Origin of the sequence: Mesorhizobium sp. CA14 (assembly GCF_020165195.1) — a bacterium.
Classification (GTDB): Bacteria; Pseudomonadota; Alphaproteobacteria; order Rhizobiales; family Rhizobiaceae; genus Mesorhizobium.
Genome location: NZ_JAIUHR010000022.1, coordinates 55199 through 109048 on the forward strand (window position 1 = coordinate 55199; position 53850 = coordinate 109048).

The following is a 53850-nucleotide window of genomic DNA, read 5'->3' on the forward strand; positions in this document are numbered from 1 at the left end:
ATCTGATGGCGGTTTCTGCGCTTCCGGTGCTCACGGACCGAATGTCCGCTGCGCTCCGGTTCTCGAAACCACCACCATATGACTCGCCGGAGCGAATTTCGAAACGGTCTCTGGGCCGCCGGTCATTTTCCTGACGCCTTCGTTATGCCGGCAGGAGGTGAGATGCCTTGGGGATTGGTGGACGCCGCCCGAATCTCGTCATTCCAGGGCGAAGCAGCCGCGAAGCGGCGTCGCGGAGACCCTGGAATCTATTCCGTGACCCTGATCGTAGAATGCAGCGGAGCAGAATTCTGCACCGCAGCAGCGCTCTTAAGTCACGGAATGGATCCTCGGGTCTGCGCGCGTCGCTTCGCTCCTTGCTCCGCCCGTGGATGACGGGGTTCGGCGGCTTCCGCCAATCTCCGGGGCCTGTGCTGATCGCCGGGCATGCCAGCCCGAAAACGGGGAGAAAGACGCGCCACTGTCCAGAACTGTCAGCAGCAGCGTCGATTTCCAGTTGCGCCGGACAACATCCGACCTATATCAGGTCACCTTTTCCAGCCGGCCGTATTTCAGCATGTCATCCATCATCTCGATCTCCGGTGTCACGAAAACCTATGCCACCGGCTTCAAGGCGCTGAAGGAAATCAATCTCGACATCGAGCGCGGCGAGATCTTCGCGCTGCTGGGGCCGAACGGCGCCGGCAAGACGACGCTGATCTCGATCGTCTGCGGCATCGTCAACCGCTCGTCGGGCACTGTCACCGTGGACGGCCACGACATCGGCCGGGATTACCGCGCCGCGCGCAGCCTGATCGGGCTGGTGCCGCAGGAACTCACCATCGATGCCTTCGAGACCGTCTGGGCGACGGTGAACTACAGCCGCGGCCTGTTCGGCAAGGCGCCCAACAAGGAGTTCGTCGAAAAAGTGCTGCGCGACCTCTCGCTGTGGGAGAAGAAGGATTCGAAAGCCATCACGCTGTCGGGCGGCATGAAACGCCGGCTGATGATCGCCAAGGCGCTGTCGCACGAACCGCGTGTGCTGTTCCTCGACGAGCCGACGGCCGGTGTCGACGTCGAGCTGCGCCAGGACATGTGGGCGATGGTCAGGCGCCTGCGCGAGGACGGCGTCACCATCATCCTCACCACGCATTACATCGAGGAAGCCGAGGCGATGGCCGACCGCGTCGGCGTCATAAACAAGGGCGAGATCATCCTGGTCGAGGGCAAGGCCGAGCTGATGCGCAAGCTCGGCCGCAAGCAGATGAATCTGGAACTGCGCGCGCCGCTTGCCGCCGTTCCGGACGGCCTGTCGCACTATTCATTGGAGCTGTCGGACGACGGCAACCAGCTCACCTACACCTATGACAACCAGAGCGACCGTCCGGGCGTCGCCTCGCTGATCCGCGACCTCGAGGCGGCCGGCGTCCAGTTCCGCGACCTCGACACCAAGAACAGCTCGCTCGAAGAGATCTTCGTCAATCTCCTGAGGCAAGAGCCATGAACCTGCGCGCGGCCCCTAATTTTCGTGCGATATGGGCGATCTACCGGGTGGAGATGGCGCGCGCCTTCCGCACGGTTCTGCAGAGCATCATCTCGCCGGTCATCTCGACATCGCTCTATTTCGTCGTCTTCGGATCGGCCATTGGCTCGCGGATCACCGAGATCGACGGCATCGCCTACGGCGCCTTCATCGTGCCCGGCCTGATGATGCTGTCGCTTTTGACGCAGTCGATCTCCAACGCCTCCTTCGCCATCTATTTCCCGAAATTCGTCGGCTCGATCTACGAGCTTTTGTCGGCGCCGGTCTCCTATCTCGAGATCATCATCGCCTATGTCGGGGGTGCGGCGACCAAATCGGTCATGCTCGGCCTGATCATTCTCGCCACCGCGGCGCTGTTCGTGCCGCTCAGGATCGAGCATCCGTTCTGGATGATCGCCTTCCTGGTGCTGACGGCGGTGACCTTCAGCCTGTTCGGCTTCATCATCGGCATCTGGGCAAAGACCTTCGAGCAGCTGCAGCTGGTGCCGCTCTTGATCGTGACGCCGCTCACCTTCCTCGGCGGCAGCTTCTATTCGATCCACATGCTGCCCGGCATCTGGAAGACGATCACCCTGTTCAACCCGGTCGTGTACCTGATCAGCGGGTTCCGCTGGAGCTTTTACGGCAAGGCGGACGTCTCGGTCGGCGTCAGCCTCGGCATGACAGTGATGTTCCTGGCCATCTGCATCGCGATCGTGGCGTGGATCTTCAAGACGGGATACCGGTTGAGGAACTGACGGAGCGACGTTCGTCGTCGCCGAATGCTGGCGGGACAGCACCCCCCTCTGTCCTGCCGGACAGGGGGGGTGTGAAGGATCGCGGCGCCTAGTGATCTTCTCTTAATCGTTCCGTCTAAATCGCCTTCAGCAGCCGCAGCAGGCCCAGCATCTCCATGAAAGTCCCTTTGCGGAACGCGATATAGGTCGGCTCCTCGACGCCGTGGAAGCGGCGCTTGAAGGCTGCCTGGCCCTGCAGGTTGAAGCGCGAGCGGTTCACCCAGGGCGAGTTGTAGGCGCGCTGGAACGCGCCGCGCCAGAAGCCCGATTCGGCAAAGCCGCTGGGCTCGATATCGAGCAGCGGCGAGAGGCCGAGCGTCACCTGCGAGATGCCTTCCTCGCGGAAGCGGTCGACGGCGAATTTGGTCATGCCGACCTCGGCATGCGGCGTGGCGTCGGTCTGCTTGCGCTTGAAGGAGGTGGTGTAGCCGATGACCTTGCCGTCGCGGAACAGCGGGTCGAAATCGAGGACGGCGAGAAGCCGGCCTTCAGGGCTGTGCAGGAGGAAGCGGCGCATGTCGACGCCGAGCTCTTCGGAAAAGCGGCGGTTGAGGAAACCCATCTCCCAGCGCTTGATGATGCGCTCCTTGCGCCAGTCGGCGGAAAGCTGGACGATCTCCTCATGCAGCCTGTCGCCCCTGTCCTCGGCGATAGTAAAGCCCTTCTTCGTCAGCCAGCGTTGGGAATAGCGCACGGTCTCGTTGCGCTTGCCGGAAAAATCATGCGCCGGCAAAAGCAGCCTGGTATCGATGCCGAGGCGGTTCACCATGTAGCCGAGGCCGGCGAGCACCTTGGCCGTGTCGGCGCCGATCTGAACGAACCAGGGGCCGCCGGCGGCCTCGACGAAGCGCTTGATATAGGCCGCGCGATCCGCCGGATCGACCACCGGATCGCCCAGCGCGAAATGGCGGCCCATCTTGGTGCCGAAGGCGATATAACCGTCGCCATCGCTGAAATAGGACAGTTTCTGCTGCACGGCCGTCGAATAGGCGAGCGAGAAATCGCCGTGGCGGCGCACCAGCGCCAGGCGTTCGGCATCCGTCAACTCGCGCCGCGGGACCTTGGGCGCCACGGCGTCGAGAAGTCTGTCGAAATAGATGCGCAGGGGCGCCATGAGCTCCGCGTGCCAAGAAGTGATGACCTGCCGCCCTCAGGTCGCGAATCGCTGGCGACCGCTGCCGGCCACGTCGCGTCAGCGCGATATAGGATGCAATTGGCCGCGAATGAAGGGCAAACGTCCGAAAGCGTCCGTATCGTCCATCGGCTGCCGCAACGGACATGCGAAAGATCGGCTTGATATTTCCATATGTTGTTATATATCAAGTTATCGATATGCGGCGGGCTGCTATGGAAGACATTCTCCGATCCCTCGGCTTTCTCTGCCTCGGCAGCCGGATGAAGCGCATAGGCGAGCAGTTGCAGGCCGACACGCAGCGCGTGCTCGACCGCCTGGACATGCGCATCCAGTCGAGCCAGTACCCGCTGCTCGCCGCGCTCGACAGGCTAGGCCCGCTGCCGGTCGGCGAGCTGGCGCAATCCTTGGGCGTTGCGCAACCGGGCGTGACGCGCAGCGTGGCGCTGCTTGCCGAACTGGGGCTGGTCGAGGTCAACCCTTCGGAAGACGACCAGCGGCGCAGGATCGTTTCGCTGAGCCGCAACGGCCGGCGGCTGGTCGACCAGGCGAAGCGGGAGATTTGGCCGAGCATCGAGAATGCCGTGGCGGATTTGTGCGCCGATCTTTCCGGGCCACTGCTCGGCCAGCTTGCGGCAATCGAGGATCGTCTGGCCGCGACACCGCTCCATCGCCGCGCCGAAAACGCCAAGGTAGCTGCGTCATGAAACATGTTCTCGACCGCCCCATCTGGAGCGCGCTTGCAACGCGGCACCAGGCTTTCGGTGAAGGCGGCGACCTTGCCCGGCGATATCGCCCATCGATCGTGCCTTTCGCGGCCACCGCCGCCGACGATGCGGACAGCCTGCGGGCGCTGGTCGGGCTTCTCCCGCCGGGCGAAACAGCTGTCCTGGTCCAGGCGGATGAGATCGCCCTGCCACCGGAAATTTCCGCGATCTCGGCAGCGCCGCTGGTGCAGATGATCGCCGAAGCGCCGATGCCGGCGACGTCCGATGAGCGCATCCGGCAGCTGACAAAAGGCGATGCGGCGGAGATGCTGGCGCTCGCGTCTCTCACCAAGCCCGGCCCCTTCACGCTGGAAGCGCTGAGCCTTGGTGATTTCTGGGGCATCAGGATCGACGGCAGGCTGGCGGCGATGGCCGGCGAGCGCATGAAGCAGCCCGGCTACAGCGAACTCAGCGGCGTGTGCACGCATCCGGACTTTCGCGGCGGCGGCCTTGCCCACCTGTTATCGGTGTTCGTGGCCGGCCGGATCGCGGGACGCGGCGAGGTTCCGTATCTGCACGCCTATGACAGCAACGAAGCGGCGATCAGGCTTTACGAGTCCATCGGCTTCCGCTTGAGAAGCAGGATGAAGATGGCCATGGTTCAACGCGCGGAGTGACGAAAGGGAGGATTTGATCGAAATCCTCCCTCTCGACGTCTCAGCTACAAGAGGTCACGCCGCGATCTTGCCGCCGCCCTGCTTCGTAATCGCAACGACGGATGGCCGCACCGGCATGTCCGGCTTGAAGTCCGGCCAGCGGGTCGACGGATCCTCGTAATAGGAGGGACGGCCGAACCCTTCCCAGTCCTCGCCGCCGTCGCCCGGATGCTGCACGGCGACGAAAGCCGTCTGGTCGTCGGGCGCGAACAGCGGGCCGCACATTTCGGCGCCGATCGGCACGCGGAAGAACAGTTTCGACGTTGCCCGCGCGGCACCCTCGGTGTCGACGGCCCAGAGGCCGTCCGTGCGGCCGGTGGCCTTGGGGCCCTGGCCGTCGGTGGCGACCCACAGGCGCCCGGCGGAATCGACGGCGCAATTGTCCGGCATGCCGAACCAGCCATGGGCGGTGGTCGCGGTCGAGAAGGTGGCGCCAACATCGGCCACCGAAGGATCGCCGCATTTCAACAGCACTTCCCACTTGCCCTTGGTGGCGGCGAACTCGCCGCCGTCCTCGACGATCTCGATGATGTGGCCGAAGGCATTGTCGGCGCGCGGATTTGCGGCGTCGACCTGCTCGGCCTTGCGCTTGGAATTGTTGGTCAGCATGACATAGACCTTGCCGTTGCCGGCATTGGGCTGGATGTCCTCCGGCCGGTCCATCTTGGTGGCGCCGAGCAGGTCGGCGGCGCGCCGCGTCTCGATAAGAACGTCGGCTTGGGAAGCAAAGCCGTTCTCCGCGGTCAGCGGCGCCTTTCCGAACACGATCGGCATCCATTCCACCGAACCGTCCTCGGCGAATTTGGCGACATAGAGCGTGCCGTCGTCGAGCAGGTTCATGTTGGCGGCGCGGTTGTTGGGGTTGAACGTGCCGGCGGTGACGAATTTGTAGACATAGTCGAAGCGCTCGTCGTCGCCGAGATAGAAGACGACGCGGCCGTCCTTGGCGACGATCGACTCGGCGCCCTCATGTTTGAAGCGGCCCATGGCGGTGCGCTTTCTAGGCACCGAGTTCGGGTCGTTGACATCGACCTCGACGATCCAGCCGAAGCGATTGGGCTCGTTCGGCTCCTTGGCAAGGTTGAAGCGGTCGTAATGCGCGCCCCACTCATAGGCGCCTTCCGGGATGCCGAGGCGTTTGTAATTGGCGGCTTCCTTGTGGCTCTCCGGCAATTCGCCCGAGAAATAGCCGTGGATGTTCTCCTCGGCCATCACATAGGTGCCCCAGGGCGTGACGCCGCCGGCGCAATTGTTGAGCGTGCCGAAGACCTTGGTGCCGGACGGGTCGGCATTGGTCTTGACGCGGTCGTGGCCGGCGACCGGGCCGGAGAGCGCCATCTCGGTGGTCGACATGATGCGGCGGTTGAGCTTGCCGTCGCGCACGACCTGCCATTTGCCGTCCTGCTTGCGGATCTCGACGATGGTGCCGCCATGGGCGGCCATCTCGACATCGACCTGCTCCTTTGAGAGCGGCGCGACCTCGGCCTTCTTCTTGCCGTCCTTCTCGACGATCGAAACGATGCTGGGAAACATCAGATGCGGATTGGTGTATTCGTGGTTGACGACCAAAAGGCCATGCTCGGCCGAGCCGTCGATCGGGATATAGCCGACATAGTCGTTGTTGTAGCCGAACTGTTTCGCCTGGGCTTCGGCCGACTGCTTCAGCGGATCGAACTCAGGCGAATCGGCGAACAGCGGATCGCCCCAGCGCAACAGCACGTCGGCGTCGTAGCCGGGCGCGACATGGTGCTTGTCGTCGATGCCGGCCTCGAGCTCGTCGAACTTGAAGGCCGAAGCCTCGGTGGCGCGCGCCTCGTCGGCGGCGACGAGCGCCAGCGGGCTGACGGTGGCGGCGATGGCCGAGACGGCCAGCGAACCCTTCAGGAAGCCGCGCCGCGAAAAACGCGCGGCGATGATCTCGCCCATGGTGCGGTTGTCGGTGGGATTGACGGGCGCCCCGTCATTGTCCTCGAGCTGGCTGGTGCGGAAGCGGGTCTCAGGGGTCAGGGTCATAGGCTGTTCCTCTGGCTTCTTGAGGTGGCTGGGATTTTGGCCCTTCGACCCCTAAAGCGCGCCGATCACATTTTCGTGACACCATCGTGATTGAATCGCAATGGCTGTTTGCCGGCTGAGCAGCGCTGGCCGGCTTGGATCCTCGAAATGGGCGGACGATCGACCGCGATCGGCTTGACGGCCTCGCCCGCTTCGGGAAACAAGGGCTGCGGCCGGCGTGGCGACCGCGCTTGAAAAGGGGATGGCGGGTGAGTTTCTGGGGACTGGCGCAGCTCGGCATTTCGACCGTGATGTTCTTGCTGGCGGCGATGGCGGCCAAGCAATGGGGGCTGGCGCCGAGCTTGGCCAAGCTGCTTTTGACGCTGGCGCTCTACTCGGCCGGCAATCTGATCATGCTGAGGCTGGTGCGCGAATTCGGCATGTCGGTGTCGTTCAGCTTGTCGGCGGTGATCCAGCTTGTCGCGGTCAATGTCGTGGCGATCGCCTTTTTCGGCGAACGGCTCAACGCTCTCCAAGCGACCGGCATGGTGCTGGCGATCGCCGCCGTCGCGCTGATCACGCTCGGGCCCTATATTCAGCGGCTATAGCGGGATCAAAGGCTCGCATGAAATCGATCGTCGACGCGCTCCTCAACAGGTTGGAATTCCCGGTGCTGCTGGCCGGGCTGGTGATCGCCGGCGGGCTGTGGGGCCTGGTGGAACTCATGGAGCTGGCGCGCGCCACGACCCCGCACGCATTCGACACGGAAATCCTGCTCGCCTTCCGCCATGCCGGGCAGCCGGATAGCCCGATAGGCCCGCCCTGGCTGGAGGGCGCGGTGCGCGACGTCACCGCGCTCGGCAGCACCACTGTGCTGGTGCTGATCACCACGGCGACCATCCTCTATCTGCTCTTGATCCGCAGACCTTCGACAGCGCTGTTCATGTTCGCGGCGGTGGCGGGCGGGCAAGTGCTTTCGAGCCTGCTCAAATTCGAGGTCGACCGGCCGCGGCCCGATCTCGTCTCGCATCTCGTCAACGAGACGTCGCTGTCCTTTCCGAGCGGCCACGCGATGCTGTCGGCGGTGACCTATCTGACGCTCGGTTCCTTGGCGGCCCGCTTCCTGCCGGACCGCAGGACGAAAGTCTTCGTGCTTTGCCTCGCCGTGCTCACAACCGTGTTGGTAGGCGCCAGCCGCGTCTATCTCGGGGTGCACTGGCCGTCCGACGTGCTTGCCGGCTGGTGCGCCGGCTTTGCCTGGGCCATGCTGTGCTGGCTTGCGGCCCGGCTGCTGCAGCGACGCAAGATCGTTGAAGATTGCGAATAGCCAACGTCTCATCCATACTAAATGATGCTTGAAACATCACTATGCTTGTATTATACATTGATATCGCAGACTCAGACAAAGGTTCTGGCCGATGATCACTGCTGCGCAGATGCGCGCCGCAAGGGCATTGGCCGGTATCGACCAGCGGACCCTTGCCGAGCGCGCCGGCGTTTCGCTTCCGACGATACAGCGTATGGAAGCGAGCGAGGGCGTTGTGCGAGGCGTCGTCGACACGCTGATGAAGGTCATCCATGCCCTCGATGAGGTCGGGGTGGAATTGATCGGCGAGAACCAGACCAGCGAACGCGGCGGCAGGGGCGTACGCCTCAAGGCCACCGTGGCGCAGAACCCGCAGGGCTGAGCCGCAACCGCATCCGCCTCGGGAACCTTTGCCGGTTTTTCGGGCAGCGATGCGGCGTCGCAACGATTTATCGCGACGGCGACCGCCGACACCCAGCCGACGATCCCGCCGCCCTGTGGAGCGGAAGCAGTTCATGGATCAGGTGCGGCGGGCAATTCACCACCAAGCACGGCCGACCTTCGCCGAACTGTTCACACCAAAGCTGGTGACTGTGCTGCGCGAGGGCTACCACCTCAAGCAGCTGAGGGCGGATGTGATCGCCGGCCTGACAGTCGCCATCGTGGCGTTGCCGCTGTCGATGGCGATCGCAATCGCATCGCATGTGGAGCCCGAGCGCGGACTGTTTACGGCGATTATCGGCGGTTTCATCGTCGGCGCGCTTGGCGGCAGCCGTTTCCAGATCGGCGGGCCCGCCGGCGCCTTCATCGTGGTCGTGGCCTCGACGGTCGACCGGCACGGTGTCGACGGACTGATCCTGGCAATGCTCATGGCCGGCGTGTTTCTGCTCGCGGCCGGCTATCTCAGGCTCGGCGCCTCTGTGAAGTTCATTCCCTATCCGGTGACGGTGGGTTTCACCGCGGGCATCGCCGTCATCATCCTGTCCAGCCAGTTGCACGACCTGTTCGGCCTGACGCTGCCGGGCAAGGAGCCAGGCGACCTGCTGCCGCGGCTTATCGCGCTCGGCAAGGCGGCCGGAACGGCAAATCCGGCCGCCATTGCGCTCGCCGCCCTGACGATAGGGATCATCGTGGCCATGAAGCGCTGGCGCCCTTCGTGGCCGGGCCTCCTGATCGCGGTGGCGGCGGCCTCGCTGGCGACGACGCTTCTCGGTCTTCCCGTAGAGACGATCGGAACGCAATTCGGCGGCATTCCGCGAATGTTGCCGGATCCGACTTTACCGGCGCTCGATGTGCAGAAGCTCGTCTCCGTGGTACCCGACGCCATTTCCTTCGCGCTGCTCGGAGCGATCGAATCGCTGCTTTCCGCCGTGGTCGCGGACGGTATGACCGGACGACGGCACCGGTCCAACTGCGAACTGGTGGCACAGGGCATCGCCAATATAGGCTCGGCGCTGTTCGGCGGGATCTGCGTGACTGGACTGATCGCGCGCACGGCGACCAACATCCGCGCCGGCGCGCATGGACCGTTGTCGGGAATATTCCATTCCGCCTTCCTGCTGCTGTTCATGCTGGTGGCTGCGCCGCTTGCCAGCTACATCCCGCTGGCGGCGCTCGCCGGTGTGCTGGCCACGGTGGCCTGGAACATGGTGGAGAAGCCCGCCTTCCTGGCGCTGATCCGATCGTCCTGGGGCGACGCCCTGGTGCTTCTGGTCACCTTCGGACTTGTCATCTTCCGCGACCTCACCACCGGCATCGTGGTCGGCTTTGCCTTGGGCGCTCTGCTGTTCATCGGGCGGATGGCGCGTTCGGTCGAGGTGGAGGCCCATGTCCCGCCGGTGACGGAGGACCGCGCCGACGCCGCAAATGGCGGGCGCGTTGCCTATGACTCCGCCGCCGCCACCGATCCGGATACCGTCATCTATCGCATATCGGGGGCCTTCTTCTTCGGCGCGGCGGCAACGATCGCGACCGTGCTGGACCGTATCGCCGACCAGCACAGGAATTTCATCCTCGATTGCTCGGCTGTGCCCTTCCTCGATTCGACCGCGGCAAACGTCATCGAAAGCACCGCGAACAACGCAAGGCGCGCCGGAGGACGCTTCATCATCGCGGGCGCCTCGTCGCAAGTCAGACGCACTTTGATAAGCCATGGCGTCAAGCGGCCGCTGGTGACCTATGCAGCCTCGATCCGTGACGCGCGGGCGCAACTGGACGCAAAAGCGGAGACGGCGTAGGCGCCCTGCTCAAACGGTCGCTTCGATCGGCTCGGCAAGCTTGGGGCTGGCTCGTGCGGCGATCAGGCAGCCGGCGACGATGAGACATGCGCCCGCCAGCGTGGTCCAGGCCACCTTCTCACCGAAGAAGAACCAGCCAAGCGCGATCGCCCAGATGAAGGCCGAGTACTCTGTCGGGATGAGATATTGCGCTTCGGCACGGGCGTAGGACCAACTCATCAGGAATTGGCCGGCGAGTGACAGCATCGCAACGCTTGTCAAGGGAAGCCAAAGTTCTCTCGGCAGTGCAACGGCAAGCCAGGGCGCCGCGCAACCCAAGATGATCCCGACGAAGACATTCTGGAACAGCATGATCTCGACCGGCTTGGCCAGAAGCGCCTGTCGCCGGGCGAGGATCAGATTGTAGCCGTAGAAGACCGTCGATACGAGCACGGCGACCGTGCCCAAAAGCGCATCTTGCGAATGGCCTGCCTGCCCGAACTGGCCGGCCAGTATGATCAAGACGCCCGCGATGCCGGCCAGCGACGCCCACACCGCCTGCCGCCTTATGCGCTCGCCCAGCAACAATGCGGCGAGGAAAAGCGCAAACAACGGCGCGACGAAGCTCAGGCCTATGGCCTCGGCGAGCGGCAGCCTGGCGAGACCCCAGAAGAACGAGACTAGGACGATGCCGACAATGACGGCGCGCAGCGCGTGCAGACCGAGCACCGGGAGGGTCGGTTTCGAGCGTGGCCCCGTCGACCAGGCCGCGCCCGCTACCACGGTCGCGACCATGCTGCGCCATAGCACCGTATTGTAGACGCCGACCGCGATGACCAGCGACTTCATCGCCGCATCCATGCCCGACAGCAGGAAGATCGCCAGCGCGCAGACGAGCACCGGGATCGTCGGGGAAAGGGCGCCGTTCAGGCTGGATGTCTTCACGGCTTCGCTCACATGACGGATTGCCGCCGAATAGTCCGGAGCGGGCGGCGAAACCAGATGGCAGCCGCCACCGACATGGCGGTCCAATGCCGAGCGGCGAGGCGAAAAATTAGCCTCGCCGCTGCAGTGCCGAGATGCAAAACGCTGTCCCGCCGGCTTTGCAATGCTTCTCCGCCGCGACATGCTCAATCCAGTGACAGCGCCGCGACCTCGCCCTCGCCCATCAGCGGCATATAGATGGTCGCCTTACCGTCCGTGCCGATATCGGCGCTGCCCGGCTTGAACTGCGCTATCACCGTCGGCGCGCCGCCGGGCTTGTAGCTGTAAAGCGTGCCGGTCATGTAGGCGGTGGCGTAGATGGTGTCGCCAATGGCGATGACGCCGTCTAGATCGGCGAATTTTTGGGCGCCGGGCAGCGGCGTGATCTTCTTCGTGGCAAGGTCGACCGACAGCAGGCCGCCGGGCTCGGCGGTGCTGAAATCGGCCTTGTTGATGCCCTTGCCCCAGGACGCGACGATCAGCCTGCCGCCATTGGCGAACACGCCGTTCGGCGAGGCGAGCAGCGCATCCTTGACGAACAGTTCCGGCGCGTCCCCGTCGATGCGGTAGATCGTGTCGGCCAGCATGTCGCTGACATAGACCTTGCCGGCGCTGTCGGCGGTCATATCGTTGAGAAACACGGCGCCGGGCACATTGATGGTCTCGACCAGTCTGCCGCTGGCGAGATCGACGACGCGGACCTTGGTGATATCGGCGGCGTAGAGCCTGCCGCCGGCGATCGCCATGCCCTTGGGCGCGTCCATGCCGTCCACCCAGCGGCGAGAGATGACCTTGCCGTCCATCGACAAGAGCGACAGGTAGCCATTGCCGTCCACCGCGCCGGGATTGCCGACGATGTTGGAGACGACGATGCGGTTGTGGGCGGCATCGACAAGCGCGGATTCCGGCTGCTCGAAGCCGGTGGCGCGCCAGAGCTCGCCGGCCTGCGCGGCAGATATGACGGAGACAGCGGCGAAGGCGGCCGAAGCAATGAGATATTTCATGGATGCTCTCCTGTGATGATGGCGGAGAGCTATGCTTCTCGATACTTTCCGGGAAGCCGGAACGAGACTAGTATCGCAGTTCAATACGAATTCGCGCGAACGAGGTGCATTCCATGAACGGTCCGATCTTCGAGGCGCTGAAACGGACGTTGAAGGCCAAGGGCCTGACCTATCGGACACTGGCCGAGCGCATGGGCGTTTCCGAGCCGACGGTGAAGCGCATCTTCCATGAGAAGAACTGCAAGCTCGACCGGCTGATGGAGATCTGCGCCGCGGCGGATGTCGAGCTGGAGAACGTGCTCGGCGCGATGAACCGCGGGCCGGGTCCGGCCAACCGCGTCGCGCCGGAGATCGAGCGCCGGCTGGCGGCGCGGCCGGCCCTGCTCTTCGTTTTCGTCATGCTGTCGGAGAAGTTCACGCCCGAAGGCATCATGCGCTCGCAAGGCCTGAGCGAAGCCTCGATGTTTCTCTATCTGCGCGACCTCGAGGAGCTCGGGCTGGTGGCGCTGGGGCGCGGCCTGTCGGCAAGGCTACTGGTCGACGCGCCGATCCAGTGGGATTTCGAGGGGCCGCTGAAGCCGCATTTCGAGATGACCAACAAGAACTTCATCGGCTGGGCGATCGGCCATATGGAGCAGGCCGCGACCTTCATCAGCTTTTCCAGGCGGATGCGGCCCGAAACGGCGGAAATGCTGCGCCGCGAGGCCGACGAGCTCGCCGAACGTGCCAGGCTGCTTGCTCATCACGACCAGCACACCACGCCCGAGGACCAGCTCACCGGCTACAAGTGGACCTTCGCCTTCGGCGCGACGCCGTTCCCGGCGATCATGCCGATCGGGCCGCATCCGAGGGATGCGGGCGCCAGGGCGGCGAAGGAGAAACGGGCGTTGCCGGCGTAACGGAGCGCCTTTTCCTTCTCCCCTTGTGGGAGAAGGTGGATCGGCGCGCAGCGCCGAGACGGATGAGGGGTGTTGGAAGAAATGAGGCGATAATGAGCGGCGCGTCCCGTGGCTCGAAAGTCCTTGCCAAGCTGGAGCACCCCTCATCCGGCCGCTTCGCGGCCACCTTCTCCCACAAGGGGAGAAGGTCAGGGCGGCGTCACGCCGCCTTCGCTTCTTCCTGGGGTCCGGCGAGATCGTCGCGCGCCTTGCGGGCCAATCTTTTGGCCGAGCGCTTGGGGCTGTCGCCGAACAGGTCGGCGGCATCGGCAAGGCAAGCCTTGGTCAGGCTCTTTTCGGAGCGCTTCAACAGCTTGCGCAGAAGCCTGGTCTCGTCGGCGGGGCCGAGCGGCTCGCCTTCGGCATCGAGCAGCGCGCGCATGACGAAGACGTCGTGCAAATCGCCAAGCTCTTCGCCCAGTTTGTCGACCGCCTTGCGGCGGCCCTTGATCGGCGTCGGCCATAGGCGGCCGAGCAGCGACAGATGCATGCTGTGCGTCTTGGCCGCCTTGCGCAGATCGTGGAAATCGTCGGCCTCGCCGCGCGAGCCGGCCTTGTCCAGCGCCTTCCTGCCGCGCCGCAAGGTGGCGCGGGCGCCCTCGGCCAGGATATCCGCCGCCTGCTCGGGCTGATCGGGCAAGGCCAGCCTGTCGATGCGTTCGAGGCCTTCCCGGCAGGCAGCTATGGCCGCATTGATGGCGGCGTCGAGGCCGGGACCGGCATGGAGCTCGTGCTGGCGCAGCACCAGCCGTTCGCGCACGGGGTCGAGACCGCCGCCTGCGGATTGTTCCGGAAAGGCATCGGCCAGACGATCGATAGTCTCGATGAGAGCGGTCGCCTCGCGTGGACCGGCAAGCAGCGCCGACACCTGCTTATAGCATTCATTTTCGGTGTGACAGAACGGTTCGTCCCCGGAACGAACCAGGCGCAGCAAGGCGCGCACGTTCTTCAGCCGCTTGCGGCATTTGTGCAGCCCCTGCTCCGGCTTCTCGCGCGCCATTTCAAGATGGCCGAGCGCCTTGCCGATCTCGTCGGCCAATATGCGCCTGACCTCGCCGGTCAGAGGCAAGCGCGGATCGATGCGGAAGCTCATGCGGCGATCTCCGGAATCCCCCCGAGGGCCAGCGACGCGTTGTAGAACCTCGACTCGCCGGTGACCTCGCGATCGAGCCAGTCGGGCAGCATTTCGTCAGATACGTCCTCCGGCGTCTCCAGCTCCGCGATCACCAACCCCGCGAGCTTTCCGCCGAAAACATCGACTTCATAGAGATAGCCGCGGTGTCTAACATGGTGGCGTGTCTTCTCGATGACACGTCCGACGGCAAAGGCCATCAATTCCTCGGCCTCGGCAAGTGGGATGGAGTATTCGAATTCGTCACGCTCGCGCGCCCTGTCGCCGAACTTCAGCGTCAGCTTGGCGGAGCGCTCATCGCTGATGCGCACACGCACCGTTCGGCCGGGCTGTGCCGCGACATAGAACTGCCGAATGCGGATCTCCGCCTCGACCTCATCGCGCCAGGCGGAACTGGAGACCAGGAACTTACGCTCGACTTCCTTGCCCATGGCCGCGCACTAAAGCCTGTGAGGGTCGCGAAGGCAAGCCGACTCAGCGTCAAATTTGACTTTAATCAATCGATTGATTAAATACGATGCATGAACAAGCAGCCGCACGCAAAGAGGCATCAGCGCGAAGCCACCACCGCCGACCAAACGCGCGCGGCGCTGGTGCATGCGGCGCTCAAGCTGTTCGGACGCCAGGGTTTCGATGGCACCTCGACACGCGAGATCGCGGCCGAGGCCAAGGCCAATATCGGCTCGATCGCCTACCATTTCGGCGGCAAGGAAGGCCTGCGCGCCGCCGCCGTCGACTTCATCGTCGAAACCATCCAGGGCATCGCCGGCCAGGCGCTGGGCGCGACCCAGGCGGCCGCCCCGGCAAACCCGGACGCTGCGAGAGCACAGCTTTTCGCGGCACTTGAGCGGATGGTGGGCTTCGTCGTGGCTAGTCCGCAGGCCGGCGAGATCGTACAATTTGTACTTCGCGAGCTCTCGCATCCGACTGCCGCGCTCGACCGCATCTATGCCGGCGTGTTCGAGCCGACGCACCGGCGGCTGTGCCAGATCTGGGAGCAGGCGACCGGCGAACCGGCCGAGAGCGAAGCGACCAAGCTCACCGTTTTCACGTTGATCGGCCAGGCCATCTATTTCCGCATCGGCCGCGAGGCGGTGATGCGCCGGATGGGCTGGCGCGGAATCGGCAATGAAGAGGCCGCCAAGGTGGTGGCGGTCACGACCGACAACCTCAGGGCAATGCTGGCGGCGCGCGATGCACGCGCCGGCAAGAAGGGCAAATCATGAGCTTTCTCTGTTCGCTGCCGCTCGCCGCCCAGCTGTTCGGCGCCTGCGCGCCGGCAGCCCCGCTCGCGGTAGGCTACGTCGAAGGCGAATATGTGCTGATGGCGCCGATCGAGGTGGCGCAGGTGGCGACGGTGACGGTCAGGCGCGGCGACCGCGTCGAGATCGGCGCGGCTGTGGCGACGCTGGAAGATGCCGACGCCAAGATCGAGGTGGCGCAGGCGAAAGCTGCGCTTGCGCAGGCCCAGGCGCAGCTTGCCGACCTGCAGGTCGGCAAGCGTCCCGAAGAAATCGCCGCGCTCAAAGCCGAGGTCGACATGGCCAAGGCCCAGGCCGCCGACGCCAAGCGCAAATATGACCGCGCGAGCGACCTCTACAAGCGCGGCACCGGCACCCAGGCCGACTACGACACCGCCTCGGCCTCGCTCGAGACTGCCAATGCCCAGGTCGGCCAGGCGGAGGCCAATCTCGCCGTCGGCAATCTGCCGGCGCGGGCCGAGACCATCAAGGCCGCCGACAACCAGGTCAAGCAGGCGCAGTCGACCTTGCGGCAGGCCGAGTGGCGGCTGTCGAAGCGGGTGCTGACCGCGCCCTCGCCCGGCCGCGTCAACGACGTCATCCGCAATCCTGGCGACACGGCCGGGCCGACCGCGCCGGTGATCTCGATGCTGCCGGACGGCGCCGTGAAGCTCAGCGTCTATGTGCCCGAAAGCGCTTTTTCGTCGGTCAAGGTCGGCACCGAGCTCAATGTCCATTGCGACGGCTGCGGGGCAGGGCTGAAGGCGCGCGTCAGCTACGTCTCGCCCGATCCCGAATTCACGCCGCCGGTGATCTATTCGCTCGAGAACCGGCAGAAGCTGGTCTATCTCGTCGAGGCCCGGCCGGAGGGCAATGCCGGACCATTGCAGCCCGGCCAGATCGTCGATGTCGACTTGGCCGACATCGGGGCGGATCTCGGACAATGAACGTCATCGACGTTCGCGGCCTGGTCAAGCGCTTCGGCGACAAGACCGTCGTCGACCATGTGACGATGACGGTCGCCGAAGGCGAGATCGTCGGCTTCCTCGGTCCGAACGGCTCGGGCAAGACGACGACCATCCGCATCATGTGCGGACTTTTGACGCCGGACGAGGGCGACGGCACGGTGCTGGGCTTCGACATCCGCACCGACGCGCTCAGGATCAAGCGCGAGGTTGGCTACATGACGCAGAAATTCTCGTTCTACGAGGATCTGACGATCGGCGAGAACCTCGAATTCGTGGCGCGGCTCTACCGGCTGAAGCCGGTCGAGGAGTATGTCTCGCGCACGCTTCAGGATCTCGGCCTGACGAGTCGCCGCAACCAGCTGGCCGGCACGCTTTCCGGCGGCTGGAAGCAGCGGCTGGCGCTGGCCGCCTGCATCATGCACGAGCCGAAGCTGCTTCTGCTCGACGAGCCGACAGCCGGCGTCGACCCCAAGGCGCGGCGCGAGTTCTGGGACGAGATCCATCGCCTCGCCGGCGGCGGGCTCACCGTGCTCGTCTCCACCCACTATATGGATGAGGCCGAGCGCTGCCACCGCATAAGCTACATTTCCTACGGCAAGATGCTCGCCACCGGCACGGTGGACGAGGTGGTGAAGAATGCCGGGCTGACCACTTTCGTCCTGGGGGGGCCGCGGCTCGACCAGGTGGCCCAGGCGCTGCAGGGCCGGCCCGGCGTCGACCAGGTGGCGCCGTTCGGCGCCACGCTGCATGTCGTCGGCTCCGACAAGGCGGCGCTCGAAAAGGCGCTCGCCGATGTCGAGAAAGAGCACAAGGGCGTCACGGTGAAGCCCGCCGAGACCAGCCTCGAGGACGTGTTCATCCAGTTCATGTCCGGCTCGAAGGACAATATGGCATGAATACGGTCTTCTCCTTCGCCAGGCTGGGCGCGCTGCTGACTAAGGAATTCATCCAGATGCGGCGCGATCGCATCACCTTCGCCATGATGCTGGGCGTGCCGCTGATCCAGCTGGTGCTGTTCGGCTATGCGATCAACAACGACCCGAAGAGCCTGCCGGCCGCGCTCGTGGCGACCAGCAGCGATCCCTACACGCGGGCGATGGTCTCGGCGCTGCAGACAACGGGCTACTACCGCTTCGACCATGTCGCGCAAAGTGCCGAGCAAGCCGAGTTCCTGATGGCGCGCGGCGACGTCTCCTTCGTCGTCAGCATCCCCGCCGATTTCGCGCGCCGCGTCGAGCGCGGCGACAATCCGCAGATCCTGATCGAGGCCGACGCCACCGACCCGGCAGTGGCCAGCGGCGCCATCTCGACACTCAGCACCGTCGCCAGCCAGGCGCTGCTCAGGGCGCAGGGCACGCAGGAAACGGCCAAGGAGGCGGCGCGCGGCCAGCTCGATGTCGTCGTGCACCGGCGCTACAACCCCGAAGGCATCTCGCAATACAACATCGTGCCCGGCCTGCTCGGCGTCATCCTGCAGATGACGATGGTGATGATGACCTCGATCGCGCTGACGCGCGAGACCGAACGCGGCACTATGGAAAACCTCCTGGCCATGCCGTCGAGCCCGCTGGAGATCATGCTGGGCAAGGTGCTGCCCTATCTGGTGGTAGGCGCGGTGCAGGTGGTGGTGGTGCTGGCCGCGGCGAAGCTTTTGTTTGCCATTCCCTTCATGGGCTCGCTGTCGCTGCTGCTCTCGACCGTGCTGGTCTTCGTGCTGTCGCTGGTGCTGCTCGGCTACACGATCTCGACAATCGCGCGCACGCAGATGCAGGCGCTGCAGCTCACCTTCTTCTTCTTCCTGCCCTCGATCATGCTCTCGGGCTTCATGTTTCCCTATCGCGGCATGCCGGGCTGGGCACAGACTTTCGGCGAGATCTTCCCGCTGACGCATTTTTTGCGCATCACCCGCGCGGTCATGCTGAAAGGGGCGGAGCTTCCGGCGGTGGCGATGGAAGTCGGCTGGCTGGTGGTGTTCGTGGCATTGTTTGCCGGCGTAGCGCTGGTGCGGTTCAGGCGCACGCTGGATTGATCAAGCGCGGCGGAAAAGGTTTGACGCTGGAGGGACAGCACCCCCCTCTGCCCTGCCGGGCATCTCCCCCGCAAGGGGGGAGATTGGCAGCTCCGCCGACGGCACTTTTCTGCGGCGTCGGCGATTGGCGAAAGCGGCGGCGACAGCTGATCTCCCCCTTGCGGGGGAGATGGCCGGCAGGCCAGAGGGGGGTGCGAAGGATCGCGGCGATTCCGGCGTGCAAGCGGCAGCACCTATGCCGCCATGATCTCCGCATAGGTGCCGAAATCGACATTGCCGCCGGAGAGCACCACGGCCACGCATTTGCCGGTAAGGTCGATCTCGCCGGTAGATAACGCGGCAAACGCGACGCAGCCGCCGGGCTCGACCACAAGCTTGAGATAAGCCATGGCGTCGCGCATCGCCTGGGCGGCGGCCTTGTCGGAGACGGCGATGGCGCCGGCGAGATTTCGGCGGTTGATCTCGAAGGTGATGGCGCCGGGCTCCGCGGTCAGCAGCGCATCGCAGATCGAGCTATGGCCGGGCTCGTTCGCGACCCTTTCGCCCTTGGCCAGCGAGCGGCGCGTGTCGTCGAAATGCTCGGGCTCGACCGCCCAGACTTGCGTGAGCGGCGAAGCGTCCTTGACGGCGACGGAAATGCCGCTCGACAGGCCGCCGCCACCGCAAGGGACGACGACGGCGTCGAGCGCCACGCCAAGCGCTTTCGCCTGCTTCATCAGCTCCAGGCCGATCGTGCCCTGGCCGGCAATGATCGCCGGATCGTCGAAGGGCGGCACCAGCACCATGCCCTTCTCGATATAGGGGCGCACGACCGCCATGCGGTCGTCCTTGAAGCGGTCGAACGGCACCACTTCGGCGCCCATCTTGCGGACATTGCCGACTTTCAGCGCCGGCGCGTCGGACGGCATGGCGATGACTGCCCTAACGCCGAACATGGCGGCCGAAGCCGCCACGCCTTGCGCATGGTTGCCGGAGGAGAAGGCGACGACGCCGCGGCCGCGCTCTTCCTCGCTCAGGCTCGACAGCTTGTTGTAGGCGCCGCGGATCTTGAAGGAGCCGGTGCGCTGCAGCGTCTCGGGCTTGAACAGGATGCGGCCGCCATGGCGCATGTTGAGCTCCGGCGATTCGATCAGCGGCGTTTCGACGATCAGGCCGGAAAGCCGCTCGGCGGCGGCGCGGATGTCGGAGATGCCGGGCAGGGTAGTCATGGGCGAGGGCCTTGCGAAGAACGGGATCGCCCATGGTGCACGCAAAAGGGCGCGGCGCGCCAACGAAAAAATGTCATGGTTACAAGGTTGGCGACGGCGGCGCCGTCGCCCGTCATCTTCGCCCTATGGATGGCGAAAGCGAAGACTTTGGCCTTTTCCTGATGCTTGACCGGCTACTCGTCGCCTTCGACGACCCGCAGCCTGAGCTGACCCGTCTTTGAATCGGCCACCCGCGCGCCGGCTTCCGCCTTGGCGGGACCGCTGCGCGGCGCCTCGGCCTCGCCCTCGGCGAATTCCAGCGCCTCGATCTTCTGACCGCGCTTGGTCACCTTCGACGTCGAAACCAGGATGTCGTCTATGTCCCGCGCCGCCTGGCCGAAATGCGTCTGCAGCCGGCGCACCCGCTCGTCGACCCGCGCCACATCCTCCATCAGGCGGATGACCTCGCCTTGGATCAGATGCGCCTGCTCGCGCATGCGGGCATCTTTCAGGATCGCCTGGATCACCTGGATCGACAGCATCAGGAGCGAGGGCGAGACGATGACGACCCGGGCGCGATGCGCCTTCTGCACCACCGCCTCGAAATTCTCGTGGATCTCGGCGAACACCGATTCCGACGGCACGAACATGAAGGCGGTGTCCTGGGTCTCGCCCTGTATCAGGTATTTTTCCGCGATATCGCGGATATGCACCTCGATGTCGCGCCGGAAAGCCTGCGCCGCAACTTTCTGCATGTCGGCGCCTTCGGCCGCGCGGATGGCGTTCCACGCTTCCAGCGGGAATTTTGCGTCGATGGCGAGCATCGGCGCGCCGTTCGGCATCCGCACCAGGCAGTCGGGCCGGCTGCCATTGGAGAGGCTCGCCTGGAACTCATAGGCGCCGTGCGGCAGCCCGTCGGCGACGATCGCCTCCATGCGCGATTGGCCGAAGGCGCCGCGCGTCTGCTTGTTGGACAGGATCGCCTGCAGCTGCACGACCTGGCCGGCCAGGGACTGGATATTGCCCTGCGCGGTATCGATCACCGCCAGCCGCTCCTGCAGCTTGGCCAGGCTTTCATGCGTCGACTTGGTCTGCTCGGCCATGGTCTGGCCGAGGCGGCCGGTCATGGCGTCGAGCCGCTGTCCCAGAGACTGGGTGAGCTCGGCCTGCCGCGCCCCGAACACTTCGGCGATGGCGCCCATGCGCCCCTGCATTTCGGCCTGCGCCTGCATAATGTCGGCCATCCTCGCCTCGGCATCGCGGGCATGGTCGGCTGCCTCCGCAGCGGCCGCCGCCCGCGCCCCGGCCGCGCGCCACAAGGCGACGACGAGCGCCACGAACAGCGCAAGCAGAAGGATTGCGCCGAAAGCCAGCGCCTGGCCAAGCGTGATGGTCGTGGCGCCAAGCCGTGCGATGGGCTCGGAAAGGATGGAGGTCATGTCGTTCATTTGGACAGCATAACCGATTCGGCCTCCTGGCACAGATCAAAACGTGAACAGGCCAAAGGTGCCCCGGTTGACGCTTGTCAAGCGAGGTCTTAGGTGAGACGCCATGTCGATCAAGCCGCTCATCATCCTTCCCGATCCCGTCCTGCGCCAGGTTTCCAAGCCGGTGGAGCGCGTCGATGCCGATTTGAATAAGCTCGCCGACGACATGCTGGAAACCATGTATGACGCGCCGGGCATCGGCCTTGCGGCGATCCAGATCGGCGTGCCGCGACGTTTGTTGGTCATCGACCTCGCCAAGGAGGGCGAGTCGCCGGAGCCGCATGTCTTCATCAACCCGGAAATCCTCGAAAGCGCCGACCAGCGCTCGGTCTATGAGGAAGGCTGCCTGTCGATCCCCGATTATTATGCCGAGGTCGAGCGCCCGGCTTCGGTGCGGGTGAAGTATCTCGACCGCGACGGCAAATTACAGGAGATGCAGGCGGAAGGCCTGATGGCCACCTGCCTGCAGCACGAGATCGACCATCTCAACGGCGTGCTGTTCATCGACCACATCTCGAAGCTGAAGCGCGACATGGTGGTGCGGAAATTCAAGAAGCTCGCCAAGGACAAGGCGCCGGGCAAGATGGTGGGCTAGGGGCGGTCTGGACCGCGCGAGCACCTGGAGCTGCCACGAGACAGGATCGCAGGACGTCATGCCGCTTCGCGTCATGTTCATGGGCACGCCGGATTTTTCCGTGCCGACCTTGCGCGCCATCGCCGAGGCCGGCCACGAGATCGCGGCCGTCTACACCCAGCCGCCGCGCGCCGGCGGCCGGCGCGGGCTGGAATTGACGCCGTCGCCGGTGCAGCGCGAGGCCGAACGGCTGGGGCTTGAGGTGCGCACGCCGACGTCGCTGAAAAGCGAGGCCGAGCAGCGGGCCTTCGCCGCCTTGCAGGCCGATGTCGCTGTCGTCGTGGCTTATGGCCTGCTCCTGCCGAAGCCCGTTTTGGACGCGCCGAGGCTGGGCTGCCTCAACGGCCATGCCTCGCTTTTGCCACGCTGGCGTGGTGCAGCTCCCATCCAGCGCGCCATCATGGCCGGCGATGCCTGGACCGGCATGATGGTCATGAAGATGGAAGAGGGTCTGGACACCGGACCGGTGGCGATGGTTGAAAAATGCGCCATTGCACCCGATATGACGGCCGGCGAATTGCATGACCGCCTAATGGCGCAGGGCGCATCGCTGATGGTTGAGGCGCTCGCGCAGTTGGGGATAAATTGTCTGACATTTACCCCGCAGGCGGTGGAAGGGGTGACCTACGCCCGAAAGATCGATAAATCGGAGACACGCGTAGACTGGACGCGGCCTTCTGGCGAAGTCCACAATCACATTCGCGGCCTCTCGCCCTTCCCGGGCGCGTGGTGCGAGATCGAAATTGGCGGCCGCATGGAGCGGCTGAAACTGCTTCGCTCGACGCTCTCGGATGGCGTCGGCGAGTCGGGAGGAATTCTCGATGACCGGCTGACGGTCGCCTGCGGATCGGGCGCGGTCAGGCTGGTCGAAGTTCAACGGGCGGGCGGAAAGCCTGCCGCCGCGCAGGAGTTTTTGCGCGGAGCCAAGATTGCAAAAGGAACGAAACTCACATGAGCATGATGTCGATACGCGCGGCGACGCCGCGGGATCGCGAGGCGATCCGTCTCGTCGAAGAGCATGCCTTTGGCCAGCAGGCGGAAGCCGGCCTGGTCGACGCGCTGGTCACCGGCGGCGACGCCGTCGTCGAGCTGGTTGCCGAGGAAGACGGCCAGGTCGTCGGCCACATCCTGTTTTCCAGGCTTTACGTAGACAATGGCGGCAAGCGTTTCGCGGCCGTCGCGCTGGCGCCGCTGGCGGTCGAGCCATCCTTCCACGGCACCGGCATCGGCGGCGCGCTGATCCGCGAGGCGCATGTGCGGCTCAAGGAAGCCGGCGAGACGCTTGCCGTGGTCCTGGGCGATCCGACCTATTACGGTCGTTTTGGCTACACCCATGATCGCGCCGGAAAGTTCGAAAGCGAGTATCAGGGCGAAGCGCTGCAGGCCCTGGCTTGGGGCGACGCGCCTGAGACCGGCAGACTGGTCTACGCTTCGGCCTTCACCGCGCTCGCTGCTTAGAGCATGATCCCGAACCGAAGGTCCGTGTCCGCGAAAAGTGGGAACCGGTTTTCGGATAAGATCATGCTCAAACGAGAAGACAGTATCTCGTTTCGACCGCAGACAATTATCTGAACATGCCGCGTTTTCGGCTCGATATCGAATATGACGGCAGCCAATTCGCCGGCTGGCAGCATCAGGCCGACCAGCCCTCGGTGCAGCAGGCGATCGAGCAGGCGATCGGGAAGTTCTGCGGTGAAGACGTAAGAATACGGGCCGCCGGCCGCACCGATGCCGGCGTGCACGCCACCGCTCAGGTGGCCCATGTCGATCTGGCCAAGGCGTGGTCGGGCGACAAGGTGCGCGACGCGGTGAATGCCCATCTCCAGGCGGTCGGCGCGCGCGTCGCCATCCTCAAGGCGGCGGTCGTCGCCGACGGTTTCGACGCGCGCTTTTCCGCCACCGGCCGCCACTATCTTTATCGCATCCTCAACCGCCGGGGGCCGGCGGCGCTGGAAAAGGGCAAGGTCTGGTGGGTGCCGAAGCGGCTCGACGCCGAGGCCATGCATGAAGCGGCCAAGGTGCTGCTCGGAAAGCATGACTTCACCACCTTCCGCTCCACCCAGTGCCAGGCCGAAAGCCCGGTCCGCACGCTTGACCGCCTCGATGTCGGCCGCAATGGCGACTTCATCGAGGTGCGCAGCTCGGCGCGCTCCTTCCTGCACAACCAGGTTCGCTCGATGGTCGGCTCGCTGAAGCGCGTCGGCGACGGCTCCTGGAGCGCCGCCGATCTCAAAGCGGCGCTCGAAGCGCGCGACCGCGCCGCCTGCGGCCAGGTAGCGCCGCCGGACGGGTTGTTTCTTGTCGGGGTGGACTATCCGGAGACAGAGACGGCTGGGTGAAAGCCTCTCATTCTGGCAATGAAGCGAGGCAATTGTATCAGCTTCGAACTTGTGCTGGAGACGGCCAATTGTCCGCGTCTGCGCGGCCCCTCATCGCCCTGCCGGGCACTTCTCCCCGTACAGTGACGAGGAGAAGGGGCTGACCGCAGCGCCGGCTTCCTTCCTGCAGCGTTCGCGATTGCTGAAGCCGCGGATGACAGCGCCCCTCTCCCCGTCACTATACGGGGAGAGGATCCCGGCAGGCAGGTGAGGGGCAGCGCTGACTTTGAATGGTGAAAAACGAGGATGGATTCAAATCCGAAGCGGCTGTTCTGGAGACAGCCGTCCTCGCTGCAACGTCAACCCGTCGTGCCGTCCGGTATGTCGATGCCGAGCAGCGCCTGCAGGCCGAACAGGACGAGCAGCGAGGCGACGAACATGCCGACGAACACGGCCGTGCCCACGGCGGGGCCTTTGCCGATGGTTGCATTGGTCATGCGCCAGGTCAGCACCATCGACAGGGCGAACAGAACCAGCGACAACAGGCTGGTGATCTCGCTGCTGGAGGGGAGGAAGAGCCTGAGCAGCGCCGAGGGCAGCATCAGCCAGGCGATGATCGCCGACGTCCAGTTGGACGCGACGACATAGTGGACGAAGCGCCCGCCTATGCCGGCGCGTGGCGCGACCAGCGCCAGCGCTACCAGCGGCAGCACCCAGGAGCCGAGATCGACGGTCGCCAGCCGGATCAGCATGCCGAGGCGTCCGGCGAAGGCATCCGGATCGCCGATCTCATTGGCGATCCCGACCCAGCCCACGATCAGCGCCGGGGCCGCCACGACGATGGCGAAGAAGGAATTCCAGAAACCGTCCGCCGAAAGGTCGAGAAGGCGCAACCCGTCGGCCTTGCCGAACATCAGCCGCCAGGCGCCGGCCAGCGAAGCATAGGTTTCGTCCGCCGAAAGCATGGTCACGAAAGGCCTTGTCCGAACCAGTCTTCGATAAAGCGTTCGTAGATTTGCGTCAGTGTCTCCAGATCGGCTAGGGCGACGCGCTCATCCACCATATGCATGGTCTTGCCGATCAGGCCGAACTCGACCACCGGGCAATAATCCTTGATGAAGCGCGCATCCGACGTGCCGCCGGAGGTGGAGAGCGCCGGCGTCTTGCCGACCACGGCCCTGACCGAGCTGCTCAGCGTATCGATCAGCCTGTCGTCGCGGGTCAGGAAGACATGGCTCGGCCGGTCGCGCCAGACGAGCTCGTAATCGACCGGCGTCTTCTTGCCCGGCCGGTATTTCCTGCGCCCGGCGGCCTGGTCGAGCCGGTTGTGGATCTCGGCCTGGACCGTCTCGGCATCCCAGCTGTCGTTGAAGCGGATGTTGAACGTCGCCGTCGCCTTGGCCGGGATGACGTTGGTCGCCGGATTGCCGACATCGATCGACGTCACTTCGAGATTGGTCGGTTGGAAATCCTTCGTTCCCTTGTCGAACACGGGATGGAGCAGCGCATCGACCAGGCTCATCAGCCCGCGCACCGGATTGTCGGCAAGCTGCGGATAGGCGGCATGGCCCTGGCGTCCGTTGACGATGACGCTGCCGGAGAGCGAGCCGCGCCGGCCGATCTTGATCATGTCGCCGAGCGCATCCGGATTGGTCGGCTCGCCGACGATCGAGGCGTCCCACTTCTCGCCCTTGGCCGACGCCCAGTCGAGCAGCTTGGTGGTGCCGTTGATGGCCGGTCCTTCCTCGTCGCCGGTGACGAGCAGCGACACCGAACCTTTCGGGCCGCCGTTCTTCGCGATGTGACGCGCCACCGCGGCGACGAAACAGGCGATGCCGCCCTTCATGTCGACGGCTCCTCGGCCATACATCTCGCCATCGGCGATTTCGGCGGCGAAGGGCGGATGCGTCCAGGCCGCCTCGTCGCCCACCGGCACCACGTCCGTATGGCCGGCAAACATCAGATGCGGGCCGTTGCCCGAGCGCCGCGCATAGAGGTTCTCGATATCCGGCGTGCCGTCTTCCGAGAAGATTGGACGTTCGACCGAGAAGCCGAGCGGCTTCAGCATGTCTTGCAGCGCGGCAAGCGCGCCACCCTCGGCGGGCGTCACGGACGGGCAGCGGATCAGGGCGGCAAGATTCGCGGCGGGATCGGTCGGCAATGTCATGGGCAAAGCGATAGTCGAAAGCGTTTGTCGTGTCACGATGGCAGATGATCGCCGGTCATGCCGCCGACAATATGGTTTTCATGACGTGTAAATGCATGTCGCCCGCAAGTGTGCAGCGGTTCTGGGAGAATGACATGCATAATAGTAAGGTGCGGGCCATGCGAGGACGAGCGCATGGCCAGTGAAACGAGGACCATCGCGATAGCCGGCGCCGGCAGCATCGGCTGCTATGTCGGCGGTTGCCTGGCGCTCGCCGGACGCAAGGTCGTCTTCCTCGGCCGCGGCCGCGTCGTCGAGGCTATGCGCGAAAGCGGGCTGCGCGTCAGCGATCTCGACGGCCGAGACCGCCGCGTCGAGGAACAAGCGATTTCGGCTACCGACGACCCGGCGATCGCACTGCCGGACGCGGATGTCATCCTGGTGACGGTGAAAAGCGGCGCGACCACGGAGATGGCCGGGCTGATCGCCGCCCACGGGCGCCCGGATGCCGTGGCGGTCAGCCTGCAGAACGGCGTCAACAATACCGACAGGCTGCGCGCCGCACTCCCTGGACGACGGGTGCTGACCGGCATGGTGATGTTCAACGTCGTCCAGTCGCCCGACAGCGAGCTGCCGTTCCATGTGCATCGCGCCAGCCAGGGCGAGGTGATGATCGATACCGGCGTCGACGGTCTCGTCGATCTGCTCGATGTCGATGGGCTTGCCGTCGAAGCGCGCGCCGACATGAAGGCGGTGCAGTGGGGCAAATTGCTGATGAACCTCAACAATGCGCTGGTGGCGCTCTCCGACCTGCCGCTGGCAAGGCAACTGGCTGACTGCAACTGGCGCGCCATCCTCGCCGCCGAGATCGACGAGGCGCTCGCCGTGATGAGGGCCGCGGGCATCACGCCGGCGCGCCTCACCGGCCTGCCGCCGGCGCTGCTGCCGAAAACGCTGCGGCTCCCCGACTGGCTGTTCGGGCTTCTGGCCCGCCGCATGCTGGCGATCGACCCTCAGGCGCGCTCGTCGATGTGGGACGACCTGAAGCGCGGCCGTCCGACCGAGATCGACGAATTGCAGGGCGCGGTCATTCGCCTGGCCAGGCAAACGGGCATCCCGACGCCCGTCAACGAACGCGTCACGGCGCTGGTGCGTCAGGCGGAAGCGGAAAAGCGCGGTCCGCCCGGCCTCAGGCCCGAAGCGGTCAGCGCCGGTCCTCGATCAGCGTGATCTTCTGCCAGATCTTGCGCGACAGGTTGGAGCTCAGGTTTTCGATATCGTTGACGGCATTGACGACGACATCGTCATTGACCGACTGCGCGAACAGTGCGGCGATCTTGCCGGTGATCGACAACATTTCCGAGCAATAATCGAGATAGCGCGCCAGGTCGGCGGCGTTGGTGATGCGGGCGGGCGAGTGCGAGGTCGGCTTGAAATCGGCCGACAAGGTCGCCGGATCCTTGGTCAGCTGATGCATGTCGATGACATGGATCAGCGAGCGCAGCCCGTGCAACTGCCGGAACACTTTCTTGCGCTTGATCCGCTCCTCGGTGCGGATCAGCGCCAGCAAGCCGAGCACCGCCAGGATAACCGTGTTGATTGTCGCTTCGATGCCCTGCATCGACTGCACGGCATCGTCGGCGCCCGAAATGCGGTCGAGCGGCAGGATGGTGCCGACAAACAGGAACATTGCCACGCCGGCGAGGAAGGCTGCGACGATGACGCCGCGCAGCCACCAGATCGGCGCCTCCAGGTCCCTGGCGGCTTTGGCGAGGTCCCGCGACAGCGACACCAGTTCGCCGGCGACGGCGCGCAGTCCCCTTTCTGGAAAACGCTCGGCGACACGCTCCTCCAGCCTTTGGGCGGTATCGATGATCCGCGCCGGGTCGAGCGTGCGGTAGCGCATGGGCGATCTCAGCTATCGCCCGGCGCGTTGGTGCGCCTGCCGTAGCGGTTCGGCCCGGGATCGCTGCGGAAACAGGAGAGGATGATGAGCAGGATGGGCCCGATGATGAGCGAGATCAGCGCAAAATAGGTCGGCTTGCCGAAATCATGGAAGCGCTTTGCCGTCACCGCGAAAGTGGCCCAGGCTGAGATCAGCAGCACGCCCCAGCAGATCATGGCCCAGTTCTGGCTGGCCGCGGTGTTCAGTTCAACCCGCGCGAACTGGTAGAACGGGAAAAACTGGACAAGCACCAGCAGGATCCCGGCCAGCGCATAGGCAACCGGGCTCAGCCGCCCCGAAAGGCTGAAGAACAGCCAGAGGAATTGCGATCTTTCAGACAATAGCGTCCGCTCCGTTGGGGAGGATCAATCGCGCAGCAATTCGTTGATCGAGGTCTTGGACTGGGTCTTGGCGTCCACGCGCTTAACGATCACGGCGCAGTAGAGGCTCGGGCCCGGCTCGCCATTGGGCAACGGCCTGCCCGGCAGCGATCCGGCGACGACGACCGAGTTCGGCGGCACCTCGCCGTAAAAGACCTCGCCCGTGGCACGGTCGACGATCTTGGTCGACTGGCCGATGAACACGCCCATGCCGAGCACGGAGCCCTCGCGCACGATGCAGCCCTCGACCACTTCGGAGCGCGCGCCGATGAAGCAATTGTCCTCGATGATGGTCGGGCCGGCCTGCATCGGCTCCAGCACGCCGCCGATGCCGACGCCGCCGGAAAGATGCACGTTCTTGCCGATCTGGGCGCAGGAGCCGACTGAGGCCCAGGTGTCGACCATGGTGCCGGTATCGACATAAGCGCCGACATTGACGAAGGACGGCATCAGCACGGCGCCCGGCGCGACATAGGCCGAGCGGCGCACGATCGAGGACGGCACGGCGCGGAAGCCGGCCTTCTCGAAATCGACGGCGCTCCAGCCGTCGAACTTGGACGGCACCTTGTCCCACCACACGGCCTGGCCGGGACCGCCCTTGATGATCTCCATCGGGTTCAGCCGGAAGGAGAGCAGCACCGCCTTCTTCAGCCACTGGTTGACATGCCACTTGCCGTCGTCCCGCCGTTCGGCGACACGGGCGACGCCGCGATCGAGCAGGTCGAGCGCCGCTTGGATGGCCTCGCGCGTCTCGCCGCGCGTCGCGGTCGAAATCGTGTCGCGCTCCTCGAAGGCCTTTTCGATGGTCTTTTCGAGGCTCGCCAGATCGGGCTTCGACATGATTTCGCTCCATTACCAAGCTGTTAAGGCGCTCAGCCTTAACCTGTTTAAAAGTCGCGCGGACCCTATGTTAAGGCTCAATGGGGGTCAATCGCGCCAGCGTCACGGGACGGCGCAAGTGAAGGAATTGGACGGGTGGATTCGATGACTCCCATGGAAAAGGCAGGGTGGACGCCGCTGCCGCATTCGGACGAGGACCTGGAACGCTCGAAAAGCGTGCCGGATACCCCGCAGACACGTGCCGAAACCTACCGGCTGGCCTGGAACGATCCCGACTTCATGACGCGGCGCGAATTGCGCGCCGTGCGGCTGCAGCTCGAACTCCTGAAGCCGGAGATGATCCTGGCCGAGCGCGGCATTCGCTCGACCGTCATCCTGTTCGGCGGCGCCCGCTTGCCCGAACCGGGCGGTGAGGCCTGGGCCGCCAAGAATGAGACGCAGAAGAAGAACCTCGAGGCGAACAGCAAATATTACGAGGAAGCGCGCAAATTCGCCCGTCTGTGCTCGCGGCAGTCGGCCACTTCCTATTATCGGGAATATGTCGTCGTCACCGGCGGCGGACCGGGCGTCATGGAGGCCGGCAACCGCGGCGCCGACGATGTCGGCGCGCCGTCGATCGGCTTGAACATCGTACTCCCGCACGAGCAGGCGCCCAACGCCTATGTCACGCCGGAGCTCTGCTTCAATTTCCACTACTTCGCCATCCGCAAGATGCATTTCGTCATGCGTGCCAAGGCGGTCGCGGTGTTCCCGGGCGGCTTCGGCACCATGGACGAGTTCTTCGAGACGCTGACGCTCATCCAGACAGGACGCATGGAGCGCGTGCCGGTCATTCTGTTCGGCAAGACCTTCTGGCAAAGGGCGATCGATCTCGACTTCCTCGCCGAACAGGGCACGATCTCGCCCGGCGACCAGGACATCATCGATTTCGTCGACACGGCCGAAGAGGCCTGGGAGATCATCCGGCGCTTCTACAAGCTTTAAGGGCGGGAAAACAAACCTGCCCGGTCTGCCTACGCCGGCAGCTCGACCAGCCAGCCATTCGAGTGCGCGAAACGCACGATGGCCGCTCGTGAGTGCAGCTCGAGCTTCTCGGTTGCCCTGGTGCGGTAGGTCTCGATGGTCTTTATGCTGAGGTTGAGCCGGGATGAGATTTCCTTGTTGCTGTAGCCGAGCGCCACCAGCTGGATGACCGACCGTTCCCGTTCGCTGAGATTGCCGGGATCGCCCTGCGGTGCGCTGCGCGGGCTCAATATGCGCGCCGCAAGCGCGGGATCGACGTAATTGTCGCCGGCCAGCACGCAGCGGATGGCCTGCAGCAGGTCCGTCGCCGTCGATCGCTTGACCACGAAGCCGCGTCCGCCGGCCGCAAGCACCTGGCGCAGGCAGCCCGGGTCTTCGTGCGCCGTCAGCGCTATGCAGCTGACCTCGGGAAAGCGCTCGCCGAGCCGTTCGATCAGCGTGACCCCGTTGACACCCGGAAGCGATATGTCGACCACGGCGACATCGGGCAGCGCCTTGCCGATCCCTTCGAGGGCATCTTCGGCATTCCCGGCAAGTCCGACGATCGTCAGATCGTCCTGGCTGTTGATCATCGCGCCGACCCCCGACAGGATGATCGGATGGTCATCGACTACGAATATGCGCCTGCAGCACACCTTAACCTCCATCAGTCTGCCAAAGGCCCTGTCACGCGGAAAGGGTCCTCTTGTCCTTGATGGTCTAGGCAACTGCCCCGCCTGGCGCGGGACGCCCGTCTGTTCTCGCGGCCTGAACGGCCGCAACGGGTAAGCCATCCCCCGCCTAACCCAATAAGCCGGACTGTAAGCCGCGGCTAATGTCCGGGATGTGCAGCGCTTCACGTAACCCCACCTGACGCAGAAGATGTCGTTTCGGACTTGATCGCGTTTTGCCGCCACGAAACGTCGATCAGCCGGCGAGAGGCACATCGGCGTAAATGGTAGTCCCCTTGCCCTTGGCGGTTTCAACCGACAATTTGCCGCCGACCAGCGCCAGCCGCTCCCGCATCCCGGCAAGGCCCAGATGGCCCGGACCAGGTTCGGCGCTGCCGTCGAAGCCGCTGCCGTCATCTTCGATCGTCAGGCGCATCCGGTCGTCATGGATGTGCGCCGTGACGCTTACGCGGCTCGGCGCGGCATGCTTGCCGATATTGGTGAGCGCTTCCTGCGCAATGCGGTAGAGCGTGAGCGCGATCTCGGCAGGCGGCGGGCTCGAAAGGGCTTCAAGGTCCATCTCGCATGGAATGCCGAGTTGACCGCAAAGCATGGTTGTCAGGTCCTCGACCGAAGCTCTGAGGCCTTGGCGATCGAGGTCCGCGGGGCGCAGGCTCCAGGCGGCGTCATGCACCCTGGCGCTGAGCTGGTCGATAAGCATCGCGGCGCGCTCGAGGCGGGCGTCCATCTCCGGCGAGCCGGCGCGAACGATGTGCAATTCGAGCGCGATGCTGGCGAGCATCTGGCCCAGATCGTCATGCAGCTCGCGCGACAGGCGCAGGCGCTGCTCTTCCTGCACGGCAACCAGACGCCGCGCCAGGCCACGGCGCTTTCCCGAGCTATCTTCTTTGCCGGTGTCGATGCCACCCTCCATCGACTTTCTTTTCCCGTCAACGCCGCGCCCGCGAGAAGAGGCACAAGGGGTTGATGCTCCGCGCAATATACACCCGGCATATGCCTTTATGCCTGTCAGTTTTTTCCCGATTGCTTCAACTTTTCCTGACACGGGGTCAGCAGAAAAACCGGCAGCACCTGCCGATCAGCCCGAATGTATCGCCATTATTTCTGCGTGCATCCTTCAAGCGTCCTCCCGGTCATCTTGAACTGGCCGGGAAGCTCAACGCAAACCAAGGAGAACGTCATGAGAAAGATCATCCTGGCCGCGGCCGTGCTGTCGGCTCTGACTGGTTCGGCATCCGCATTTTCGGTCGGTAGCGGCAATGGCAACGGCAATGGCAATGTCGGCGTCGGCAATGGCAATGGCAACGGCAATGCCAATACCGGCGCCTTCAACGGCAACTTCAACGGCAACGGCAATTTCGGCTTCGGCAACGGCAATGGCAACGGCAACGCCAACATGGGCGCCTTCAACGGCAACTATAACGGCAACCTCAATGCCGGCGCCGCCAACGGCAATGGCAACGGCAATGGCAACTGGGGCCTCGGCAACGGCAACCTGAACGGCAACGGCAACTTCGGCCTCGGCAACGGCAATGCCAACGGCAACGCCAACGCGGGCATTGGCAACGGCAACGGAAACGGCAACGCCAACCACTAGCGCCGTCCAACCGACAGCGTCGCCAAGCCTTCACTTGGAACGACGCTGATGGCTCTGGGACCGTCGAGCCAAGCGCCCGTCCCCCGCGCAAGGCTGTCGCGAATGTCGCCGGCGGTCCCAGTCCTTTTCGCCCAATCCTTTTTGAACAGATCCCAATTTCAAAAGCTAAGCCATGGAAGGAGCTCGCAGATGAAACGCTACGTCATACCGGCGCTATGCCTGGGGTTGTTGAGCGCAACCGCGGCGAAGGCTGACGCCACAACGGGCAGCCAGGCCTTCGGCATGTCGGCCGTCCAGGGGGCGATCGGCAAATACGGCCAATCCATCGGCGCGAACGTCAGGGGCATGAACCCGCTCGGCAGCCTGGGTGGCAATGTCGGCTACAAGAACAGCGGTACCGGCAATGTCGGCGCCTTCAACAGCGGCACCGGCAATGTCGGCGCTTTCAACGGCAACAACAACACCTCGCCGACAAGCGGCAACGGCAACATTGGCGCCTTCAACGGCAACTCCAACACCGGCCAATACAACGGCAACGGCAACATCGGCGCCGGTAATGGCAACTTCAACGGCGGCAGCTTCAACGGAAACGGCAATGTCGGCGCCTTCAACGGCAACTCCAACGGCCGGGGGAACCGCTGATGACGGGCTTGAGATCATCCACGCCCGCCCGGCCCCGCAAGCGCCGGGTGACGGCGAGACTGCTTGATGGCAACGGCCTCGCGCTCTGCACGCTGCTTGCCGCGTTCCTGGCGGCCGATGCCTCGGCCCTTGTCAGGATTTCCGACCTTCCGATCGGCGGCGGCGCCACCAACGGCCTTGGCAACACCGGAAATTTCAACGGCAACGGGAATTCCGGCAACTTCAACGGCAATGGCAACAGCGGCAATTTCAACGGCAACGGCAATGCCGGAAACTTCAGCGGCAATTTTAACGGCGGCAGCTTCAACGGCAACGCCAATTGCGGCAATGGCCACGGCAATGGCTACGCGTCGGACGGCAATGGCAACGGTACGAGAGCGTCGGGCAAACCCGACCTGTGCCGGTTTTTGAAGGAGCTGAACGGCCGACTGGGACTGCCGCCCGGCACGATTCCGGATTTCGATTAGGTCCTCGATACAAGGTCGCAGGCCGATCGATAGGCCAGATATTCACCGCTCATTCGATGAAATCAGCGCAAACGCTGAGGATTGGCCGAAGCCTCCCAGCCTCGTCATTCCAGGGCGGAGCAGCCGCAAAGCGGCGTCGCGGAGACCCTGGACTCCATCCGTGACGCTGATCAAAGAATGCAGCGGCGCAGAATTCTGCACCGCAGCAGCGCTCGGGAGTCACGGAATGGATCCTCGGGCCTACGCGCGTCGCTTCGCTCCTTGCTCCGCCCGTGGATGACGACTGGCCGGCGTTTCGGCCAATCTCCAAGGCATGCCTATGTAAACAAATTCAGGCCGCCACGTCGACGATCGCGGTCAGGAAGCCGGCGAGGTCGTCGGTGACGAAATCGACGTCGTCCTCGTTTGCCGGGTCGCGTTCCCAGATCTCCGAGAAGGTCGGCTCGAAGTTGCGCGGCACCACCAGCACGGTCGTCATGCCGAGCGTTTTCGGCACGGCCAGATTGCGCGCCAGGTCCTCGAACATCACCGCATTGTGTCCGGTCACCGAATGCAATTCGGCAAAGCGCTCATAGGTCTGGCGCTCCGGCTTGGGGCTCAGCCCCGCCGCCACGATGTCGAAGATGGCGTCGAAATGCTCCAATATGCCGAGCTGGCGCGCGGTGCGCTCGGCATGCCTGCGGTCGCCATTGGTGAAGATGAATTTGCGCCCGGGAAGCTGGCGGATCGCCGCGCCCAGCACCGGGTCCGGCACCAGCCGCGAATAATCGATGTCGTGCACCTTCTCGAGGAAATCGTCGGGATCGATGCCGTGCCGCTTCATCAGCCCGTTCAGCGTCGTGCCGTATTCCAGGTAGAGCTCCTTCTGCAGCTTGCGGGCGTCATCGCGCGAAAGCGTCAGCAGCTCCCCGACATAGGCGGTCATCTTCACGTCGATCTGCGCGAACAGGTTCGAGTGATGCGGATAGAGCGTGTTGTCGAGGTCGAACACCCAGTCCGTGACATGGGCGAAGCGGGCGGGATCGGGCGTCGTTGTCATGGATTTCTTATGGCATGCCGACGCTGGATTTATCCACAACTTATGCGCGTCACGAACTGTGAAAATGGCGCCTCGCTTCAAATTTTAAAAGTCCTGGAAAGGTCGCCTTTAACGCTTGCTGGCACACAAGCTGACCCTTGGGAGCAAGTGATGAGTCGCATATTTTTGAGGGCCGCTGCCGTGGCGTTCGCTTCGGTCGCTGCCTCGCTGTTGTTGACGTTGATTGTGATTCCGGCAATCGGCTTTCCGATGAGCCGCACGGTCTGGCTGGCGTCGACGGTTTGCCCGCTCGTCCTCGCCTGGGCTGCCAGCGCCAGCAGCTTCTGGCGGAGCGATCGGTTGCAGAATGCTCATCGCGAGCTTGCCCGGGCCCACGCGCAACTCGCGGCGGCCCACAGGCGCCTGTCGGAAAAGGCAAGCCGCGACGACATGACCGGCATGCTCAACCGCGAAACTTTCTTTGCCGCGCTCGACGGGTCGCGGCGCAAGAGCGATCGCGGCGCGCTCCTCATCATCGACGCCGACCACTTCAAGAGGATCAATGACAGCTATGGTCATCTGACGGGGGACGAAGCGCTGCTGCTGATCGCCGGCGCCATCGAGCGCGGCATCCGCCGTGGCGACGTGCTGGGCCGCATCGGTGGCGAGGAGTTCGCGGCCTTCCTGGTCGGCGCCGACGAAGCGGAAGCCAAGCATATCGCCGAACGCATCCGCCGCGAGGTCGAGCTGATCCGTTTCCGCCCCGTCGACGAGCGGACCGTGCCGCTCACCGTCTCGATCGGCGGCATAAGCTGCGGCGAGAGCGCGACCGTTTCCGATTTGATGCGCGCCGCTGATCGCAGGCTTTACGAGGCCAAGAACCGCGGCCGCAATCTTTCGATCCTCGATCGCGAGCTTCCGGAAGCGGCTTGAGCTTCGCCGCGGGCGTTAGGAAAGCCCTAACCATGTCCATGTTCAACCGCGCTAAACTTCCTCGTGTAACGCAGTTTTCATCCAGCTTTGGCACGAAACTGGCCTCGGTGGCGGCATCTGTGCCGGCCAGGAACGGCATGCGTAGATCGAGGCCCCTATCGAGAGACGTGTCATGAGCAGGTTCATAAGAAAAATGTCGCGCCGCGCGATCGTGCAGGCGCTGATCACGCTGCCGGCCCTGTCGCTGTTCCGCAGCCAGCAACCCGCGGTCGATGCGGATGAGGTCGTCGAGATCAATGGCTGGATCCTGCGGCGGAGCGACCTCGCGTGATCTTCGACAGCTACGAAGCCTATAAGCAGGCCGGTTTCAAACCCAAGGCCTGCATCCTCGGCTCCGGTCCCGCAGGCACGACGATCGCCAGGAAACTCGGCGCCGCCGGCATTCCGGTCGTCGTGCTGGAGGCGGGCTCGCGCGAATTCAGCGAGGAGTCGCAGGATTTCTACCGTGGCAAGACGGTGGGCGATTTCTACTTCGACCTCGACATCACCAGGCTGCGCTTCATGGGCGGCTCGTCCAACCACTGGGCCGGCTGGTGCCGCGTGCTCGACAAGCAGGACTTCGAGCCCAAGGCATGGGCGCCGGACACCGGCTGGCCGATCAGCCGCGCCGACATCGACCCCTATCTTGGCGAAGTCCATGACATTCTCGAGCTTCCGGCCTTCCGTCCGGACGTGCCGGTTTCGGACGACATCCGCTGGGTACAGTTGATCAAGAGCCTCGCGGTTCGTTTCGGCGAGAAATATGCGGACGAGCTCGACAAGAGCAAGAACATCGCCGTCGTGCTCAACACCTATGCGACCGAGCTTGCCGGCGACGGCAAACGCGTCACCGGCGCGAAGCTGTGGTCGAACGGGCAGGACGCCGGCACCTTCAGCGCCGACTATTTCGTCGCCTGCACCGGCGGGCTGGAAAACTCGCGGCTGCTGTTGTGGTCGAATGAGCGCTCGAATGGCGGCGTGGTGCCGAACGCGGCGGCGCTCGGCCGCTACTGGATGGAGCATCCGACCTTCGAGGGCGGCAACGCCATTCTTGCCAACTACTCGGAGTTCGAGGTCGATGCCTCGAACGAAGCCTTCTTCTCGCCGACGCTTGCCGCGATGGAACGGCTGCAGATCCTGAATTTCGGCATCCGCCTGATCGAGAGCCCCTATCCCAATGTCAAGAAGCTGATCGCCGACCTTGCCTGCACCGCGCCGAACATGGCGGAGTGGATGTCGTTCCAGCTGGACCAGAGGCTGCGTTGCGCCGCCCAGCTCTATGTCGCCTGGGAGCAGGCGCCGCTCGCCTCGAACCGGATCGAGCTGTCGAAGACCGATGTCGATCATGCCGGCGTGCCGCGCATCGAACTGCGCTGGAAGAAGTCGCCGCTCGAGCGCCGCACCCTGCTCGAGGGCCTCAGGCTCTTCGGCACGACCATGGCGCAGAAGAATCTCGGCCGCGTCCGCATCGACGACTGGATCAGCAATGGGGGCGATTACCCGATCAACGAGGAGACGGCCGGCCACCACCATATGGGCGGCACCCGCATGGGCACCGATGTCTTGAAGAGCGTCGTCGATGCCAATTGCAAGGTGCACGGCATGGACAATTTCTATGTCGGCGGCTCCTCTGTGTTCTGCACGTCGGGCCAATGCAACCCCACCACGACCATCACCGCGCTCGCCTGCCGCTTGGGCGAGCATCTCGGCAAGGTGATTGCCGTCTGACCTCCGAAACGCCAGCGGCGCCGGTGCCCGAAATGGCAACCGGCGCCGCCTTGGCGCGCCTTTTGGGAAATTGCGAGCTCGCTTACAGTCCGTAGACGGCGATGCGCACCAGCACGGCCGCGGCGGCCAGCGCCACCAGCAGAATGCCGAGGCCGATAGGCGAGCCCCAGCCATACCATTCCATCGCCAGCTTGGCGTATTTGTATTCCTCCTCGTTCGAGAGAGGAGCGCGCTGTTCGATCAAGTTCATTGTTCACTCCTTGTCGGCGACTTTGCCCTTGCGTTGCAAAAGGTGGTGTCGGATATTGATACGATGGTCTGAATGTTAGGCAGATTGATAATTAGATGATTGAAACAAATCCGTCAAGCACGAAACGCGATGAGATGACCAAAGCCGTCGGCCTCGCCGTCATGCGTTGGCAGGACGCCGTGCAGGCCTATGACGAGGCCGTGGGCGCGCGGCTCGGGCTGATCGCGGCCGAGCGGCATTGCCTGAGCCTGCTCTATGCGGGGCCGCAATCGGCAGGCGCCGTGGCGGCGTCAACGGGGCTGACACCGGCGGCGGTCACGGCCCTGATCGACCGACTGGAGGCGCGCGGATACGTCACCCGGACCCGCAGCCTGGAGGACAGGCGCAAGGTCGTGATCGAGGCGACCGAGCTGACCAGAAAATTGTCGGAGCGCTATTACGGCACGATCGCCCGGGAAGGCGAGAAGGTGGTGGCGAGCTTCAGCGATGCGGAACTCGCGACCGTGCTGCGCTTCATCAATGCGGCACTTGAGCTGCAGAGCGAGCAGTTGGCCAGGATCAAGGCCGAGCCCGACACGGCTTAGTAATCTGCAAAAGCGCAAAGCGGCCCAGCTGCCTGCCGGGCAGCTGAACCGCCCCGAATGTCGGTTGGGCGAAAACCGACCTCAGACTGTCGCCGGGTCGAGCGCCGGCTGACCCTTGAACCGCGCCACGATGCCGGCGAGGTCGCCATGGGCGAAAGCATCGCGCAGCGCATCGAAGGACGGCAGCACGAAATAGGCGCGCTGGAATTTGTCGATCTCATAGCCGGTGCGCATCACCGTCTCGAGGTCGAACGGCACATGGTGGGCGTCCTTGCTCTCGACCGCGAATTGCAGCTCGGTGAAGGACGACATCAGCCCGGCGCCGAAGGCCTTCAGCGGCTGCCCGGCTTCCTGGATGAGGCCGTACTCGGCGCTGTACCAGTAAAGCCTTGTGATCATCTCGTCGCCGCCGAGCGCGATCAAGTCCTCGGCCTTGTGGCCATACATCTGCATGAAATCGGCGAACACCGGCTGGGTCAGGATCGGCACATGGCCGAAGAAATCGTGGAACATGTCGGGCTCGACGATGTAGTCAAGCTCTTTTTTTGTCCGCAGCCAGTTGGTGACGGGGAAGCGCCGGTTGGCGAGATGCTCGAAGAATGGGCCAGCCGGAATGAGGCCAGGCACCGCGACGATCTCCCAGCCCGTCAGCTTGGCGAGCTTTTCGCTGACCTCGTCGAAATTGGGAATCCTGTCGAGCAGGCCGAGCGCGGCGACGCCGTCCAGATAGGAATGGTGCGCGAGCTTCTGGGTCAGCTTCGTCTGACGGTCGCAGAGCGTGCGCCACACAGCCTGTTCCTCGGCTGAATAGTCGTAACGTTGAGCCACGGTGAAATCGCTGCGGCAGACCGAATAGTCGCCGCGAAGACCCTGCGCCGCGCATTCGGCGGCGTAATCGGCAACGCTGATCGTCATCATATCCTCCTCAAGATCGTGACCCGCGGATCGTGGAGAGCAGTTTAGGGGCGATCCATGAGGCAAATCAGCCTTGTTCTGTAGCTCGCCGACAGTTTCTGAGGTAAAAGCCCTCGGATCAACGCGAGATCGAGAAGACATGCCTCAATTCGACGATTTCGAGATCAGGATGCTCGACATCCTGCAGCGCGATGGCCGCAAGCCCGTCTCGGAGCTGGCGCAGGAGATCGGCCTGTCCACCACCCCTTGCGCACGCCGCTTCGAAGCCTTGCAGGAAGCCGGTATCATCAAGGGCTTTGCCGCCGTGCTCAGCCGCCGCGCCGTGGGCTTGACCGTCGAGGTGTTCATCCAGGTGCGGCTGGTCAGCCACAGCGACGGCTCGCCCGAAAGCTTCATCGCCGCCGTGCAGCGCATGGATGAGGTCTCGTCCTGCTGGACGATGACAGGCGACTACGATTTCCTCCTGCATGTCTTGGTGCCGTCGGTGGACGACTTGAACGCCTTCGTCATGCACCGGCTGATGCGCCTGCCCGGCGTGCGCGACGTGCACACGCAACTGGTGCTGCAGAACATCAAGGGGCCTGGCCACGTGCCGCTTAGCCATCTGCGGCGCTGATCCGGTCAAATCTGGCGAAAAGCTGCGTGGAAACTGCTGAACCGCGCCAAGGCGGCTTCGGCATTTGTCATTAGCACAAGCGGACCAACACAAGAGGTCCGCCATGAACATCGTGCTGATCAATCCGCCGCACACGGCCATCGGCAGCCGCGTGCCTGACGACCATCTGCCGCCGCTCGGGCTGCTGGCGATCGGCGGGCCGCTGATCGATTCCGGCCATGATGTGCGGCTTGTCGATGCCGAGTTCGGGCCGATGCCGCTTGCCACGCTTGTAGACGAGGCTCTGCGCGGCGATCCGGACTTCATCCTGATCGGCCATTCCGGTTCGACCTCGGCACATCCGACGGCTTTGCGCATCGCCGAAATGATCAAGGCCCGTGCACCGCACGTCATCGTCATCTATGGCGGTGTCTTTCCGACCTATCACTGGCGCGACATCCTCGGTGCGACCGACGTCTTCGACTTCATCGTGCGCGGCGAGGGCGAGGCGACCGCGACGGCGCTGGTCGAGGTGATCGAGATGCGCCAGCCGGTGGCGAGCGTTGCCGGCATCGCCTATCGCGACGACCTCGGCCGTCCTGTCGCGACGCAGCCGGCCATGACCATCGCCGATCTCGATGCTTACCGCGTCGGCTGGGAGCTGATCGATCATCGCCGCTACTCCTACTGGGGCAGCAAGCGCGCGGTGGTCATGCAGTTCTCGCGCGGCTGCCCGCATCTGTGCAACTACTGCGGCCAGCGCGGTTTCTGGACCCGCTGGCGCCATCGCGACCCGGTCAAATTCGCCAAGGAGATCGCCTGGCTGCATCGCGAACACGGCGTCGAGCTGATCAACCTGGCCGACGAGAACCCGACCTCCTCGAAAAAGGCCTGGCGCGCCTTTCTCGAGCCATGATCGCCGAGAACGTGCCCGTGCTGATCGTCGGCTCGACCCGCGCCGACGACATCGTGCGCGATGCCGATATCCTCCACCTTTACCGTAAGGCCGGAGTCATCCGTTGGCTGCTCGGCATGGAAAACACCGACGAGGCGACGCTGTCGCTGATCCGCAAGGGCGGCAGCACGAAGTCCGATCGCGAAGCGATCCGGCTGCTGCGCCGGCACGGGATCCTGTCGATGGCGACCTGGGTCGCCGGCTTCGAGGACGAGACCTTGCGCGATCTCTGGCGCGGCTTCCGCCAGCTCATCGCTTATGACCCCGACCAGATCCAGGCGCTCTATGTCACGCCGCATCGCTGGACGCCGTTCTTCCGCATCGCGCGCGACCGCAAGGTGATCCAGCAGGATGTGCGCCTGTGGGATTACAAGCACCAGGTGCTGCACATGACCCGGCTGAAGCCATGGATGCTGTTCTTCGCCGTCAAGCTGATCGAAGTCGCAGTGCAATCGCGGCCGAAGGCGCTGGCGCGCATCCTGTTCCACCCCGATCCCGAGCAGCGCCATTCGATGCGCTGGTACACGAAGATGGGCCGCCGCGTCTGGTTCCGCGAAGTCTGGGGGTTTCTCGCCCGCGACCGCCGCGTCACGGATGGACCGACGCTCGCCGAGTTCTGGGGCGCGCCGCAGGACGCCGAGGAAGAATCGATGATCATTCGGCGTCGGGCGCGAAAGCCGGCCGTGCCCGCTCTTGAAGGCGAAAGAAGATTAGCCGGCTGACTATGGTAATTCACCGCTTCACGGAAACGGTGTACTTGCCTTCCTACGGAACGATCAGCGTGCCGGCGCCATGCTCGGTGAACAGCTCCAGCAGCACTGAATGCGGCGTCTTGCCGTTGAGGATGACGACGCCTTCGACGCCGCGCTCGATCGCCTCGATGCAGGTCTCGACCTTCGGGATCATGCCCCCCGACACCGTGCCGTCCTTGATCAGCGCCTTGGCTTCGGCGACCGTCAGCTCGTCGATCAGCTTCTTGTTCTTGTCGAGCACGCCGGGCACGTCGGTGAGGAAGAGCAGGCGCGAGGCGCGGCATGCGCCGGCGATCGCACCGGCAAACGTGTCGGCATTGATGTTGTAAGTGTGGCCGTCGCGGCCGGGGGCGACCGGCGCCAGCACCGGGATCATCTCCGAGCGCGCCAAAAGATCGAGCAACGTGCGGTCGACCTCGACCGGCTCGCCGACAAAGCCGAGATCGAGCACCCGCTCGATGTTGGAATCCGGGTCGATCATGGTCTTGCGAGCCTTTTCGGCGAACACCATATTGCCGTCCTTGCCGCACAGTCCGATCGCCCACTCGCCCTCGGCGTTGATCAACGCCACGATCTCCTTGTTGATCGAGCCCGCCAGCACCATCTCGACGATCTCGACCGTCTTCTGGTCGGTGACGCGCAGCCCGCCCTCGAACTTGGATTCGATGCCCATCTTGTTGAGCATCGCGCCGATCTGCGGCCCGCCGCCATGCACCACGATCGGGTTGACGCCGGACTGTTTCAACAGCGCGATGTCGCGGGCGAACGCCTTGCCGAGCTCGGTGTCGCCCATGGCATGGCCGCCATATTTCACCACCACCGTCTTGTTCTCATAGCGCTGCATATAAGGCAGCGCGCGCGAGAGCAGCGCGGCCTGCATTTCGGCGTTGGCGGCGACGTCCGTCATCGATGTGATCCCGGCTAGTGTGAATTGCGGCCTCTTAGCGGGAATTGCCGCAGGCCGCAAACGGCTTTGCGGTCACAATGACGAAATCGTGTGCCGAGCTTCTAAGCGGGCACCTTGAGCGGCGCGCGCCGCTTCAGCCATCCCGAAAGCTTCTCCATCTGCGCGGCGAAGGACAACAGCGTCTCCTCGTCGCCCGGCCGGCCGGCCGCCTGGATGCCGAGCGGCAGGCCGGCTTCGGTGACATGCACCGGCAGCGCGATCGACGGCTGACCGCTGACATTCTGGATCGCCGGCCAGTGGGTGAACCACAGGCTCTTGTCCATCAGCTGGCCGAAGAATGACTTGACCTTGAGCAGGCTTGTCAGATGCAATTTGTCGAGCAGGTTCTCGAGGAACTCGTCCGCGCCCTTGGGGTCCATCGAACCGCAGGCCAGTGGCGGGTGCGCGATGATCGGCATCAGCACGGCGTCGAACCGGGCCGTCTCTTCGATCAGCCGCCGCGCCGTGGCATTGAGCCGCTGCACGCCCTCATAGACTTCGCCGGCGGACAGCATTTCGCCGAGACGGGCGAGCACGCGGGTCGCCCGCTCGACCTCGCCGGCCACCGGGCGGCCGACGCGCTGCGCCTCGGCCCGCATCGTCCCGGCAACGGCCGCGGCGACACTCCGGCAGAAATCGGCGATGAAGTCGCGGCCGATGAAAGGCAGCTCGATCTCCTCCACCGTGTGGCCGCCTTCGCGCGCCAGCGCCACCGCGGTGTCGAGCGCCTGGAGCGTCTCGGCCGAGATCGGCAGGCCGAGCGGCGACTTGCGGTAGACGGCGAGGCTGAGCTTGCCCGGGTCGCGCGCGGCGGCCGCGGCAAACGAGCCTTTCGGCGCGCGGGCAGCATAGGGCGAGAGCGGATCGGCGCCATGGGTGAGGTCGAGCAGCAGCGCGGTATCGCGCACCGAGCGGCTGACGGCGTGGTCGACGACCATGCCGTACCAGCTTTCGCTGACGAGCGGCGTCAGCGGCACGCGGCCGCGCGAGGTCTTCAGGCCGACCAGTCCGCTGCAGGCCGAAGGCACGCGGATCGAGCCACCGCCGTCGGAAGCGTGCGCCGCCGGCACCACGCCCGCCGCCACCAGCGCCGCGGAGCCGCCGGACGAGCCGCCCGTGGTGTGACCGGTGTTCCACGGGTTGCGGGTGATGCCGAAGCAGGCCGACTCCGTCACCAGCCTCAGCCCATGCTCGGGCGAGGTGCTGGTGGCGATCGGGATCAGCCCGGCGGCGAGATAGCGCTCGACCATCACCGAGTTGAAATCGGCGGTGAAAGGCGGGATGCGGCTGCCGCCATGGATCGGTACGCCTTTGATGCCGATGCCGAGATCCTTGAGCGCGAACGGCACGCCGGCCAGCGGCAGCGTGCGGTCGATCGTTCTGGCCCGCGCCCGCGCGTCATCGTAAAGCGGCGTGGCAATGGCATTGATGTCCGGCCTTGTCGCTTCGGCGCGCGCGATCGCCGCGTCGACCAGCTCCGGCGGCGAGATTTCATTCCTGTGCACGAGGTCGGCGAGACCGGTTGCATCCCGCTCCCAAAGCACGTGTTCAATCGACATCGCCGCCCCTCTTTTGGCGAAGACTATCTCATGAGCCTGCAAATCGGTATCGGGATTCGACAAGCCAATGACACGACAACGTTGGGGTGACGAAGCTCTCGGCGGCCCGTTGCAATTAGATCGCAATCTTCTAATTTGCCGCCATGGGGCCTCAGGACATCAGCAAGCTGATCGTCCGGACTTCGATGAAGGACCGGGCGGCGTTCGATCTGCTCTACAAGCAGACCAGCGGGAAACTTTTTGGTGTCTGCCTTCGTGTCTTGCGGGACCGGAGTGATGCGGAAGAAGCGCTGCAGGAGGTCTTCGTCAAGATTTGGACGAAAGCGGACCGTTTCGCGGTTTCCGATCTGAGCCCGATTTCCTGGCTGGTGGCCATCGCGCGCAATCATGCGATCGATCGCATCCGGGCGCGGCGCAGTCCTTCCGCCAACATCGACACGGCCCTCGACGTCGCCGATCCGGCGCCGGGACCTGAGACCATGGCTGTGGCGGGCGGCGAGGCCGAACGCATCCACCATTGCCTCGATGAACTCGAGAAAGACCGGGCGGCGGCCGTCCGGGGCGCCTATCTGAGCGGCGAAAGCTATGCCGAGCTGGCGGAGCGCTTCAAGGTTCCGCTGAACACGATGCGGACCTGGCTGCGGCGAAGCCTGCTCAAACTGAGAGAATGCCTGGAAAGATGACGCTGGCGCAAGACAACGGACCGGAACGTGGAGGCGACGACCTGCTCGCCGCCGAATACGTTCTCGGCGTCCTGGCCGCCGACGAACGCCAGATCGCATCCCGTCGCATCGACACCGAGACAGCCTTCGCCCGCCTGGTCGATGCCTGGGAGGTCCGCTTCGCGCCGGTGGCCGCCGCCTATGCCGCGGTCGAGCCGCCGGCTTCGGTCAAGGCGGCGATCGACCGCCGCCTGTTTACGTCGTCCGCGTCCACGGCGCCCGGCGGCGGCATGTGGACGAGCCTTGCCTTCTGGCGCGGCCTCGCCGCCGCGGCCATTGCCGCCCTGGCCGTCTATGCCGCGCTGCCCTACGTCAATCCGCTGGTCCCGCCCCCCGAGACCAGGCTGGTCGCGTCTCTGGCCGCCGACAACAGCAACGTCAAATATCTTGCCGTCTATGACGCCGCACGCCACGAGGTCGGCCTGTCGCTGGTCTCCGGCGACCGCGGCGCTGGCAAGGATTTCGAATTGTGGATGATCGAGGGTAAGAACGCGCCGGTGTCGATGGGCGTCATCCCCGCCGGCCCGACCGCGCGCATGCCGGTCGCGCCCGCCGTCCAGCAGAAGCTCGCGCAAGGCGCCGTGCTCGCCGTCAGCCTCGAGCCAGCCGGCGGTTCGCCGACCGGCCAGCCGACCGGTCCGGTCGTTGCTGCGGGTGACCTGAAGGGCATCTGACCCAAAAGCGGCGCATTATTAAAGACGAAAGAAAGTCCATCTCTTGCCTTTTTGCGAACGGTAGAGGTCCACGCTCGCAACAGGCAGCGCAAATGAAATAAATCGAACGAAGAAAAAATCTCCCGGAGTCGGTGAAACTAAGTTTTTTCGGACCCGTATCTCCTCGCGTTCCCAAAGATGGGAAGAAACAACCCGAGGAGACTGACACCATGCGTAAACTCGCCACCCTTTTGCTCGCCTCTGCGCTCGGCCTTTCGGCGCTCGGCGCCGTTGCCTACGCCGCCAATCCCATGGTCGGCGGCGCGCCGATGTATGCCAAGAAGAACATCATCGAGAATGCCGTCAATTCGAAGGACCACACCGCGCTGGTCGCCGCCGTCAAGGCAGCCGGTCTCGTCGACACGCTGCAGGGCGCCGGCCCCTTCACCGTCTTCGCGCCGACCAACGAGGCCTTCGCGGCGCTGCCCGCCGGCACGGTCGACACGCTGCTCAAGCCCGAGAACAAGGACAAGCTGACCAAGGTGCTCACCTGCCATGTCATCGCCACCAAGGCGCTGGCGGCCGATGTCGCCAAGATGGCCAAGGCCGATGGCGGCGCGCACCAGGTCAAGACCGTCGGCGGCTGCGAGCTGACGCTGAAGGCGGAGAAGGGCAAGGTCACCGTCACCGACGAGAACGGCAATGTCGCCCACATCACCATCGCCGATGTCCGCCAGTCGAACGGCGTCATCCACGTCATCGACAAGGTTCTCTTGCCGAAGATGTAACAAAGCGGACCTGGCCGGCGAAGACATGGCTGAGCGCCGGCCACGACATCCAAGATCCGCGTTGCCGGCAAGAGTGTGCTCCGCGTCGTTCCATAAGGGGGGCGCGGAGCAGCATCCGGAGCCAGGAAGGTTTCTGTCCGGAATTGCTCGAACCAGGGGATGGAGCGTCACCGGCTTTTGATTTCCGGGCGGCGCTTTATCTTGGCAAAATGCGTCAGGAGGAACGGCCATGAACCGTCGTGATTTTCTCTGGAGCGGGGCCGCCGCCGCCGCTCTCATCGCCGGATCCGCAGCGATGCTGCGCGCCGGCGGGCCGAAGCCGGCTTTGGCAGCCGAGACTTTCGAAGTCACCAAGACCGATGCCGAATGGCATGCCATTCTGTCCGATGCCGCCTTCGACGTGCTGCGCAAGCAAGGCACCGAATATCCCGGCACCAGCCCGCTGCTCAACGAGCATCGCAAGGGCATCTTCGCCTGCGCCGGCTGCGACCTGCCGGTCTATTCGTCGGAGACGAAATTCGATTCCGGCACCGGCTGGCCGAGCTTCTGGCAGGAGATCCCGAACTCCATCGGCAAGACCGAGGACCGCTCGCTCGGCATGACCCGCATCGAGGTGCATTGCCGGCGCTGCGGCGGCCATCTAGGCCATGTCTTCGACGACGGCCCGCCGCCCACCGGCCTGCGCCACTGCATCAACGGCGTGGCGCTGAGCTTCAAGCCGGCGGCGGCTTGAGCAATTCCAGGAAAAAGCTGCAGCGGCTCGGCGCCTTCGCCGTAGCCTTCCGTCCGGAATTGCGTCAAAAAAGCAAGGGTCACTTTCAATCTCTCCAAAAAGAATGACCCCGGAAATCGTCGCCGATTTCCGGGGTCACGCGTTGAGGAAGCCAGGCGGGGGTTCCGGCTCCTCAATGGCCTCCGCCGCCAGCGCCGCGCTGCTGCGCCGGCTTGTTGATGAACAGCACGAAAAATCCGAGCGAGGCGAACAGCACGGTCAGCATCATGAACACGTCCATGAAGGACAAAAGCGCCGCCTGCTGGTGCACCATGCCCGACAGCTTCGAGACCGCAGCGCTTGGGGCGTCGAGGCCGGCGGTCTGCTCGAAATTCCGCGTCATGTTCTGCAGCTTGGTCTGCGCCGCCTCGCTGCCCCACTGCACATGCTCGGAGAGCCGCGCATAGTGGAAGGCGTTGCGGTCGATCAGCACCGTGTTGATCACCGCGAGGCCGACGGCGCCGCCGAGGTTGCGGGTCAGGTTGAACAGGCCCGACGCATTCTTCAGCCGTTCCGGCGGCAGGGTGCCGAGCGCGATGTTGTTGATCGGCACCATGCACAGCATCATCGAGCAGCCGCGCAGGATCTGCGGGATCAACAGCTCATAGAAATCCCAGTCGGCGGTGAGATGCGTCATCCACCAGGTGCCGGTGGCGAAGCCGACGAAGCCGATCATCATCATCAGCCTGAGGTCGATCTTGTTCGACAGGATGCCGGCGACCGGCGCGGTGAAGAACATCGCCAGACCGCTGACGAACAGCGCCTCGCCGATCATCATCGAATCGTAGCCGCGGATACGCCCGAGGAACACCGGATAGAGATAGGTGAGCCCGTAAAGCCCGATGCCGACGACGAAGGAGAACAGCGAGCCGAAGGCGAAGTTGACGTTGCTGAAAGCCCTCAGGTCGACGATCGGCTCCTCGGCGGTGAAGACGCGCCAGAAGAAGATGACGCCGCCGATGGTCATGATGACTGCGCAGGCAAACACTGCCGGCTCCTGCAGCCAGTCGTGGTTAGGGCCTTCCTCCAGCACATATTCCATGCAGCCAAGGAAAGCGGCCATGCCGATCAGGCCCCACCAGTCGAACTTCGAGAAGAGCTTGAGATTGGGCTTGTCGAAATCGATCAGCGACCAGGCGGCCGTGGCCACCAAAATGCCGGGCACGACATTGATCAGGAACAGCCAGTGCCAGGACATGGCATGGCTGATATAGCCGCCCACCGTCGGGCCGATCGTCGGCGCCAGCGTCGCCACCAGGCCGATCATCGGCGAGACGACGGCGCGCTTGGAGGGCGGGAAGATGGTGAAGGCGGCCGCGAACACGCTGGGGATCATGCCGCCGCCGATGAAACCCTGGATGGCGCGGTAGACGATCATCTGGTCGATATTGGTGGCGGTGGCGGCGAGCGCGCTGGCCGCGGTGAAGCCGGCCGCCGCGGTGGTGAACAGCACGCGCGTCGACAGCATGCGGCTGAGAAAGCCCGACAGCGGGATCATCACCACCTCGGCGATCAGATAGGCGGTCTGCACCCACGGGATTTCGTCGGAGCTGGCGCTCAGGCCCGCCTGGATTTCCGAGAGCGAGGCCGACACGATCTGGATGTCGAGGATCGCCATGAACATGCCGAACACCATCGCCAGGAAGGCGACGACGCGGCGCACAGGCATATGATCCGCGGGCAGGGCCGGCGCGGCAGCGACCGGACGTGCGGGCATCGTTCCTGCGGTGATGGTTGCGGTTGCCATGTCATGGCCTCCCTAGGCAATTCTCGAGGACAGGCGCGTGGCGGTCCCGGATTGCGTCGAAACGGATAAAGCAGGCTGGGCGGCTCGGCGCTCGCAAATGGCCACCGAACCGCCCCCCAATCAGTTGGTCGTCGAGGCCGGCGCGGTGCGGCTGTCGACCGCGACGACGACGCTCAGGCCGGCGCGCAGCCTGCCGGTCTTCAGCACGTCGGCCGGCACATCGATGCGCACGGGCACGCGCTGCACCACCTTGGTGAAGTTGCCGGTGGCGTTTTCCGGCGGCAGCAGCGAGAACACCGCTCCCGAAGCCGGTGCCAGCGATGAGACCGTGCCTTCGAAGGTCTGGCCATCGATCGCGTCGACGGTGATGCGCACCTTCTCGCCGGGCACCATGCGGCCGAGCTGCGTCTCCTTGAAGTTGCCGACGATGTAGAGCTTGTCCATCGGCACGACGACGGCGAGCTTCTGGCCGGGGCTGACGAGGTCGCCCTGCTCGACCGAGCGGTTGCCGACGACGCCGTCATAGGGCGCCCTCAGCACGGTGAAGGAGAGGTCGCGCAGGGCCTTGTCGCGGGTGAGTTGCAACGAGGCGAGCGTCGAGGCCGACTCCGCGCGCTGCGCTTCCAGCACACCGATATTGGCCTGCGCCGCGGCGATCTGCGCGTCGGCGCCGACAAGAGCCGCCTTGGCCTGGTCGAGCGCGGTCTGGGCGTCATCGAGCTGCGCCTGCGTGCCGACATGGGTCTTGACCAGCTGCGCCGCACGGTCCTGGGCGCGGGCCGCATTGTCGGCGGCTGCCTGGTCCGCGATCTTCTGCGCCTGGGCCTGCGACAGCGAGGCCTGGGCTGCCTTGGTCTGCGCGTCTATGCGGTCGAGCGTCTTGCTCAAGGTGGCGATCTGCGCCTCGGCCTGGGCGACGGCGATCTTGTAGTCGCCATTGTCGATGACGAACAGCGGATCGCCGGCCTTGACCTGCTGGTTCTCGCTCACCAGCACCTTGTCGATGTAGCCGGATATTTTCGGCGACACGAACGACATATCGGCCTGGACATAGGCGTCGTCGGTGGAGATCATGAACCGACCGTCGGTCCAATAGTTATACCCATACCAGGAGCCGGCGCCGAGCAGGGCAAGCCCGATGATCGGCAAAAGAAAAGAGCGGACAGAGCGCTTTTTCTTGGCGCGTGCTTCAGCCGCGGGTGTCGCAACGGGAGCGGCGGGCTGGACAGGAACTTCCGGCGCTTCGGTCGACGGCTGGACCTTGGCGTTGGGAAAAGAGCGGACTTCGGCGGTGGCGGGCGCGTTCGAGGACATAGCGATCTCTCTGGATGTCAGTCAGACTGAACCGTTCGGTTCGAATTCGAGATTGACATAGCGCGGAAAGAGGACCATATCAAGAGGAAATCGAACCGAGCGGTTCGAAATATTTTCTAAGGAATGACTTCAATGGTCGACACGACAGCCGATAGCGATCTGCTCGACTTACGCAAGGGTCGCCCTGCGGCCGGGCAGGACCCGGTCAAACGCGCCCAGATCATCGAAGGCGCCCGCCGCGTCTTTATAGACAAGGGCTTCGAGGCGGCCTCGATGAACGACATCACGCGCGAGGCCGGCGTCTCCAAGGGGACGATCTACGTCTATTTCCAAAACAAGGAAGAGCTGTTCGAGGCCCTCATCGAGGAAGAGCGCGGCACCATCTTCAAGAACATGTATGAGGTGCTCGACCATTTCGACGATCTGCGCAAGACGCTGGTGAAGTTCGGCACCGTGCTTTCGCTGAAGATCACCTCGGCCAAGGTCATCCAAGCCCAGCGCACCGTGGTCGGCGCGGCCGACCGGATTCCGGAGCTTGGCGCGCGCTTCTACGAACGCGGCCCCAAGCGCGGCCACGACAAGGTCATGGCCTTCCTCAACGAAGCCGTCGAACGCGGCCTGCTTCAGATCGCCGACGTCGACCTTGCCGCCTACCAGTTCACCGAGCTTTGCCTCGCCGGTCTGTTCCGCCAGTGCATCTTTTCCTATCGCACCAAAGCGCCGAGCCAGGCGGAGATCGAGCACGTCGTGACGTCCGGCGTCGAAGTGTTTCTCAAGGCCTATGCCACGGAAAAATTCTTCGCCGAGGAACGGGCGTCGGTAACGGCCTGATCGTCCCGGCCGCGAAGCTTGAAACGCCGCGGCGCGCCTTGAAAAACCGCCCGGCGCGGCGGTTTGCGTCGGTGCCCCGGAAGGCCTTCTGCCAGCAATTTTTCAAACGCTGGTCGGTGTGATCCGGCGGGTCTGTCGGAAGGACCTGTTAACCATCGCTTCCTATGTCTCGGGAGACGTTCAATCGCGAGTCTCGAGAATGACATCCATGCGTTTTCCCCGTGCCAATCTTTCCGGCGCTTCCGCCTATCAGGGCGACGACGATCACCGCGCGGACGGGCGCCGGGGCGGGGTTGCGCAGCCGCAGGCGGGGCAGGTCGTGACGTTGCGGTCCTCGATCCAGGGCGAATCGCACGCCGCTCGTGGCGCGTCGCTCAATTCGGCGGATGACGGCGAATTCGGCCGCCCGGCATGGCAGAACTATTTCTTCCTCGCGCCCAATGTGCGCTTCACCCGCACGCCGGACACCGACCTCGCCAGGCGGGCCGCCCCGCAGGAAGATGCCGCGCAGGGCAAGGCATCCGCGGCCGAGCCTGTCCGGCCTGCGCCGCCGGCTCCGCCGCCAGCCGCTCCGGTCCGGAAAAGTTCCGCCGCTCCCGCCACGGCGCCGATGCAAACCAGGCCGGTCCGCGCACCAGTTGCCCCTGCCACAGTCCCGGCCCCTCCGGCCGCGCCGAGCCAGGCTGCCGCCGCTCCGACGCCAAAGCCGCGCCCGAGCGGACTGCGCTGGTCCTATCTTTCCGACCATGCCTTTTTCGAATTCGGCATTCCCTTTCTTGCCGAGCGCCTGGCGCGGGCGCGCCTGAACGAGGCGGGGCAGGCGCCGGCCCTTCCGGCGCAGCCACTGGTGCAGCCGATGCCGGCGCAGCGTCCGGCCGCGCAACCGGTCCAGCCCCGTGCCGCATTCATGAGCGAGGCGACGTCGTTTTACCGGGTCATCGAATGGCGCTCCAACGCGGCGAACGCCGGCCCTGCTCCGACGCCGGCCCTCGCGGCCGTCGAACCGATGCCTGTCGATCCCGTCCCGGTTTCGGCCCCAGTGAGCGCAAGGTCGGCCAGGCAGGCGCCTTCGCTGCCCATGGCCGGCGAGGTCGTGCCGTTGTCCGCGATGGTCGGCTATGAGCTTCCCTCCGAGAATCTTCTGCAGATGCCGCCGGAAGGCCAGGGCTTCTACATGTCGCAGGAGCGTATGGAGCAGAACGCCGACCTGCTCGAAAGCGTGCTGGAGGATTTCGGCGTCAAGGGCGAGATCATCCATGTCCGGCCCGGGCCGGTTGTCACGCTCTACGAATTCGAGCCGGCGCCGGGCGTGAAATCCAGCCGCGTCATCGGTCTGGCCGACGACATCGCCCGCTCGATGTCGGCCATCTCGGCGCGCGTCGCGGTGGTGCCGGGCCGCAATGTCATCGGCATCGAGCTGCCCAACGAGACGCGCGAGACGGTCTATTTTCGCGAGCTGATCGGATCGGCCGGCTTCCGCAACACCTCCTGCAAGCTGGCGCTCGGACTCGGCAAGACGATCGGCGGCGAACCGGTCATCGCCGAGCTCGCCAAGATGCCGCATCTCTTGGTGGCGGGCACAACCGGCTCGGGCAAGTCGGTCGCCATCAACACCATGATCCTGTCGCTGCTCTACCGGATGAAGCCGCAGGAATGCCGCCTCATCATGGTCGATCCCAAAATGCTGGAACTCTCCGTCTATGACGGCATCCCGCATCTTCTGACGCCGGTCGTCACCGATCCGAAAAAGGCCGTCACGGCGCTCAAATGGGCGGTGCGCGAGATGGAGGACCGCTACCGCAAGATGGCGCGCCTCGGCGTGCGCAACATCGACGGCTACAACCAGCGCGCGGCGGGCGCCCGCGACAAGGGCGAGGTCGTGACCATGCAGGTGCAGACCGGCTTCGAGAGGGGCACCGGCGAGCCGCTGTTCGAGGAACGCGCGATCGACCTCGCGCCCATGCCCTATATCGTCATCATCGTCGACGAGATGGCCGACCTGATGATGGTGGCCGGCAAGGAAATTGAAGGCGCCATCCAGCGCCTGGCGCAGATGGCACGTGCCGCCGGAATCCATCTGATTATGGCGACGCAACGCCCGTCCGTCGACGTCATCACCGGCACGATCAAGGCGAATTTTCCGACCCGCATCTCCTTCCAGGTGACGTCCAAGATCGACAGCCGCACGATCCTTGGCGAGCAGGGTGCGGAACAACTGCTCGGCCAGGGCGACATGCTGCACATGGCCGGCGGCGGGCGCATTTCGCGCGTGCACGGCCCCTTCGTTTCCGACCTCGAGGTCGAGCAGGTCGTGGCGCATCTGAAAGCGCAGGGGCGTCCCGAATATCTCGACACCGTCACCGCAGACGAGGAGGAGGCCGAGGAAGCGGCCGATGCGGGCCCGGTCTTCGACAAAAGCGCGATCGGGGAAGAGGATGGCGACGCGCTCTACGAGGAAGCCGTCAAGGTGGTCAAGCGCGACAAGAAATGCTCGACCTCCTACATCCAGCGCCGCCTCGGTGTCGGCTACAACCGCGCCGCCTCGCTGGTCGAGCGCATGGAGAAGGAAGGGCTGGTCGGCGTTCCCAACCATGTCGGCAAGCGCGAGATCCTCACCGGCCGGCGCGATCGCGAGCCCGAACGCGATGAGATGGATTGAGCGGGCGCGCCAGCCCCTTGTGTATAGCGAATCGTTCATTGTGTTGGTCGCCGCGGATGGGGCGATCACCCCGTCCGCGGCGGCGGCCGA

The 53850-nt window shown here is 64.6% G+C and carries 55 protein-coding genes and 1 pseudogene; 34 read left to right on the forward strand and 22 right to left on the reverse strand.

Translation table 11 applies throughout. The annotated features are described in order from the left end of the window. Positions 1-556: 556 nt before the first annotated feature. The gene (locus LB565_RS21035) at positions 557-1483 is read left to right on the forward strand and encodes an ABC transporter ATP-binding protein (protein WP_224587351.1); all 927 of its coding nucleotides are present in this window, start codon (positions 557-559) and stop codon (positions 1481-1483) included. Next, the gene (locus LB565_RS21040; RefSeq protein ID WP_224587353.1) at positions 1480-2259 is read left to right on the forward strand and encodes an ABC transporter permease; all 780 of its coding nucleotides are present in this window, start codon (positions 1480-1482) and stop codon (positions 2257-2259) included. The genes LB565_RS21035 and LB565_RS21040 overlap by 4 nt, the downstream gene beginning before the upstream one ends. Before the next feature lie 115 nt (positions 2260-2374). Here the strand turns inward: LB565_RS21040 and LB565_RS21045 are convergent, their stop codons facing one another. Then, positions 2375-3412 (reverse strand): phosphatidylglycerol lysyltransferase domain-containing protein, encoded by a 1038-nt coding sequence (locus LB565_RS21045; RefSeq protein WP_224587355.1) that lies wholly within the window; start codon positions 3410-3412, stop codon positions 2375-2377. A 233-nt stretch (positions 3413-3645) separates the two neighbouring features. On the opposite strand from LB565_RS21045, the gene LB565_RS21050 reads away from it, so the two are divergent. Both LB565_RS21050 and LB565_RS21055 read left to right on the forward strand, forming a co-directional pair. Further along, the gene (locus LB565_RS21050; protein ID WP_224587356.1) at positions 3646-4137 is read left to right on the forward strand and encodes a MarR family winged helix-turn-helix transcriptional regulator; all 492 of its coding nucleotides are present in this window, start codon (positions 3646-3648) and stop codon (positions 4135-4137) included. After that, positions 4134-4814, forward strand: coding sequence for a GNAT family N-acetyltransferase (locus LB565_RS21055; protein WP_224587358.1), 681 nt, complete (start codon positions 4134-4136; stop codon positions 4812-4814). Before LB565_RS21050 ends, LB565_RS21055 begins: the two co-directional genes overlap by 4 nt. A gap of 54 nt (positions 4815-4868) precedes the next feature. Here the strand turns inward: LB565_RS21055 and LB565_RS21060 are convergent, their stop codons facing one another. Continuing rightward, positions 4869-6866: a PhoX family protein gene (locus tag LB565_RS21060; RefSeq protein WP_224587360.1), complete on the reverse strand. Its 1998-nt coding sequence runs from the start codon at positions 6864-6866 to the stop codon at positions 4869-4871. Positions 6867-7114: 248 nt separating this feature from the next. Between LB565_RS21060 and LB565_RS21065 the strand changes: the two genes are divergently transcribed. From LB565_RS21065 to LB565_RS21080, 4 genes are all read left to right on the forward strand, one after another. After that, positions 7115-7453 carry a hypothetical protein gene (locus LB565_RS21065; RefSeq protein WP_224587362.1) on the forward strand — a complete coding sequence of 113 codons (339 nt, stop codon included), beginning with the start codon at positions 7115-7117 and terminating at the stop codon, positions 7451-7453. A 17-nt stretch (positions 7454-7470) separates the two neighbouring features. After that, positions 7471-8172 (forward strand): phosphatase PAP2 family protein, encoded by a 702-nt coding sequence (locus tag LB565_RS21070; RefSeq protein WP_224587364.1) that lies wholly within the window; start codon positions 7471-7473, stop codon positions 8170-8172. A 91-nt stretch (positions 8173-8263) separates the two neighbouring features. Further along, positions 8264-8533: a helix-turn-helix domain-containing protein gene (locus LB565_RS21075; protein WP_095770123.1), complete on the forward strand. Its 270-nt coding sequence runs from the start codon at positions 8264-8266 to the stop codon at positions 8531-8533. A gap of 133 nt (positions 8534-8666) precedes the next feature. Then, complete coding sequence (locus tag LB565_RS21080; protein ID WP_224587366.1) at positions 8667-10388, forward strand: SulP family inorganic anion transporter; 1722 nt, start codon at positions 8667-8669, stop codon at positions 10386-10388. 9 nt (positions 10389-10397) lie between these two features. Here the strand turns inward: LB565_RS21080 and LB565_RS21085 are convergent, their stop codons facing one another. Then, positions 10398-11324 (reverse strand): DMT family transporter, encoded by a 927-nt coding sequence (locus LB565_RS21085; protein WP_224587368.1) that lies wholly within the window; start codon positions 11322-11324, stop codon positions 10398-10400. Positions 11325-11497: 173 nt separating this feature from the next. Then, positions 11498-12355, reverse strand: coding sequence for an ATP/GTP-binding protein (locus LB565_RS21090; protein WP_224587370.1), 858 nt, complete (start codon positions 12353-12355; stop codon positions 11498-11500). Between the two features lie 113 nt (positions 12356-12468). Between LB565_RS21090 and LB565_RS21095 the strand changes: the two genes are divergently transcribed. Beyond that, positions 12469-13254, forward strand: coding sequence for a helix-turn-helix domain-containing protein (locus LB565_RS21095; RefSeq protein WP_224587372.1), 786 nt, complete (start codon positions 12469-12471; stop codon positions 13252-13254). A 199-nt stretch (positions 13255-13453) separates the two neighbouring features. Here the strand turns inward: LB565_RS21095 and LB565_RS21100 are convergent, their stop codons facing one another. Then, the gene (locus tag LB565_RS21100; protein ID WP_224587374.1) at positions 13454-14386 is read right to left on the reverse strand and encodes a CHAD domain-containing protein; all 933 of its coding nucleotides are present in this window, start codon (positions 14384-14386) and stop codon (positions 13454-13456) included. Continuing rightward, positions 14383-14856 (reverse strand): CYTH domain-containing protein, encoded by a 474-nt coding sequence (locus LB565_RS21105; protein ID WP_224587376.1) that lies wholly within the window; start codon positions 14854-14856, stop codon positions 14383-14385. Before LB565_RS21105 ends, LB565_RS21100 begins: the two co-directional genes overlap by 4 nt. Positions 14857-14946: 90 nt before the next feature. Between LB565_RS21105 and LB565_RS21110 the strand changes: the two genes are divergently transcribed. From LB565_RS21110 to LB565_RS21125, 4 genes are read left to right on the forward strand one after another with little or no spacing between them, the layout of a single operon-like run. After that, positions 14947-15651, forward strand: coding sequence for a DUF1956 domain-containing protein (locus tag LB565_RS21110; protein ID WP_224587378.1), 705 nt, complete (start codon positions 14947-14949; stop codon positions 15649-15651). After that, complete coding sequence (locus tag LB565_RS21115; protein ID WP_224587380.1) at positions 15648-16613, forward strand: HlyD family secretion protein; 966 nt, start codon at positions 15648-15650, stop codon at positions 16611-16613. The genes LB565_RS21110 and LB565_RS21115 overlap by 4 nt, the downstream gene beginning before the upstream one ends. Further along, on the forward strand, positions 16610-17530 hold the full coding sequence (locus LB565_RS21120; RefSeq protein WP_224587382.1) for an ABC transporter ATP-binding protein: 921 nt from the start codon (positions 16610-16612) through the stop codon (positions 17528-17530). The genes LB565_RS21115 and LB565_RS21120 overlap by 4 nt, the downstream gene beginning before the upstream one ends. After that, a complete protein-coding gene (locus tag LB565_RS21125; protein WP_224587384.1) occupies positions 17527-18663 on the forward strand; it encodes an ABC transporter permease in 1137 nt (378 codons plus the stop codon). Before LB565_RS21120 ends, LB565_RS21125 begins: the two co-directional genes overlap by 4 nt. Positions 18664-18896: 233 nt before the next feature. Here LB565_RS21125 and LB565_RS21130 read toward each other — a convergent pair whose 3' ends face one another. Both LB565_RS21130 and LB565_RS21135 read right to left on the reverse strand, forming a co-directional pair. Then, a complete protein-coding gene (locus tag LB565_RS21130; RefSeq protein WP_224587387.1) occupies positions 18897-19871 on the reverse strand; it encodes a threonine/serine dehydratase in 975 nt (324 codons plus the stop codon). Between the two features lie 173 nt (positions 19872-20044). Then, complete coding sequence (locus tag LB565_RS21135) at positions 20045-21298, reverse strand: DNA recombination protein RmuC (RefSeq protein WP_224587389.1); 1254 nt, start codon at positions 21296-21298, stop codon at positions 20045-20047. Between the two features lie 103 nt (positions 21299-21401). Between LB565_RS21135 and def the strand changes: the two genes are divergently transcribed. The 4 genes from def to truA all read left to right on the forward strand — a co-directional run bounded on the left by def (position 21402) and on the right by truA (position 24310). Next, positions 21402-21932 (forward strand): peptide deformylase, encoded by a 531-nt coding sequence (gene def / locus LB565_RS21140; RefSeq protein WP_224587391.1) that lies wholly within the window; start codon positions 21402-21404, stop codon positions 21930-21932. 58 nt (positions 21933-21990) lie between these two features. Continuing rightward, positions 21991-22926: a methionyl-tRNA formyltransferase gene (fmt, locus tag LB565_RS21145; RefSeq protein WP_224587392.1), complete on the forward strand. Its 936-nt coding sequence runs from the start codon at positions 21991-21993 to the stop codon at positions 22924-22926. Then, complete coding sequence (locus tag LB565_RS21150; protein ID WP_224517146.1) at positions 22923-23429, forward strand: GNAT family N-acetyltransferase; 507 nt, start codon at positions 22923-22925, stop codon at positions 23427-23429. The genes fmt and LB565_RS21150 overlap by 4 nt, the downstream gene beginning before the upstream one ends. 116 nt (positions 23430-23545) lie before the next feature. Further along, positions 23546-24310, forward strand: coding sequence for a tRNA pseudouridine(38-40) synthase TruA (truA, locus tag LB565_RS21155; RefSeq protein ID WP_224587394.1), 765 nt, complete (start codon positions 23546-23548; stop codon positions 24308-24310). Between the two features lie 338 nt (positions 24311-24648). Here truA and LB565_RS21160 read toward each other — a convergent pair whose 3' ends face one another. Both LB565_RS21160 and dapE read right to left on the reverse strand, forming a co-directional pair. Beyond that, the gene (locus tag LB565_RS21160) at positions 24649-25254 is read right to left on the reverse strand and encodes a transporter (RefSeq protein ID WP_224587456.1); all 606 of its coding nucleotides are present in this window, start codon (positions 25252-25254) and stop codon (positions 24649-24651) included. A gap of 2 nt (positions 25255-25256) precedes the next feature. Beyond that, positions 25257-26456 (reverse strand): succinyl-diaminopimelate desuccinylase, encoded by a 1200-nt coding sequence (dapE, locus tag LB565_RS21165; protein ID WP_224587397.1) that lies wholly within the window; start codon positions 26454-26456, stop codon positions 25257-25259. Positions 26457-26630: 174 nt separating this feature from the next. Here dapE and LB565_RS21170 point away from each other — a divergent pair, with 174 nt between their 5' ends. Continuing rightward, positions 26631-27665: a 2-dehydropantoate 2-reductase gene (locus tag LB565_RS21170; RefSeq protein WP_224587400.1), complete on the forward strand. Its 1035-nt coding sequence runs from the start codon at positions 26631-26633 to the stop codon at positions 27663-27665. Here LB565_RS21170 and LB565_RS21175 read toward each other — a convergent pair. Genes LB565_RS21175 through dapD form a run of 3 tightly spaced genes read right to left on the reverse strand, consistent with a single transcriptional unit; the run spans position 27640 to position 29600 of the window. Further along, positions 27640-28341, reverse strand: coding sequence for a hypothetical protein (locus LB565_RS21175; RefSeq protein WP_224587402.1), 702 nt, complete (start codon positions 28339-28341; stop codon positions 27640-27642). The genes LB565_RS21170 and LB565_RS21175 overlap by 26 nt on opposite strands. Before the next feature lie 8 nt (positions 28342-28349). Beyond that, complete coding sequence (locus tag LB565_RS21180) at positions 28350-28721, reverse strand: DUF805 domain-containing protein (protein ID WP_224587403.1); 372 nt, start codon at positions 28719-28721, stop codon at positions 28350-28352. 24 nt (positions 28722-28745) lie between these two features. Continuing rightward, a complete protein-coding gene (gene dapD, locus LB565_RS21185) occupies positions 28746-29600 on the reverse strand; it encodes a 2,3,4,5-tetrahydropyridine-2,6-dicarboxylate N-succinyltransferase (RefSeq protein ID WP_224587405.1) in 855 nt (284 codons plus the stop codon). Positions 29601-29744: 144 nt separating this feature from the next. Between dapD and LB565_RS21190 the strand changes: the two genes are divergently transcribed. Further along, complete coding sequence (locus LB565_RS21190; RefSeq protein ID WP_224587407.1) at positions 29745-30584, forward strand: LOG family protein; 840 nt, start codon at positions 29745-29747, stop codon at positions 30582-30584. A 29-nt stretch (positions 30585-30613) separates the two neighbouring features. Here the strand turns inward: LB565_RS21190 and LB565_RS21195 are convergent, their stop codons facing one another. Beyond that, positions 30614-31258 carry a response regulator gene (locus tag LB565_RS21195; RefSeq protein WP_224587409.1) on the reverse strand — a complete coding sequence of 215 codons (645 nt, stop codon included), beginning with the start codon at positions 31256-31258 and terminating at the stop codon, positions 30614-30616. A 271-nt stretch (positions 31259-31529) separates the two neighbouring features. Further along, positions 31530-32207: a sensor histidine kinase gene (locus tag LB565_RS21200; RefSeq protein WP_224587411.1), complete on the reverse strand. Its 678-nt coding sequence runs from the start codon at positions 32205-32207 to the stop codon at positions 31530-31532. Between the two features lie 267 nt (positions 32208-32474). On the opposite strand from LB565_RS21200, the gene LB565_RS21205 reads away from it, so the two are divergent. The 3 genes from LB565_RS21205 (at position 32475) to LB565_RS21215 (ending at position 34000) form a co-directional block, all read left to right on the forward strand. Continuing rightward, positions 32475-32891 carry a hypothetical protein gene (locus LB565_RS21205; RefSeq protein WP_224587413.1) on the forward strand — a complete coding sequence of 139 codons (417 nt, stop codon included), beginning with the start codon at positions 32475-32477 and terminating at the stop codon, positions 32889-32891. A gap of 189 nt (positions 32892-33080) precedes the next feature. Next, positions 33081-33533 (forward strand): hypothetical protein, encoded by a 453-nt coding sequence (locus tag LB565_RS21210; protein WP_224587414.1) that lies wholly within the window; start codon positions 33081-33083, stop codon positions 33531-33533. Continuing rightward, a complete protein-coding gene (locus LB565_RS21215) occupies positions 33533-34000 on the forward strand; it encodes a hypothetical protein (RefSeq protein WP_224587416.1) in 468 nt (155 codons plus the stop codon). The genes LB565_RS21210 and LB565_RS21215 overlap by 1 nt, the downstream gene beginning before the upstream one ends. Positions 34001-34331: 331 nt before the next feature. Here the strand turns inward: LB565_RS21215 and LB565_RS21220 are convergent, their stop codons facing one another. Beyond that, positions 34332-35039, reverse strand: a complete 708-nt coding sequence (locus LB565_RS21220; RefSeq protein WP_224587418.1) for a pyrimidine 5'-nucleotidase — start codon at positions 35037-35039, stop codon at positions 34332-34334. 150 nt (positions 35040-35189) lie between these two features. Here LB565_RS21220 and LB565_RS21225 point away from each other — a divergent pair, with 150 nt between their 5' ends. The 3 genes from LB565_RS21225 to LB565_RS21235 all read left to right on the forward strand — a co-directional run bounded on the left by LB565_RS21225 (position 35190) and on the right by LB565_RS21235 (position 37718). Beyond that, positions 35190-35951 (forward strand): GGDEF domain-containing protein, encoded by a 762-nt coding sequence (locus LB565_RS21225; RefSeq protein ID WP_224587458.1) that lies wholly within the window; start codon positions 35190-35192, stop codon positions 35949-35951. 172 nt (positions 35952-36123) lie between these two features. Next, a complete protein-coding gene (locus LB565_RS21230; RefSeq protein WP_224587421.1) occupies positions 36124-36282 on the forward strand; it encodes a hypothetical protein in 159 nt (52 codons plus the stop codon). Beyond that, positions 36279-37718, forward strand: a complete 1440-nt coding sequence (locus LB565_RS21235; RefSeq protein WP_224587422.1) for a GMC oxidoreductase — start codon at positions 36279-36281, stop codon at positions 37716-37718. The genes LB565_RS21230 and LB565_RS21235 overlap by 4 nt, the downstream gene beginning before the upstream one ends. Before the next feature lie 82 nt (positions 37719-37800). Here LB565_RS21235 and LB565_RS21240 read toward each other — a convergent pair whose 3' ends face one another. Beyond that, on the reverse strand, positions 37801-37968 hold the full coding sequence (locus tag LB565_RS21240; protein ID WP_224587425.1) for a hypothetical protein: 168 nt from the start codon (positions 37966-37968) through the stop codon (positions 37801-37803). A 95-nt stretch (positions 37969-38063) separates the two neighbouring features. Between LB565_RS21240 and LB565_RS21245 the strand changes: the two genes are divergently transcribed. Next, entirely contained in the window at positions 38064-38552 is a 489-nt protein-coding gene (locus LB565_RS21245; RefSeq protein ID WP_224587427.1) for a MarR family winged helix-turn-helix transcriptional regulator, read from the forward strand. Between the two features lie 81 nt (positions 38553-38633). Here the strand turns inward: LB565_RS21245 and phhA are convergent, their stop codons facing one another. Beyond that, positions 38634-39470, reverse strand: a complete 837-nt coding sequence (gene phhA, locus LB565_RS21250) for a phenylalanine 4-monooxygenase (RefSeq protein WP_224587429.1) — start codon at positions 39468-39470, stop codon at positions 38634-38636. A gap of 136 nt (positions 39471-39606) precedes the next feature. Here phhA and LB565_RS21255 point away from each other — a divergent pair, with 136 nt between their 5' ends. Both LB565_RS21255 and bchE read left to right on the forward strand, forming a co-directional pair. Then, the gene (locus LB565_RS21255; RefSeq protein WP_095769494.1) at positions 39607-40083 is read left to right on the forward strand and encodes an Lrp/AsnC family transcriptional regulator; all 477 of its coding nucleotides are present in this window, start codon (positions 39607-39609) and stop codon (positions 40081-40083) included. Between the two features lie 103 nt (positions 40084-40186). After that, positions 40187-41739: pseudogene (bchE, locus tag LB565_RS21260) on the forward strand (magnesium-protoporphyrin IX monomethyl ester anaerobic oxidative cyclase). Between the two features lie 43 nt (positions 41740-41782). Here bchE and argB read toward each other — a convergent pair. Beyond that, positions 41783-42676, reverse strand: coding sequence for an acetylglutamate kinase (gene argB, locus LB565_RS21265; RefSeq protein ID WP_224587432.1), 894 nt, complete (start codon positions 42674-42676; stop codon positions 41783-41785). Between the two features lie 101 nt (positions 42677-42777). Further along, positions 42778-44274 carry an amidase gene (locus tag LB565_RS21270; protein WP_224587434.1) on the reverse strand — a complete coding sequence of 499 codons (1497 nt, stop codon included), beginning with the start codon at positions 44272-44274 and terminating at the stop codon, positions 42778-42780. A gap of 143 nt (positions 44275-44417) precedes the next feature. Between LB565_RS21270 and LB565_RS21275 the strand changes: the two genes are divergently transcribed. The 4 genes from LB565_RS21275 to msrB all read left to right on the forward strand — a co-directional run bounded on the left by LB565_RS21275 (position 44418) and on the right by msrB (position 47170). After that, positions 44418-44957, forward strand: a complete 540-nt coding sequence (locus LB565_RS21275; RefSeq protein ID WP_224587435.1) for a sigma-70 family RNA polymerase sigma factor — start codon at positions 44418-44420, stop codon at positions 44955-44957. Next, the gene (locus LB565_RS21280) at positions 44954-45670 is read left to right on the forward strand and encodes an anti-sigma factor domain-containing protein (protein WP_224587437.1); all 717 of its coding nucleotides are present in this window, start codon (positions 44954-44956) and stop codon (positions 45668-45670) included. Before LB565_RS21275 ends, LB565_RS21280 begins: the two co-directional genes overlap by 4 nt. Before the next feature lie 209 nt (positions 45671-45879). Beyond that, a complete protein-coding gene (locus LB565_RS21285; protein WP_224587439.1) occupies positions 45880-46437 on the forward strand; it encodes a fasciclin domain-containing protein in 558 nt (185 codons plus the stop codon). A gap of 229 nt (positions 46438-46666) precedes the next feature. Further along, positions 46667-47170 (forward strand): peptide-methionine (R)-S-oxide reductase MsrB, encoded by a 504-nt coding sequence (gene msrB, locus LB565_RS21290; RefSeq protein ID WP_224587441.1) that lies wholly within the window; start codon positions 46667-46669, stop codon positions 47168-47170. Between the two features lie 172 nt (positions 47171-47342). On the opposite strand, the gene LB565_RS21295 is transcribed toward msrB, so the two are convergent. Both LB565_RS21295 and LB565_RS21300 read right to left on the reverse strand, forming a co-directional pair. Beyond that, positions 47343-48956, reverse strand: a complete 1614-nt coding sequence (locus LB565_RS21295) for a DHA2 family efflux MFS transporter permease subunit (protein WP_411970678.1) — start codon at positions 48954-48956, stop codon at positions 47343-47345. 120 nt (positions 48957-49076) lie between these two features. Next, positions 49077-50270 carry an HlyD family secretion protein gene (locus LB565_RS21300; RefSeq protein ID WP_224587443.1) on the reverse strand — a complete coding sequence of 398 codons (1194 nt, stop codon included), beginning with the start codon at positions 50268-50270 and terminating at the stop codon, positions 49077-49079. Between the two features lie 132 nt (positions 50271-50402). Between LB565_RS21300 and LB565_RS21305 the strand changes: the two genes are divergently transcribed. Then, positions 50403-51101 carry a TetR/AcrR family transcriptional regulator gene (locus LB565_RS21305; RefSeq protein ID WP_224587445.1) on the forward strand — a complete coding sequence of 233 codons (699 nt, stop codon included), beginning with the start codon at positions 50403-50405 and terminating at the stop codon, positions 51099-51101. 199 nt (positions 51102-51300) lie between these two features. Then, positions 51301-53760, forward strand: coding sequence for a DNA translocase FtsK (locus LB565_RS21310; protein WP_411970679.1), 2460 nt, complete (start codon positions 51301-51303; stop codon positions 53758-53760). Positions 53761-53850: the final 90 nt, after the last annotated feature.

What these genes read in the sequence shown, in the direction of transcription:
- LB565_RS21035 (WP_224587351.1), top strand. Translation starts at nt 557, where the DNA reads ATGTCATCCATCATCTCGATCTCCGGTGTCACGAAAACCTATGCCACC.
- LB565_RS21040 (WP_224587353.1), top strand. Translation starts at nt 1,480, where the DNA reads ATGAACCTGCGCGCGGCCCCTAATTTTCGTGCGATATGGGCGATCTAC.
- LB565_RS21045 (WP_224587355.1), bottom strand. Translation starts at nt 3,412, where the DNA reads ATGGCGCCCCTGCGCATCTATTTCGACAGACTTCTCGACGCCGTGGCG.
- LB565_RS21050 (WP_224587356.1), top strand. Translation starts at nt 3,646, where the DNA reads ATGGAAGACATTCTCCGATCCCTCGGCTTTCTCTGCCTCGGCAGCCGG.
- LB565_RS21055 (WP_224587358.1), top strand. Translation starts at nt 4,134, where the DNA reads ATGAAACATGTTCTCGACCGCCCCATCTGGAGCGCGCTTGCAACGCGG.
- LB565_RS21060 (WP_224587360.1), bottom strand. Translation starts at nt 6,866, where the DNA reads ATGACCCTGACCCCTGAGACCCGCTTCCGCACCAGCCAGCTCGAGGAC.
- LB565_RS21070 (WP_224587364.1), top strand. Translation starts at nt 7,471, where the DNA reads ATGAAATCGATCGTCGACGCGCTCCTCAACAGGTTGGAATTCCCGGTG.
- LB565_RS21075 (WP_095770123.1), top strand. Translation starts at nt 8,264, where the DNA reads ATGATCACTGCTGCGCAGATGCGCGCCGCAAGGGCATTGGCCGGTATC.
- LB565_RS21080 (WP_224587366.1), top strand. Translation starts at nt 8,667, where the DNA reads ATGGATCAGGTGCGGCGGGCAATTCACCACCAAGCACGGCCGACCTTC.
- LB565_RS21090 (WP_224587370.1), bottom strand. Translation starts at nt 12,355, where the DNA reads ATGAAATATCTCATTGCTTCGGCCGCCTTCGCCGCTGTCTCCGTCATA.
- LB565_RS21095 (WP_224587372.1), top strand. Translation starts at nt 12,469, where the DNA reads ATGAACGGTCCGATCTTCGAGGCGCTGAAACGGACGTTGAAGGCCAAG.
- LB565_RS21100 (WP_224587374.1), bottom strand. Translation starts at nt 14,386, where the DNA reads ATGAGCTTCCGCATCGATCCGCGCTTGCCTCTGACCGGCGAGGTCAGG.
- LB565_RS21105 (WP_224587376.1), bottom strand. Translation starts at nt 14,856, where the DNA reads ATGGGCAAGGAAGTCGAGCGTAAGTTCCTGGTCTCCAGTTCCGCCTGG.
- LB565_RS21110 (WP_224587378.1), top strand. Translation starts at nt 14,947, where the DNA reads ATGAACAAGCAGCCGCACGCAAAGAGGCATCAGCGCGAAGCCACCACC.
- LB565_RS21115 (WP_224587380.1), top strand. Translation starts at nt 15,648, where the DNA reads ATGAGCTTTCTCTGTTCGCTGCCGCTCGCCGCCCAGCTGTTCGGCGCC.
- LB565_RS21120 (WP_224587382.1), top strand. Translation starts at nt 16,610, where the DNA reads ATGAACGTCATCGACGTTCGCGGCCTGGTCAAGCGCTTCGGCGACAAG.
- LB565_RS21125 (WP_224587384.1), top strand. Translation starts at nt 17,527, where the DNA reads ATGAATACGGTCTTCTCCTTCGCCAGGCTGGGCGCGCTGCTGACTAAG.
- LB565_RS21130 (WP_224587387.1), bottom strand. Translation starts at nt 19,871, where the DNA reads ATGACTACCCTGCCCGGCATCTCCGACATCCGCGCCGCCGCCGAGCGG.
- LB565_RS21135 (WP_224587389.1), bottom strand. Translation starts at nt 21,298, where the DNA reads ATGAACGACATGACCTCCATCCTTTCCGAGCCCATCGCACGGCTTGGC.
- def (WP_224587391.1), top strand. Translation starts at nt 21,402, where the DNA reads ATGTCGATCAAGCCGCTCATCATCCTTCCCGATCCCGTCCTGCGCCAG.
- fmt (WP_224587392.1), top strand. Translation starts at nt 21,991, where the DNA reads ATGCCGCTTCGCGTCATGTTCATGGGCACGCCGGATTTTTCCGTGCCG.
- LB565_RS21150 (WP_224517146.1), top strand. Translation starts at nt 22,923, where the DNA reads ATGAGCATGATGTCGATACGCGCGGCGACGCCGCGGGATCGCGAGGCG.
- truA (WP_224587394.1), top strand. Translation starts at nt 23,546, where the DNA reads ATGCCGCGTTTTCGGCTCGATATCGAATATGACGGCAGCCAATTCGCC.
- LB565_RS21160 (WP_224587456.1), bottom strand. Translation starts at nt 25,254, where the DNA reads ATGCTTTCGGCGGACGAAACCTATGCTTCGCTGGCCGGCGCCTGGCGG.
- dapE (WP_224587397.1), bottom strand. Translation starts at nt 26,456, where the DNA reads ATGACATTGCCGACCGATCCCGCCGCGAATCTTGCCGCCCTGATCCGC.
- LB565_RS21170 (WP_224587400.1), top strand. Translation starts at nt 26,631, where the DNA reads ATGGCCAGTGAAACGAGGACCATCGCGATAGCCGGCGCCGGCAGCATC.
- LB565_RS21175 (WP_224587402.1), bottom strand. Translation starts at nt 28,341, where the DNA reads ATGCGCTACCGCACGCTCGACCCGGCGCGGATCATCGATACCGCCCAA.
- dapD (WP_224587405.1), bottom strand. Translation starts at nt 29,600, where the DNA reads ATGTCGAAGCCCGATCTGGCGAGCCTCGAAAAGACCATCGAAAAGGCC.
- LB565_RS21190 (WP_224587407.1), top strand. Translation starts at nt 29,745, where the DNA reads ATGACTCCCATGGAAAAGGCAGGGTGGACGCCGCTGCCGCATTCGGAC.
- LB565_RS21200 (WP_224587411.1), bottom strand. Translation starts at nt 32,207, where the DNA reads ATGGAGGGTGGCATCGACACCGGCAAAGAAGATAGCTCGGGAAAGCGC.
- LB565_RS21205 (WP_224587413.1), top strand. Translation starts at nt 32,475, where the DNA reads ATGAGAAAGATCATCCTGGCCGCGGCCGTGCTGTCGGCTCTGACTGGT.
- LB565_RS21210 (WP_224587414.1), top strand. Translation starts at nt 33,081, where the DNA reads ATGAAACGCTACGTCATACCGGCGCTATGCCTGGGGTTGTTGAGCGCA.
- LB565_RS21215 (WP_224587416.1), top strand. Translation starts at nt 33,533, where the DNA reads ATGACGGGCTTGAGATCATCCACGCCCGCCCGGCCCCGCAAGCGCCGG.
- LB565_RS21220 (WP_224587418.1), bottom strand. Translation starts at nt 35,039, where the DNA reads ATGACAACGACGCCCGATCCCGCCCGCTTCGCCCATGTCACGGACTGG.
- LB565_RS21225 (WP_224587458.1), top strand. Translation starts at nt 35,190, where the DNA reads ATGAGTCGCATATTTTTGAGGGCCGCTGCCGTGGCGTTCGCTTCGGTC.
- LB565_RS21230 (WP_224587421.1), top strand. Translation starts at nt 36,124, where the DNA reads ATGAGCAGGTTCATAAGAAAAATGTCGCGCCGCGCGATCGTGCAGGCG.
- LB565_RS21240 (WP_224587425.1), bottom strand. Translation starts at nt 37,968, where the DNA reads ATGAACTTGATCGAACAGCGCGCTCCTCTCTCGAACGAGGAGGAATAC.
- LB565_RS21245 (WP_224587427.1), top strand. Translation starts at nt 38,064, where the DNA reads ATGATTGAAACAAATCCGTCAAGCACGAAACGCGATGAGATGACCAAA.
- phhA (WP_224587429.1), bottom strand. Translation starts at nt 39,470, where the DNA reads ATGATGACGATCAGCGTTGCCGATTACGCCGCCGAATGCGCGGCGCAG.
- LB565_RS21255 (WP_095769494.1), top strand. Translation starts at nt 39,607, where the DNA reads ATGCCTCAATTCGACGATTTCGAGATCAGGATGCTCGACATCCTGCAG.
- argB (WP_224587432.1), bottom strand. Translation starts at nt 42,676, where the DNA reads ATGACGGACGTCGCCGCCAACGCCGAAATGCAGGCCGCGCTGCTCTCG.
- LB565_RS21270 (WP_224587434.1), bottom strand. Translation starts at nt 44,274, where the DNA reads ATGTCGATTGAACACGTGCTTTGGGAGCGGGATGCAACCGGTCTCGCC.
- LB565_RS21275 (WP_224587435.1), top strand. Translation starts at nt 44,418, where the DNA reads ATGGGGCCTCAGGACATCAGCAAGCTGATCGTCCGGACTTCGATGAAG.
- LB565_RS21280 (WP_224587437.1), top strand. Translation starts at nt 44,954, where the DNA reads ATGACGCTGGCGCAAGACAACGGACCGGAACGTGGAGGCGACGACCTG.
- LB565_RS21285 (WP_224587439.1), top strand. Translation starts at nt 45,880, where the DNA reads ATGCGTAAACTCGCCACCCTTTTGCTCGCCTCTGCGCTCGGCCTTTCG.
- msrB (WP_224587441.1), top strand. Translation starts at nt 46,667, where the DNA reads ATGAACCGTCGTGATTTTCTCTGGAGCGGGGCCGCCGCCGCCGCTCTC.
- LB565_RS21295 (WP_411970678.1), bottom strand. Translation starts at nt 48,956, where the DNA reads ATGGCAACCGCAACCATCACCGCAGGAACGATGCCCGCACGTCCGGTC.
- LB565_RS21300 (WP_224587443.1), bottom strand. Translation starts at nt 50,270, where the DNA reads ATGTCCTCGAACGCGCCCGCCACCGCCGAAGTCCGCTCTTTTCCCAAC.
- LB565_RS21305 (WP_224587445.1), top strand. Translation starts at nt 50,403, where the DNA reads ATGGTCGACACGACAGCCGATAGCGATCTGCTCGACTTACGCAAGGGT.
- LB565_RS21310 (WP_411970679.1), top strand. Translation starts at nt 51,301, where the DNA reads ATGACATCCATGCGTTTTCCCCGTGCCAATCTTTCCGGCGCTTCCGCC.